At 49.2% G+C, this 40,404-nt stretch carries 33 protein-coding genes, 1 tRNA gene and 1 pseudogene; 18 read left to right on the top strand and 17 right to left on the bottom strand.

Annotated elements, in window-relative coordinates:
* Nucleotides 1-190 precede the first annotated feature (190 nt).
* The 5 genes from HQ49_RS07050 to tamL are packed head-to-tail and all read left to right on the top strand — an operon-like array spanning nt 191 to nt 6,039.
* Entirely contained in the window at nt 191-1,183 is a 993-nt protein-coding gene (locus tag HQ49_RS07050) for a PhoH family protein (RefSeq protein WP_080745571.1), read from the top strand.
* A 49-nt stretch (nt 1,184-1,232) separates the two neighbouring features.
* Complete coding sequence (locus HQ49_RS07045; RefSeq protein ID WP_039419218.1) at nt 1,233-2,174, top strand: phosphoribosylaminoimidazolesuccinocarboxamide synthase; 942 nt, start codon at nt 1,233-1,235, stop codon at nt 2,172-2,174.
* 31 nt (nt 2,175-2,205) lie between these two features.
* Nucleotides 2,206-2,943, top strand: a complete 738-nt coding sequence (ubiE, locus tag HQ49_RS07040) for a bifunctional demethylmenaquinone methyltransferase/2-methoxy-6-polyprenyl-1,4-benzoquinol methylase UbiE (protein ID WP_039419216.1) — start codon at nt 2,206-2,208, stop codon at nt 2,941-2,943.
* Nucleotides 2,940-3,689 (top strand): shikimate dehydrogenase family protein, encoded by a 750-nt coding sequence (locus tag HQ49_RS07035; protein ID WP_039419215.1) that lies wholly within the window; start codon nt 2,940-2,942, stop codon nt 3,687-3,689. The genes ubiE and HQ49_RS07035 overlap by 4 nt, the downstream gene beginning before the upstream one ends.
* 25 nt (nt 3,690-3,714) lie before the next feature.
* A complete protein-coding gene (gene tamL, locus HQ49_RS07030) occupies nt 3,715-6,039 on the top strand; it encodes a translocation and assembly module lipoprotein TamL (RefSeq protein WP_039419213.1) in 2,325 nt (774 codons plus the stop codon).
* Nucleotides 6,040-6,286: 247 nt separating this feature from the next.
* Here the strand turns inward: tamL and rlmD are convergent, their stop codons facing one another.
* The 5 genes and pseudogenes from rlmD to HQ49_RS12725 form a co-directional block, all read right to left on the bottom strand.
* Nucleotides 6,287-7,723 carry a 23S rRNA (uracil(1939)-C(5))-methyltransferase RlmD gene (rlmD, locus tag HQ49_RS07025; protein WP_039419211.1) on the bottom strand — a complete coding sequence of 479 codons (1,437 nt, stop codon included), beginning with the start codon at nt 7,721-7,723 and terminating at the stop codon, nt 6,287-6,289.
* Between the two features lie 44 nt (nt 7,724-7,767).
* On the bottom strand, nt 7,768-9,156 hold the full coding sequence (glmM, locus tag HQ49_RS07020; protein ID WP_039419210.1) for a phosphoglucosamine mutase: 1,389 nt from the start codon (nt 9,154-9,156) through the stop codon (nt 7,768-7,770).
* A 53-nt stretch (nt 9,157-9,209) separates the two neighbouring features.
* Nucleotides 9,210-9,806: a DUF4827 domain-containing protein gene (locus HQ49_RS07015; protein ID WP_039419208.1), complete on the bottom strand. Its 597-nt coding sequence runs from the start codon at nt 9,804-9,806 to the stop codon at nt 9,210-9,212.
* Between the two features lie 83 nt (nt 9,807-9,889).
* Nucleotides 9,890-10,933 (bottom strand): DHH family phosphoesterase, encoded by a 1,044-nt coding sequence (locus HQ49_RS07010; protein ID WP_052073454.1) that lies wholly within the window; start codon nt 10,931-10,933, stop codon nt 9,890-9,892.
* 207 nt (nt 10,934-11,140) lie between these two features.
* A pseudogene (locus HQ49_RS12725) lies at nt 11,141-11,355 on the bottom strand (hypothetical protein); the annotation flags it as partial.
* A gap of 368 nt (nt 11,356-11,723) precedes the next feature.
* Between HQ49_RS12725 and HQ49_RS07000 the strand changes: the two are divergent.
* Nucleotides 11,724-12,233 (top strand): hypothetical protein, encoded by a 510-nt coding sequence (locus HQ49_RS07000; protein WP_039419207.1) that lies wholly within the window; start codon nt 11,724-11,726, stop codon nt 12,231-12,233.
* 169 nt (nt 12,234-12,402) lie between these two features.
* On the opposite strand, the gene radC is transcribed toward HQ49_RS07000, so the two are convergent.
* Complete coding sequence (gene radC, locus HQ49_RS06995) at nt 12,403-13,095, bottom strand: RadC family protein (protein WP_039419205.1); 693 nt, start codon at nt 13,093-13,095, stop codon at nt 12,403-12,405.
* A gap of 174 nt (nt 13,096-13,269) precedes the next feature.
* On the opposite strand from radC, the gene HQ49_RS06990 reads away from it, so the two are divergent.
* Both HQ49_RS06990 and HQ49_RS06985 read left to right on the top strand, forming a co-directional pair.
* Nucleotides 13,270-13,343: transfer RNA gene (locus tag HQ49_RS06990), tRNA-Ile, on the top strand.
* Between the two features lie 127 nt (nt 13,344-13,470).
* Nucleotides 13,471-16,677, top strand: a complete 3,207-nt coding sequence (locus HQ49_RS06985; RefSeq protein ID WP_039419204.1) for a glycoside hydrolase family 2 TIM barrel-domain containing protein — start codon at nt 13,471-13,473, stop codon at nt 16,675-16,677.
* A gap of 41 nt (nt 16,678-16,718) precedes the next feature.
* Here the strand turns inward: HQ49_RS06985 and HQ49_RS06980 are convergent, their stop codons facing one another.
* Both HQ49_RS06980 and HQ49_RS06975 read right to left on the bottom strand, forming a co-directional pair.
* Nucleotides 16,719-17,138 carry an HU family DNA-binding protein gene (locus HQ49_RS06980; protein WP_039419203.1) on the bottom strand — a complete coding sequence of 140 codons (420 nt, stop codon included), beginning with the start codon at nt 17,136-17,138 and terminating at the stop codon, nt 16,719-16,721.
* Nucleotides 17,139-17,674: 536 nt separating this feature from the next.
* Complete coding sequence (locus tag HQ49_RS06975; protein ID WP_039419201.1) at nt 17,675-19,120, bottom strand: calpain family cysteine protease; 1,446 nt, start codon at nt 19,118-19,120, stop codon at nt 17,675-17,677.
* Nucleotides 19,121-19,501: 381 nt separating this feature from the next.
* Here HQ49_RS06975 and HQ49_RS06970 point away from each other — a divergent pair, with 381 nt between their 5' ends.
* From HQ49_RS06970 to HQ49_RS06955, 4 genes are all read left to right on the top strand, one after another.
* Nucleotides 19,502-19,921, top strand: coding sequence for a 6-pyruvoyl trahydropterin synthase family protein (locus HQ49_RS06970; protein ID WP_039419200.1), 420 nt, complete (start codon nt 19,502-19,504; stop codon nt 19,919-19,921).
* A 15-nt stretch (nt 19,922-19,936) separates the two neighbouring features.
* A complete protein-coding gene (locus HQ49_RS06965; RefSeq protein WP_039419199.1) occupies nt 19,937-20,530 on the top strand; it encodes a 7-carboxy-7-deazaguanine synthase QueE in 594 nt (197 codons plus the stop codon).
* A gap of 21 nt (nt 20,531-20,551) precedes the next feature.
* Nucleotides 20,552-22,570: a PorE family type IX secretion system protein gene (gene porE, locus HQ49_RS06960; RefSeq protein WP_039419198.1), complete on the top strand. Its 2,019-nt coding sequence runs from the start codon at nt 20,552-20,554 to the stop codon at nt 22,568-22,570.
* Nucleotides 22,571-22,838: 268 nt separating this feature from the next.
* Nucleotides 22,839-23,312, top strand: coding sequence for a PaaI family thioesterase (locus HQ49_RS06955; protein WP_039419196.1), 474 nt, complete (start codon nt 22,839-22,841; stop codon nt 23,310-23,312).
* Nucleotides 23,313-23,422: 110 nt separating this feature from the next.
* Here the strand turns inward: HQ49_RS06955 and HQ49_RS06950 are convergent, their stop codons facing one another.
* The 4 genes from HQ49_RS06950 to serB form a co-directional block, all read right to left on the bottom strand.
* The gene (locus HQ49_RS06950; protein ID WP_039419221.1) at nt 23,423-24,007 is read right to left on the bottom strand and encodes a LutC/YkgG family protein; all 585 of its coding nucleotides are present in this window, start codon (nt 24,005-24,007) and stop codon (nt 23,423-23,425) included.
* Nucleotides 24,008-24,012: 5 nt separating this feature from the next.
* Nucleotides 24,013-25,380, bottom strand: a complete 1,368-nt coding sequence (locus HQ49_RS06945; protein WP_039419195.1) for a lactate utilization protein B — start codon at nt 25,378-25,380, stop codon at nt 24,013-24,015.
* A complete protein-coding gene (locus HQ49_RS06940) occupies nt 25,377-26,117 on the bottom strand; it encodes a (Fe-S)-binding protein (protein WP_039419220.1) in 741 nt (246 codons plus the stop codon). The genes HQ49_RS06945 and HQ49_RS06940 overlap by 4 nt, the downstream gene beginning before the upstream one ends.
* Before the next feature lie 321 nt (nt 26,118-26,438).
* On the bottom strand, nt 26,439-27,284 hold the full coding sequence (serB, locus tag HQ49_RS06935) for a phosphoserine phosphatase SerB (protein ID WP_235290085.1): 846 nt from the start codon (nt 27,282-27,284) through the stop codon (nt 26,439-26,441).
* Nucleotides 27,285-28,203: 919 nt separating this feature from the next.
* Between serB and HQ49_RS06925 the strand changes: the two genes are divergently transcribed.
* From HQ49_RS06925 to cbiB, 6 genes are all read left to right on the top strand, one after another.
* The gene (locus tag HQ49_RS06925; protein ID WP_039419192.1) at nt 28,204-29,550 is read left to right on the top strand and encodes an ATP-binding protein; all 1,347 of its coding nucleotides are present in this window, start codon (nt 28,204-28,206) and stop codon (nt 29,548-29,550) included.
* A 233-nt stretch (nt 29,551-29,783) separates the two neighbouring features.
* Nucleotides 29,784-31,103: a cobyrinate a,c-diamide synthase gene (locus tag HQ49_RS06920; protein ID WP_039419190.1), complete on the top strand. Its 1,320-nt coding sequence runs from the start codon at nt 29,784-29,786 to the stop codon at nt 31,101-31,103.
* Between the two features lie 22 nt (nt 31,104-31,125).
* Complete coding sequence (locus HQ49_RS06915) at nt 31,126-31,692, top strand: cob(I)yrinic acid a,c-diamide adenosyltransferase (protein ID WP_018964343.1); 567 nt, start codon at nt 31,126-31,128, stop codon at nt 31,690-31,692.
* Complete coding sequence (locus HQ49_RS06910) at nt 31,689-33,185, top strand: cobyric acid synthase (RefSeq protein ID WP_039419189.1); 1,497 nt, start codon at nt 31,689-31,691, stop codon at nt 33,183-33,185. Before HQ49_RS06915 ends, HQ49_RS06910 begins: the two co-directional genes overlap by 4 nt.
* The gene (gene cobD / locus HQ49_RS06905; RefSeq protein ID WP_039419187.1) at nt 33,178-34,185 is read left to right on the top strand and encodes a threonine-phosphate decarboxylase CobD; all 1,008 of its coding nucleotides are present in this window, start codon (nt 33,178-33,180) and stop codon (nt 34,183-34,185) included. The genes HQ49_RS06910 and cobD overlap by 8 nt, the downstream gene beginning before the upstream one ends.
* 19 nt (nt 34,186-34,204) lie before the next feature.
* Nucleotides 34,205-35,218 carry an adenosylcobinamide-phosphate synthase CbiB gene (cbiB, locus tag HQ49_RS06900; RefSeq protein ID WP_039419186.1) on the top strand — a complete coding sequence of 338 codons (1,014 nt, stop codon included), beginning with the start codon at nt 34,205-34,207 and terminating at the stop codon, nt 35,216-35,218.
* 470 nt (nt 35,219-35,688) lie between these two features.
* Here cbiB and HQ49_RS06895 read toward each other — a convergent pair whose 3' ends face one another.
* From HQ49_RS06895 to HQ49_RS06875, 5 genes are all read right to left on the bottom strand, one after another.
* Nucleotides 35,689-36,144, bottom strand: coding sequence for a S4 domain-containing protein (locus HQ49_RS06895; protein ID WP_039419184.1), 456 nt, complete (start codon nt 36,142-36,144; stop codon nt 35,689-35,691).
* Nucleotides 36,128-37,183 (bottom strand): glycosyltransferase family 9 protein, encoded by a 1,056-nt coding sequence (locus HQ49_RS06890; protein ID WP_039419183.1) that lies wholly within the window; start codon nt 37,181-37,183, stop codon nt 36,128-36,130. Before HQ49_RS06890 ends, HQ49_RS06895 begins: the two co-directional genes overlap by 17 nt.
* 82 nt (nt 37,184-37,265) lie before the next feature.
* Nucleotides 37,266-37,871 carry a DUF4254 domain-containing protein gene (locus tag HQ49_RS06885; RefSeq protein WP_039419181.1) on the bottom strand — a complete coding sequence of 202 codons (606 nt, stop codon included), beginning with the start codon at nt 37,869-37,871 and terminating at the stop codon, nt 37,266-37,268.
* A gap of 159 nt (nt 37,872-38,030) precedes the next feature.
* Nucleotides 38,031-38,441, bottom strand: coding sequence for a hypothetical protein (locus tag HQ49_RS06880; RefSeq protein ID WP_039419180.1), 411 nt, complete (start codon nt 38,439-38,441; stop codon nt 38,031-38,033).
* Between the two features lie 139 nt (nt 38,442-38,580).
* Nucleotides 38,581-39,729, bottom strand: coding sequence for an iron-containing alcohol dehydrogenase (locus tag HQ49_RS06875; protein WP_039419178.1), 1,149 nt, complete (start codon nt 39,727-39,729; stop codon nt 38,581-38,583).
* Nucleotides 39,730-40,404: the final 675 nt, after the last annotated feature.

Here is a 40,404-nt window from a genome sequence, read left to right as displayed (position 1 = left end):
GTTTTTCAGATTACTTGAGGTTTGCAGAGAGATCGCATGAAGCTCTCCTTTCTTCGTCAAATCAATGCATGTATCTGTCTTGATCGATATGAGGGGGGGAGGTTATTGTGCAACAGTCTCATTCTATGTTTTTTTGCGAACCTAAATGGAATGAAAAAGACTACATTTGCACCGTTGTTATTGGATACATATGCTGATTACAGAGAGAATTTACGTATTGGAAGATGTCGATGTACAGGCTTTCCTCGGTGTAAATAACAGCAATCTTATGCTCCTGCGTACGCTCTTCCCGAAGCTGCGCCTGGTGGCACACCACAATGTGCTCAAGATCATGGGCGATTCGCGCGAGACGGATCGTTTCCTCGATGTCTTGGAGCCGATGGTGGCATACTGCCGTGAGTACAACCTCCTGCCCGAAGATGTGATCCTGCGCATTGCTCAGGGAGCCAAGTTACCTGCCGACGATATACCCAAGCATCTCATCCTGCACGGAACGGGAGGCAAGAGCATCATTGCCAGAGGTGATAATCAGCAGAAACTTGTGGAGGCTTTCGAGGCCAATGACCTCGTTTTTGCCATCGGCCCTGCCGGAACAGGCAAGACCTTCGTAGCCATCAGTCTGGCTGTCCGTGCCTTGAAAAGCAAGCAGGTGCGCCGTATCATTCTCTCACGTCCTGCTGTGGAAGCCGGCGAGAAGCTGGGATTTCTGCCCGGTGAGATGAAAGATAAGCTCGATCCCTACTTGCAGCCTCTGTATGATGCGCTGGAGGAGATGATCCCTGCCGTGAAGCTGAAAGAGTACATCGAAAACAACATCATCCAGATAGCACCATTGGCCTATATGAGAGGACGTACGCTCAACGATGCCGTGGTCATTCTGGACGAAGCTCAGAATACGACCGAGTTGCAGATGAAAATGTTCCTGACCCGCCTTGGTGCCAATGCCAAGATGATCGTCACCGGCGACATTACGCAGACCGATCTTCCCAGAGGTGTGCACTCCGGTCTGCGTCAGGCTCTGAATATCCTCCAAGGAACGAGAGGGATAGGCTATATTGCATTCCAACGCGCTGATATAGTGCGCCATCCGCTCGTACAGCGTGTGGTGGATGCCTACGACCGGTACGATGCCGAACGGAAAAAGGAGGCCGAAGCCGCAGCTGTCGTTGCGCAAACCATATAGAATCAGGCGATACCGATATTATTACGAATCACTTAGCATACAATTCACGATGAAAGAAACATTAGCTCGTACCGACTTCAGACTGCCGGGACAGAAAGCCGTATATCACGGCAAGGTGCGCGACGTATACACGTTGGAGAATGATCTTCTGGTCATGATAGCCACGGATCGCATATCGGCTTTCGACGTAGTCCTTCCGGCCGGTATCCCTTACAAGGGTCAGGTACTCAATCAGATAGCGGCACACTACCTCGATGCCACTCGCGATATAGTTCCGAACTGGAAGATAGCTACGCCCGACCCGATGGTTACTGTCGGACACCGTTGCGAACCGTTCAAGGTGGAGATGGTCATCCGTGGCTACATCACAGGAAGTGCATGGCGTGCCTATGCTGCCGGCGATCGCGTGCTTTGCGGTCTGCCTCTTCCCGAGGGTATGCGTGAAAACCAGCGTTTCGAGCATCCTATTATCACACCTACGACCAAGGCCGATGAGGGACACGACGAGAATATCTCCCGCGAAGAAATCATTGCTCAGGGGCTGGTGTCTAAAGAGGACTACGAGCAGATAGAACGCTATACCTACGCACTTTTCGAGCGCGGCACTCAAATGGCTGCCGAGAAGGGGCTTATTTTGGTGGACACCAAATACGAATTCGGCAAGAAGGACGGTAAGATCTACCTGATCGACGAAATACATACGCCGGACTCTTCTCGCTACTTCTATGCTGAGGGCTATCAGGAGCGATTCGAACGAGGTGAAGCACAAAAGCAACTCTCCAAGGAGTTTGTCCGTCAGTGGCTGATCGAAAACGGTTTTCAAGGTAAGCCCGGTCAGCAAATACCGGAAATGACGGAAGCATATTGCGACAGCGTGTCGGAACGCTATATCGAATTGTACGAGCGGGTAGTGGGCAAGCCCTTCGAAAAGGCAGACCTGAGCAATTTGGCAGAAAGAATAGAAAAGAACATAACAGACTATCTGCGATAACATTCGGCCGATAGCTGAATAATCATGTGCCATGCAAAGTCCTGAAAGAATAACCCCTTACGATACCGAACGCCCCAAGGATGAACAGGTAGAAGCCATGTTCAACCATATTGCTGGACATTACGATCGTCTCAATCACCTCTTTTCTTGGGGGATGGATCGTGTATGGCGGCAGAAGGCTATCCGTATGATCGAACCTTTTGCTCCGCGTACGGTGCTGGATGTGGCTACCGGAACGGGTGATTTGGCCATCGAGATATGCAGGCATATCCCTTCCGTCAAGCAGGTGACGGGTGTCGATCTTTCGTTGGAAATGATGAGGATAGGGGAGCAGAAGGTGCGTTCGGAGAATTTGGATGATCGGATTACTTTCATGCAGAAAGATTGTCTCGATCTTCCTTTCGCAGATCATAGTTTCGATGCGGTTACAGTGGCTTTCGGCGTGCGCAACTTTCAGAATATCGAGCTCGGTTTGGAGGAAATGTATCGTGTGCTCAACGAGGGTGCTCCCCTAATGATCCTGGAGCTTTCCCGCCCGGTGAGTTTCCCATGGAAGCAGGGATATAATTTCTATGCTTCGCATGTGATACCTGTTGTCGGTCGTTTCTTGTCGCAGGATGCGGAGGCCTATACCTATCTTCCCGAATCGATAGCCGTCATGCCCCAACGAGAGGAACTGACGGATCTGATGCTCTCCGTCGGATTTCGGGAAGCGTATTATCGTACCCTTTCGCTGGAGGCGGCAACCGTTTATATGGGACTGAAATGAAAAAGTACGGTCTGATCGGCTATCCGCTGGCTCATTCGCTGTCTGCCGAATTCTTCAACTCCAAATTCAAGATGGAGGGAATCAATGCCGTCTACGAACTTTTCCCACTGGAATCGCTCGCCCAACTGAAGAGTCTGCTTTCGCTCCATCCCTCTCTTCAGGGGTTCAACGTGACATCGCCCTACAAAGTGGAGGTGATGCGCTATCTGGATCGGATAGACGAGGAAGCGGAATTGACCGGAGCCGTCAATACGATTCGGATAGAACGTGCGCGTTTTCGCCGTCCTCGTCTCGTCGGTTATAATACCGATGTGAAAGGCTTTGCCGATAGTCTGGAGCTGATCCGAAAGCCGTGGCATACGCAAGCTCTTGTCTTGGGATCGGGTGGGGCAGCACTGGCTGTGATGCGAGCTTTGAAAAAGATGGGAATAGTACATCGACAGGTCAGTCGCACGCCTTCGGCTACCGGTGTGTATGCGTATTCGGATCTGACGCCGGAGATTATCGAACGGCACAAGTTGATCGTCAATGCCACTCCGGTGGGTATGTATCCACATATAGACCAATGTCCGCCTATTCCGTTCGAGGGTATAGGTGCAGAGCATCTCTGTTATGATCTGATCTATAATCCGCAGGAAACGATCTTCATGCATCGCGCTCAAGCACAAGGTGCTTCTGTACAGAATGGATTGGAGATGCTGCTCATACAGGCGTTGTGTAGTTGGCGTATCTGGAACGAACAATAATCTCTCTCCGTATATCTGTTCTTCTATGTCCTCGTGTTCTGTTCGGTATCTAATCGGCATTGCCGGCTGCTTGCTTATCATGCTTGCTTCCTCCTGCTCGGTCACCCGTTATGTGCCGGACGGCGGCAGACTGCTGGACAGGGTAACGATCGTAAGCGAAACGGACAGCATCGCTCTGCCGGAAGATATACGGGACTATACCCTCCAGCAGCCCAATTACAGACTCTTCGGGATGACTCGTTGGCTGCTGCGCGTCTATAGTAGCTCGAACCCGAACAGCAACAGCTGGTGGAACCGTTCGCTCCGGAAAATGGGTGAACCACCTGTCCTCATCGATTCCGTCCTCACCGAGCGTACTGCCAACCGTCTGGCAAAGGCGATGGCCGGCGATGGCTTTCTCGACGCCACTGCTCGTACCATGGTAGATACCGGCCTGTACAAGAAAGCACGCATTACTTATCTGATTCAGCCCGGAAGCCGTTATTATATACGCAATATGGCTTTGGATGTGAAGAATCCACTCCTTCCTCCCGTTACGCTTGGCGATTCGCTTCCTTCGGCATACAAGGTCGGGATCAGCGAAGGCTCTCCCTTGTCGCCCATCGTACTCGATGAAGAAAGAAAAGCGATAGCTCGCTATATGCGTAACAATGGTTTCTGGAGGTTTTCCGCTGAGGACATTTATTATGAAGCTGACACTACCGTTTCAGCAGGATCGGGTACGAAATCTGCCGATCTGAAATTGGTGGTCAATGGTATCGGGCGTTATCCATATCGGATCGGCAGGGTATTCTTCCATGCCGATTATGATCCTCTCGAATCGGATTTCAGAGTTCAGGAACTGCCACGTATTGATTCCGTTTCGCGTGGCGATTACACTGTTTACTATGGGGGCAGGGGACGTTATATTCGGGCATCGGCTCTCGCGCGGTCGGTGTCGGTTACTCCGGGAGCTTTGTTCTGTGAGGATGATGTGGAGCGCTCTTATATCAAGCTGAATGCGCTCCCCATCATTCGGAACGTGAATATCCGATTTGTGGAGTACAATGGTAATGATGAGATTGCTCCGGCGGATAGCTCGCGACTTGTGGATTGCTATATTCTTACCGTTCCGGCCAAGAGCAAATCGTTCGAAGCCGAGGTGCTCGGCACCAATTCGGCAGGAGACTTCGGGGCAGCCTTGTCTCTCGGTTTTACCGATCGGAATTTGTTTCGCGGAGGGGAAATGTTCAATGTCAAACTCAAGGGTGCATACGAAGCCATTCGCAAAGGTTCGCACAGCTTCATGGAATACGGTGCGGAAAGCTCCCTCCGTTTTCCCCGTCTCCTCTTCCCCCTTATATCTGACGAGACACGCAGGCGGCTACGGGCATCCACGGAATGGAAAATCGGATACAATTACCAGACCCGTCCGGAGTTCGATCGGGTAATTCTCTCCGCTCAGCTCAACTATTCATGGCAGACCTATCTGCACAATCGTTTGCGTCATACGATCCGCCTGCTGGATGTCGATTATCTCCATCTCCCGTATATCGATCCCGACTTCGCCCAATCCCTTCCGCCTACGACTGCCTTGTATAACTACACGGAGCAGTTCATTCTCGGTTCGGCATATATACTGAACTATACTACGGCTTCGTCCATGGAGCGTACCGTAGCCAATCCTTTTACGGCGCGATTCAGTATCCAAACAGCCGGCAACCTGCTGCAAGCCATTTCTTATCTGTCCGATTCTCCGAAGGACGAGCATGGGTCGTATGAAATGTTCGGGCTGCACTATGCTCAGTTCGTCAAGCTCGATCTCGATCTGGCCAAAACCGTTCTTCTCGAAAAGGACAATACTTTGGCACTGCATCTGGGCTTCGGACTGGCTTTCCCTTATGGCAATGCTCGCCATATACCCTTTGAGTTACGTTACTTTGCCGGAGGATCTAACAGCGTTCGCGGCTGGAGTGTCCGTACCCTCGGCCCGGGGAGTATGAAGATGACTCCGGACAAGACCTTCTTCGATCAGATGGGAGATATTCGTCTGGACCTGAATGTCGAATACAGGACAAAGTTGTTCTGGAAGTTTCGCGCAGCAGCTTTTGTCGATGCCGGCAATGTATGGACGATAAAGGAGTATGAGAATCAGGAGGGCGGTCTCTTCCGTTTCGATCGCTTCTATAAGGAAATCGCTTTGGCCTACGGTCTGGGGCTTCGTCTCGACTTCGATTATTTCCTTGTGCGGCTGGATGCCGGACTGAAGGCCTATGACCCTCAGCAAACGGGGCGTTACAAATGGGCTATCACGCGCCCAAACTTTTCTTCCAATTTCGCTTGGCACATTGCGGTAGGCTATCCGTTCTGATCCTTTTCTTGCACAAGCGTAGCACCGCAATCATCTCTTTAATACCTCCAACTATAAAGCCCGCAGACTTTATACTATAAAGTGTGGAGGCTTTATAGTATAAAGGGGGGTAGGGGTTACAGTATAAAGTATGGAGGGTTTATAGTATAAAGGGGTAGAGGGGTATAGTATAAAGTCGGAAGGGTTTATACTATCGAGTCCGTCGGCTCGATATTTACAGGTCGGAGGACTTCACAATACGAAGCCTCTATCCGGCATTTCGAACGAGGAGTACCACATTCTCTACATGGTGCGTGTGGGGAAACATATCTACCGGACGGGATTTTACGGCTCGGTATCTGCCGTCTGCCATCAGCAGAGCCAAATCGCGAGCTTGTGTGGCAGGATTGCAACTGACATAGACTATCTTCTCGGGTGCAGCAAAGAGGATGGCATCGATCACACTCTCGTGCATGCCGGCTCGGGGCGGATCCGTAATGATGACATCCGGACGTCCATGCTGTTCGATGAAGTCACTGGTCAGGATGTCTTTCATATCTCCTGCATAGAAGAGCGTGTTTTCGATCCCGTTCAGACGGCTGTTCGTACGGGCGTCCTCTATGGCTTCGGGCACGTATTCGATACCGATTACCCGACGGGCTTGTCGGGCTACGAAGTTGGCGATCGTCCCCGTGCCGGTATAGAGGTCGTAAACCAGTTCGTCCCCTGTGAGACCGGCAAATTCGCGCACTATCCGATAGAGTTGGTAGGCTTGCCGGCTATTGGTCTGGTAGAAAGATTTAGCCCCGATCTTGAACTTCAGTCCCTCCATTTCCTCTTCGATATACTCCCTGCCATAGTATAGGAGCACTTCCTGATCGCCTATCGTGTCGTTGCACTTGGTATTGATCACGTAGAGGAGTGAGGTGATCTGTGGGAAACGCTCCGCTACAGCCGCAAGCAGAGCTTCGCGAGCAGCAACGTCATCGCGGAAGAAGACCACGACCACCATCAGCTCTCCTATGGATGTAGTCCGGATCATCAGCGTTCGCATCAGACCCTCCTGATTTCTCAGGTCGAAGAAGGGATAACGCTCCGGATCCTGCATGCAATATCCACGGATGAAGAGACGTATTTCGTCCGATACCTTAGCCCCCAAATGGCATTCGCGAATGTCCAATACCTTGTCGAACATGCCGGGGATATGGAATCCGAGTCCGTATCGCACTTCGGGAGAGAAGTCGCCATCGACTTCCTGTACCTCTTCGGGCAGTAGCCAACGTTTGTTGCTGAATGTAAATTCGAGCTTATTGCGGTAGTACTCCGTCTGTTCAGATCCGAGGATCGGCTGCATCTCCTCCACTTCCACCTTGCCCAGACGCACGAGTGCATCGGTCACTTGCTGCTCCTTGGCTCGGAGCTGTACTTCGTATGGGATATGCTGCCATTTGCATCCGCCACAGACGGTGAAGTGCGTACAGAAAGGCTCTTTCCTGATCGGCGAGGGGCTTTCGATGGAGACGATTTGCCCCTGCATGAAGTTGCGCTTTTTCTTTACCACCTGAACGGTGCAGCGGTCGCCCGGTGCGGCGAAAGGCACGAACATCACCAGATCATCAATGCGGCAGAGAGCATTGCCCTCTGCCGCCAGATCCGTTATTTCCACCCCTGTAATGAGGGGAAGCTCTTTTTTCTTTCTTGCCAATGAATGATCTGTTAAGCTGTTGTCTTGATTCTGAAAGAGCCGGCTTACAACTCTCGCTCTATCTCCGAACGGAAACGATCGGCCAAGTCCTGTGCTTCCTTTTCCGTCCGGGCTTCGGTGTAGATCCTGACGATAGGCTCGGTATTGCTCCTGCGCATATGTACCCAGCTATCGGGAAAATCGATCTTCACGCCGTCCACGGTACTGATCTGTTCGTTTTTATACCTTTCGAACATCGTCCGGAGCAGACGCTGTGTATCGGTGCCCGCAGGGGTGTCCACTCGCTGCTTGCTCATAAAGTATGCAGGGTATTCGGCTCGAATGAGGCTCACCGTCTCCTTGCGCTTGGCCATGTAGGTGAGGAATAGAGCTATTCCCACCAAAGCATCGCGTCCATAGTGAAGCTCCGGCAGGATTACTCCGCCGTTGCCTTCTCCTCCGATGAGGGCACCGATTTCTTTCATCTTCGTCACTACGTTCACCTCCCCGACGGCTGCTGCTTCGTATTTCCCACCATGTCGGGTCGTTACATCGCGAAGGGCACGAGTGGAGCTGAGGTTCGATACCGTATTGCCGCCACCGTTGAGTCCCAGCAGATAATCGGCTATGGCCACGAGAGTATATTCTTCTCCGAAAAACTCTCCGTTCTCGTCTACGATAGCCAAGCGATCCACATCGGGATCAACCACGAAGCCCACATTGGCTTTCTTCTCCTTGACTACCTTGCATATTTCGGTCAGATTCTGCGGCAGAGGTTCGGGATTGTGAGGAAACTGTCCGTCCGGTGTGCAGTAAAGAGGGAAGACGTTCTCCACTCCCAAAGCAGTCAATAGGGCCGGTATCGCTATTCCTCCTACGGAATTGACACAGTCGATAGCTACCTTGAATTTGGCTGCGCGGATGGCAGCCACATCGACCGACGGCAATGCCAATACGGCTTTGATATGTGCCGGTGTGTAGTCCAGCGTATCGGCGATGCGCCCCATCTTCTCCACCGGAGCGAACTCCGCTTCGCCGGCATCTGCTATCCTAAGGATTTCTTTCCCTTCCGCATCGTTCAGAAACTCACCGGAAGGGCCTAAGAGCTTCAGCGCATTCCACTGTACCGGATTGTGGCTGGCCGTAATGATGATACCGCCATCCGCTCCACAGCCCGTGACGGCCATCTCGGTAGTGGGAGTCGTAGCCAAATCTATATCTACTACATCGCATCCCATGCCCATAAGAGAGCCGAAGACGACATTCTTGACCATGAGTCCGGACGGACGGGCATCCCTGCCGACTACGATGCGAGGGCGTGTAGCTTTGGTTAACTTTTTGATGAAATGAGCATAAGCGGCTGTGAATTGGGCTATGCTGATAGGGTTCAAGCCCTCATCGGCCATACCGCCTATCGTGCCTCGTATGCCGGAGATTGATTTGATCAACGTCATGATATTGTGTGATGTTAGATGAATAGATTCCTAAGATTAGAGGTCGGGGGAGGTCAGTCCCGAAATACGTATTCCACTTCCTTGTAGTATCCGGTCAGGCCTCGCGAATAGAGTGATTCCGGGCCGATTCGGAAAGGTACGATCAGGCGCACACGGGCACCATTGCCAAGCATGGTCATGGGGAAAGCTACTCCTTCGCAGACAAACATATCCAAGTTGGCACCGGTCGTGCACTTGATCAGCTCGAAGTGAATATCCCCATCGTTGTACTTATATATATAGCGGAACACGCTCTCCTGAAAGCCGCCTGAAGTGAGGCTGTTAAAGACATAGATGGAGTCCCTCTCACGATTGAACATGAAGCCCTCCATCCTGACGTTGATCTTGGTCTTGTTCAGCACAGGAGCTTCTTTGCCCTTGTCTATCACCTGCATATAAAGATCATTGTCGAAGTGGTACATGATATTGGGATCGAATTCGCTTTGGCCCTCATGCCCTTCTTTGATGGTAAAACCCATCCTGTTGATGAAGGATTCGATGGCTTTGCGTTCGTCCTTCTTCATTTCTTTGAGCGATTTGATGTCGCTTTTCTTACAGCTGCCCAATGTCAAAACAGCCATACCTATGGCCAAAACCGGCAGCAAGATCATTATTATCCTTTTCATCTTGGTCAGAAATATTCTCCACCTCTACGGCCTTTTCGACAGGGAAAAAAGAGAGGGAAGAGAGATGATTATTGTTGATTTTTATTGTTGTAATTCTTGGGGTTGAAGTCTTTCCAAATCTTCAGCAGCTTCTCTGTGGCTTCCTCCAGACTGCCTTGGAATTCGCCACCGGCAGCATTCTTGTGCCCACCACCACCGAAGTTCTCGGCAAGGGTGTTCACCGGATAGTTGCCCGTGGAGCGGAATGAGAGCTTGATCTGATTCTTGTCCTCTCGCAGGAAGCATACAGCCTCTATCCCTGCAATATCGAGGGGCAGATTGGCCAGTCCGTCGGTATCGCCTGTCCGGTTGTGGAATCGTATCAGCTCCTCGGCCGATAGCGTGAAGTAGGCTACGCCCATTTCCGGCAGCAAAGACATTTTCTCGTACAGCACATAGCCCTGCATCCTCATCTTGCTTTCCGAATTTTGCTGAAAAGTGTTGTGGATGATCGTGTCTTTGTCCGCACCGGCTCGCATAAGATCTGCTACAAGCAGATAAAGATCCGGATCGGAAGAGCTGTAGGAAAATACACCCGTATCCGTCAGTATCCCTGTCATCAAAGCCGTGGCCGCATCTTGGGTCAGGCAGGATGCCATGCCCATGGCCTTGGCCAAACGCAAGACCAACTCCGAAGTAGAAGACAGGGGAGGGTAGCTGAAGCTGAGAGTGAATATATCCGCCGGATAGAGATGATGATCGATAAGCACTTTGGGGGCTGACGAACTTTCCAATGCGCTTTGCAGTCCTGCTACGCGATGAGGAGCATTGAAATCCATGCAGAAGACCAGATCGGCTTCTGCCAATGCCTTCTCCGCTTCCGAAGGATGGGTCTCGTGTACTATTACTTTGTCCGCTCCGGGAATGCAGTACAGGTATCGGGGAATATCGTCGGGTACGATTACACTGATGTGGGACTTGCCTTTCTCTCTCAGCATGGCAGCAAAACCGATGCTGCTTCCTACCGAGTCGCCGTCCGGAGCCGTATGCGAGATCAGAGCAATCCGCTCCGCCTCCTCTATCATTTTACGCAAAGCTGCTACCGGAGCCGGATCGATTTTTATTCCTGCCATAGCTTTTCCTCTTTAGCCTTTTCTTCGCTTTGTTTTTCAGAGATTCGTACAAAGATAAGATAGAAATGCTTAAGCCCTGCAATGCGCACTGATATAAATCGACAGATATTACCGATGGAAAAAGGGTAGGTCTATTCCTATTAGGGCGTCCATAGAGGGTCATTCTACCATGACTGACTTAGCCAAATTGCGTGGCTGATCCACGTCCAAACCTTTGCAATCGTATTGCTGCGGAATGCTATCCCCTTGCGCCTGTAGTTTGGCTTTGAGGGTGGAGTAGTTTTCGATAATGCCTTTGTGCACCAAGGCAATATTTCCGGAAGAGGGGTACTGTCGTATCCACGATATTCGAGCCTTTTCAATCCTTTTATCAGAATGGGATATACCTCACGGCTCCCTATGTATCCTACTATTCCACACATGTTTTTATTGCTTTTTATCGGGGAGCCAAAGGTAAAGCAATCCGATAAAGTTGCATTTCCGGTTTATGGCTGTTTTTTCCGGTATTTTCCGTTCTGAAAAACGTGGCGCGTAAAAGTTTTCGTTCCCGAGCGTAAAAAGAAAAAAAGTTAAGCCAAAACGAAAACTTTTTGGTCTGATTTTTTCAGATTTTCGGTTTGGCTTTTCTGGTTTTTTCGGTCTGAGAATTGCCCCTTCTACCCAAAGCCATAGATGCATTTGGGTGTGGATAACCATAGAATCCGCAGGACTTTGCCTGAGAGATAAATTGTGGCTATATTTGCCGCCATTTGGCGATATTGCCTCGTAATAAAATGTAAAAAACAAGAAGATGCAACTCAAAATGAAATGGATGACACTGCTTTTTGCTCTGGTGGCTGTTTTCTCATTGGCTTCATGTAAGAAAGAGAATGAGCCGAAACCGGACAATCAGGAAAAAGTGATCGAAGGTACTATTTGGGAACGTGTGTACACGGAGGCAGAAATGGCTGCTATAACCGATACGGAAGATATAGTTGAGACGGACGAAGATGGTCGGATTACAATCTCCGTATCCTTTGTGTCCAAGACCGAAGCTATTATGTCACAGGCCTATGGAACGGAAGCAAACCTCATGGAGACATATATAAAGCACAAAGTGCCTTATAAGTATGACGAGGCTATGAAAAAGGTTGTCTTTGATACAGCTCATGCTACACTTCTCGAGCTTGTTGGTGAAATAGAAATCGGACTCAACAATACCGGTGTTATCGATGGCCTCTTGGACTGGGAGAAGAATACGATTACACTGAGCGTGACGGATACCGATCAAAACATGCAGTTCGTGTTGTACAAAAAATAAGCATCCATCCTTTTTCCGAAAAAATAATATGAAGCCGGCATTTCTGCATTAGCAGGGGTGCCGGCTTGGTATTTGATGGGTTATCTTTAGGCAATGTCAGAATCAATACCCTTTATCGCTATAGCATATTCCTTTTCGCACCATTTGCTTGTATGAATTCAGTGAAACATTAGAGAAGGCCTTCGTCGGCGAAACTGAAATATGCCCCATCGTCACCGATGATCAGATGGTCGTTTAGCCGAAATCCCAGCAATGTGGCAGCCTTCTGTACCCTTTGGGTAAGCTGAATATCCTGTTCGCTTGGTCGTACCGTTCCCGAAGGATGATTGTGTGCCAGAATAATTGCTGAGGCAAGATGGGAGACGGCTTTGTGCATGATCAGACGGACATCGGCCGAAGTCTCCGATATGCCTCCTCGGCTAAGGTTCTCCGTGGCGATTATCTTTCCGCTTTGGTTGAGGAGTAACACCCACATTTCTTCCTGTGGTAGGTCTGTGAGGAATGGACTTATAGCGCGATAGGCCATCCGGCTGTCGGTGATGGATTCTCTATGGGGCATCTCTTGCGAAGGAATACGTCGGGATAGTTCCATTGCTGCCATCACGGTGACTGCTTTTGCCGGTCCCATACCTCGGAAGTTGCCGGTCAGCTCTTGTATGTCGCATTTGGCCATACGTGGCAGACTGTTATTCATCTTGGCCAGAATCTCTTGAGCCAGTTGGACGGCTGTCTGCCGGTCATTACCCGATCCGATGAGGATGGCCAGCAGCTCGGCATCGGTCAGGCAGCGAGCACCGAGTCGGATCATTTTCTCTCGGGGGCGATCGGATTCGTGCAGCTGCTTGATAGTCATTTTCTCCATTGCAGTACGTGTGGGGTTATTCGGGGCGATAAAGGTAGTCCGATTTGGAGGTTAAGGAAAGGCTTGGTGTGGAAATTCTCTTGTTTTTCGACCACAAAGATTTTTGATGACTATTGCATATTGAGGAAAAAACTTATCTTTGCACCGCAATTGCAGGTCTATACAGGCAATGTAGGTCCTATAGCTCAGTTGGTTAGAGCACCTGACTCATAATCAGGGAGTCCTTGGTTCAAGCCCAAGTGGGACCACGATGAAAGGGGTACGAGAGTATCCCTTTTTTCGTTTCCCTGCGATAGTAACGCTTAGAAGGATGGCTTTTATATTATGCGGAGCAAACTCCGTTTATCTTTGCTTTCACTAAACAACCAAGTATTTATGAAGATAAGCCGGCGAATCCTTTCGATTTTCATACTGTTTTCCTCTGTTTGCAGTATCTCATGGGCTACCGTATTGTACGGAAACGGAGCTTTATCCATACCGTCCGACAGTCTTGTTTCAGGGAAGAGGCCGTATTGGGAAGATGAAACGGTGTTTGGCGAAAACAAAGAAGACGGCCACGCCACCTTTATGCCCTATGCTACAACGGCCTTGTTGCAGGCTGATGAGCGGTATCAGAAACCTTGGCTCACTCCTTCGCAGGCAGAATTTTTATCACTGAACGGCTTGTGGCATTTTCGTTATTCTCCCGATACCCGTACTGCCCGTACCGATTTTGTCGAGGATCTGTTCGATGTGTCTGCATGGGATACCATCACAGTACCATCGTGCTGGCAGATGAAAGGTTGGGATACACCTTTATATATCAATGTAAATCACATCTTCGAGGACAATCCTCCATTTATTCGGATTCAGAAGGCTTATGCTTCGGCAGTGGATCCCAATCCGACAGGCTCCTATCGGCGTGACTTTATCCTTCCGACAGGCTGGGAAAAGAAGCGCGTTTATCTCCATTTCGATGGCCTCTATGGTGGGGCTTATGTGTGGGTAAACGGGCGTTATGTCGGCTATACCCAAGGGGGCAATAACGATGCCGAGTTCGACATCAGTGCGGCAGTTCGTACGGGACAGAACAATGTGAGCATACAAGTAGTCCGCTGGACGGATGCTTCCTATTTGGAGGGACAGGATATGTTCCATATGAGCGGATTGCATCGGGATGTCTATCTGTACGCCACGCCTCGCACTTCCGTTCGGGATCATTACATTACGAGCAAGCTGCATCCCGAATCCGACTATACTACAGGGGAAATATCCGTAGCCGTAGATATGGACAACAGAGACGGATCGCCCACACGTAAGACTGTCGGAATACGTCTCTTGGATCCTCAAGGAAAAACCATATGGCAGGAACGGAAGCAGATCCGACTATCTGTGGGGGAACATAAGCAAAGCCTTCACTTCCGGAAAGCCGACCTTCGCAATCTATCTCTGTGGACAGCCGAGATACCTACGCTCTATACTCTTATTATTACCCAGTGGGATGAAAAGGGGCGCGAAGAATTGGCCTTTGCCACCAAGTATGGATTCCGTCAGCCGGAAATTCGCGATCAATCGGTGTGTCTGAATGGTCGTAAAGTACTGTTCAAGGGAGTCAATACGCAGGATACGCATCCGCTTCACGGCCGCAGCATTGACTTGCCTACAATGATCAAGGACATAACGATGATGAAGCAGGCCAACATCAATACCCTTCGTACGAGCCATTATCCACGGCAGCCCAAGATGTATGCACTATGTGATTACTACGGCCTCTATGTCATGGACGAAGCCGATCTGGAGTGTCATAAGAACTGGGATGACCATGGGGAGAAAGGCGGTATCACCAATGCCGAATCGTGGCGGGCGCAGTACGTGGATCGCACCGTCCGTATGGTCTGTCGGGATCGGAATCATCCCTCGGTTTTGTTCTGGTCGCTCGGCAATGAATCGGGTGGGGGAGAAAACTTCCGGCATACCTATGCGGCGGTTCGTGCACTCGATTCGCGCATCATTCACTACGAGGGTGCCACCCGTGGCGGAACGGAATATACCGATCTGCATTCCGTTATGTATCCTTCCCTTGCTCAGGTACAGGCCGGAGCCAATGGCCGGGGGACGGAGGGAAAGCCCTATTTCATGTGCGAATATGCGCATGCCATGGGCAACGGTGTCGGCAATTTGCAGGACTATTGGGATATAATAGAACGGAGCAGTGCCGGTATAGGCGGTTGTATATGGGACTGGGTGGATCAGGCCATCTACGATCCTTCCGAAATCAAACGTGGACTCTATCGCCTGCATACCGGATACGACTATCCGGGACCTCACCAGGGAAATTTCGTGAACAACGGGCTTGTGACGGCTGACCGCTCATGGACTCCGAAGTTGTACGAAGTGAAGAAAGTGTATCAGCATGTGAAATTCGACGCATACGACAGTAAAAGCAAACTGCTCTCCCTGCGCAATGCCTACTCCTTTACGGACTTGAATCGCTTCGGGCTTCGTTTTAAGCTCCTCTCCGACGGCTGTGTGATCGAAAGCGGAGAAATGGATTTACCCGAACTGCCGGCTGGAGAAAAAACAGCGTTGAGAATACCCGTCGCCGATATTCCAATGTATTCGACTCGCGACTACCATATCAATTTCGAACTCTTCCTTCGTGAAGCCACCACTTGGGCTGATAAGGGACACACGGTAGCATCCGAACAGTTTACACTTGCACAAAGAGACGGTTTTGCTTCCCTCCTGCCCGAGCGGATGCCCACGCTGCAAGTGACGACGGAAGGAGATCACCTTCGTATCGCTAATGACAGAGTGCAGCTCGTATTCGATCTTCATACGGCAGAGCTTATTCGTTGGAACTATGGCGACTGCCCTGTGATCGTCCCGAAGGGAGGCCCTGTCTATGACAATTTCCGCTGGGTGGAGAACGACTCCCCCTACGGAAGTATTCCCCCCGGAGCACCGGCAAGTCAGGTACAGCCCGCTGTTCCTTCCTACGAGGTCAATGCCGATTCCACACGGGTGACCCTCACGGCATCGCATCATGCCCTCTGCCCTTATCGCCTTACCTATTATATATATGGAGACGGTACGGTGGATATTCGGGCAGACTTCACGCCCGAAAAGGAACAGGCAGATAAGTTGCGTAGACTTGGGATAAAAATGTGCCTGCCCTTGCAGATGGATCGAATCGAGTATCTGGCACGAGGCCCTCATGAGAATTATGTGGATCGCAGGCAGAGTGCTTTCTTCGGACTGTATTCCGACCGCGTGAGCCATATGGTCGAATCCTATGTACGCCCCCAGAGTATGGGCAATAGGACCGGCCTTAGAGCTCTGACCCTGACGGATGAATCCGGTAGGGGTATCAGGGTGGAAGTATCGGGGCAGGTCGATTTCTCCATTCTTCCCTATGACGACGAGGTTCTTGCACAGACTCGCCACCGATGGGAGTTATCCGCGCCCACGCATCATATTTTGCGCTTCGACTATATGCAGCGCGGATTGGGCAATGGTAGCTGCGGCCCCGGTACTGCTCCGGCATACCTTTGCCCTTCATCGGGCACATACTCCTTCGAACTTCGTTTCCGTCCTCACTGATATATGTCCGCAGCTACTCCGAATACGAAGAGAACGGGACATTATTTTGTATTTCCCTTGGTCTTGGCAGGCATCCGTTCGTAGCACACATCGGTAAGCGTAAAGTATTTCTTCGATGGATTGAGGCGTACGATGGGTTTTTCGATATGCTTCTGTACGCTGAAAACCTCGCCTTTCGGAACGGCTTTACTCTTGAATGAAGGCTTGAGCGTACCCAAATCACCAAACTCTACGATGTCTCCGTTTGCTACGATGTCTCGGGCAATTTCGGTGGCGTAATTCAAAACCGCTTCCACTTCCTGACGATTGAAGGAAGTGGACTTTGCCACACGCTCGCAAAAACTGCGAAAACTTACTCGATGTCTGCCCGTCGGCTGGGCAATCTGCACTACTTTTCCTGCATTTGCACCGACGTTCAATTTGCGTTCCACGAGGACGAATTGTAGAGGTTTATTGGACATATCTCAATCGTTTTTTCCTTTATTGTCTTTAGGTAAAATCCGGAATAGCAGCGGTTTATTCCCGAATCTTCTTGATGTATAGGGGCAAAGGTATTGAAAACTATTCAAAATACTCCTAAGTTTTCTGTCGAATAGTTCTAAGTATTCTATTAAAAGCTCCTAAGCTTTCTTCAAAAAGCTCTTAAGCTTTCTATCAAATAGTTCTAAGTATTCTATCAAAAACTCCTAAGCTTTCAGACAATACTCTCAATGGTTGCAATGAGATATAATAGAAGAATCTTGTCGATCCTATAGTATATACTTGGGTATGGAGCTTTGTCGATTCGGAATTGAGCAGACAGATCCACGGCTAAGAACCTGTTACCGAACCGGAAATGATCGGATTGCGGCGCGAGAATTTTCTACTTCTCGGACCAAAACAAAAAAGTTTGCACACCACGCTTTCGGTGATGTGTGATGTGTATAGGAAAAAGAAGAGGCTGCCCGCTCTACCGGGCAGCCTCCATCGTTCTCAAACCGTATAATATAATCTGATATCAATACATATATGCGATGTACCAGAAGTTCTCTCTCACTTTATCAAGTCGGAGTGCGAAAATGCCATCGTCTTTGGATAGATTGAACCACTTCATATTATCGAAGTGGATAACCCAATCTCTTTTGCTTAGCACTCCATCTCCTGTTGGCTCAGTCACTCCCCATGGATTGCGGATAATCAGGTAATAGGCTCCATTGGAAACTGTATATCCCAAAACTGTATAGGCATGGTATGCTGCAATTCCGGGCATCATAGGAGGTAGAGGCTCCCAGCATGGGGTTACAATCACCATCGGTTTTATCGTCTTCCAACTATAGCACATGCTTTTCATAAAATTCAGCAATGACAGATCTGTGAAAGAAGAAAGCATGAGTTTTCCCGAGGAGGTAAACCAGCTATCTCCACTCAGCTCGCAAAGTGCTTCCTCAGGCCAGCCACCTCCAATCTGTAGGATTGCGTTGTATTTGGAATCATTAGGGAATTTCCAATTGGCATATGCTTGTTCGAAAAGAGCCGGCCAGTATTCTCCGTTGAACCAATAGCGACTCCTTGCAAAGATCGGAACTTTGTAATATCCTTCCTGAAGAATTTCATTGGTGGAGGTACCTGATCCCGACGGGCGTGCATATGTCTGTTTAGAGCGCCCTATGAAGTAGCGATAGAGTCGCCATTCATCTTGATTAGACATGATGTCCACATCCATATTCAATAGAGCGGGCCATACCCAAGCTATAGCCGACAAAGCTGCAAGCATGTAACAATCGCCAGCGATTCCTTGAACTACTGTGTCCCACAAGTTGTGTGCTCCATTGCTTTGGAAGCCGACTTCTCTGTACTGATGTACTGTATTATTATCATCTCTTAAATTTTTTGTCGGAAGGATGATCTTGCTGATCTCCTTTGTGATAGTAGTGGATGACAGTGCTTGCTCTCTGAGGTCGTCGATGTCGAGTTTTTGGGCTGCTTTTTTTGCCTTTGGAGCAGCTTCTTCTTTTTCTTCGGGAGGCATGTCATAATCGTTGAACGATTCAAGGATTCTCTCCAGACCGTCCTGCCCTCTTTGGGTCTTAGTCAAAACTGAATCCACGATTTTGACCTCAGCATTTTGGTCTCTTCCGGCTCTTAATACAGAGTCGCCTTTGGATAGATCTTGCATGCTTGAACCCAACACGCGTTCTACTATATCGGTAGTCCGTGGGTTGCTCCAATCCAATGGTCTTTCTAAAATGACTTCAGTAAGTGCATATGGATTGATCATCCCTGCAGGGCTGCAATCTTTGGATTCTTTAGATTCGGTAGGAATGTTCAGTTCTTTTAGTCTGGCTTTCTCTCTTTCGATTTTACGGGCTTTCGCTTCCTCTTGTTGAGGAGTAAGAGTTGCTGCTGCTTCCAATTTCTGCAATCTTTCCTTTGAAATGGACTGCGATACTAATTTTTTGGCCATAATTGAAAAATTTTAGATTGATTAAACTGTGACTTTTAGCTCTTATGCTTTAAGAGTCACACAAATGAAGTAACATATTAAGGAAAAGACTTGGACAAATCACGCATTTTCTTGGACAAATCACGCATTTGTCTACAGTAAATCTAACGAATCAAGGTGCAGTTTGGACAAATCACGCATGCAAAAGAGTTTAATACGCATTATTTCAATCACTTACAAGTACAAGAGCAAAAACAGGTAATTTTTACATGAAATGTGCACGAAAAGTGTTTCGAAAAATCACAAAGGTGTTTTTTCAGACAAGGCACCTCAGCAGCCGAATGCGTGAAGCAGGGGATTATTTCATTACCTTTGAACAGCAGAAACTTAGCTCAACAATATATGATTACAGCCGAACGTTATCACGACATTAGCATGGGACACCGCGTAGTGGGACACGATCACAAGTGCAGACATCTGCATGGACACAACTATCGTATCCACTTTATTTGCAGTGCACCGGCTCTTGATTCGATCGGGCGTGTAGTCGATTTCGGCGTTATCAAAGAGCTGCTATGCCAGTGGCTTGAAGATCATTGGGATCACAAGATGATGCTATGGGAGCAGGATCCGTTGCTTCCTGCTTTGCGTGAGACTGTGCCGGACGATCTGGTAGCAGTACCGTTCAATCCCACCGCAGAGAATATGGCTGTTTATCTGACAGAAGTGGTAGGGCCGATGCAGCTGGCCGATACGGGAGTAACGCTAATCGGTTGTCGGGTGGACGAGACTCGCAAGTGCTCGGCCTCCTATACATTATAATATAGTTACGGAGCAATGCTCGTAAACGAAATCTTTCACAGCCTTCAGGGTGAAGGAGCCAATACCGGACGAGCTGCTGTCTTTGTCAGACTCGCAGGCTGCAATTTGGTATGCCCCTATTGCGATACCGATTTCATCCAAGGGAAAAAAATGTCACTGGAAGAGATTGCCCGCAGTATCGAACACTATCCCACGCGTTTTCTCATTTGGACAGGCGGAGAGCCGACACTGCAACTTACAGAAGAAGCTACGGCTTATTTTCACCGGCTTGGTTACTATCAGGCCATAGAGACCAACGGAACTCGCCCCGTACCCAAGGGTATAGACTACATTTCCTGTAGTCCCAAGCCCGAAGCCATAGGAAAGCTGAAAGAAAACTTCCCGGATGGAGTGGGGGAGTTTCGCTTTCCGTTGGGATCCGATACCCCTCTGCCTCCACCGATCGACGAATTGCCCACTGCTCAGCATTATCTTGTCAGCCCCATCTTCACGGGGGACGATGCCATGGAACCCGATCCCTCTGCCATTACTCGCTGCGTCGAGTTCGTCAAGGCTTTTCCGGCTTGGCGTCTGAGCATACAGATGCACAAACTGATTCATATCCCATAGCCTATCCCTTTTCTTCCTAATATGTACAGCGGACAACATAATATCCACTATCCTTTTCTTATCCTGTTGGTATGCCTTGCTTTTGCTGCCTGCAAGAGCGTGAAGCTGAAAGATGCGGAGAAGGCACACGATCGCCAAGAGTACACCAAGGCTGCCGATATGTACAATACGCTATACAGGCGTACACCTCGGAAGCAGGTGGAGATGAAAGCTTATACGGCTTTCCGATCCGGTGAAAACTATCGCGCCGCCGGCAGACAAGCCAAAGCTTTGCGTGGCTATCTGAATGCCCGACGCTACGGGTATCCGGATTCTGTGGTACTGCTCCGTTTGGCACAGACCTATCAGCAAGGAGGTAACTATAAGGAAGCCGAGGCCCTCTTCCGTGAATATCTGGAAGCTTATCCGAATAGTTATTTTGCAGCTATCGGTTTGGAGGGGTGTCTCTTTGCCCGCCAACAGAAGGAATATCCTACACGCTATCAGGTGCGGCGAGCCGCCGAGTGGAATTCGGCACGGGGCGACTTTGGTCCGGCCTATGCACCCGATGCTTCGGCTCTCTATTTCACATCGAGCAGAAGCAAAGACGACGGTTTGGATAATAGCAGCATAACGGGACTGAAACCCAATGATATTTATATCATCAAACGTGATGCACAGGGACGGTGGGGACGTCCCGATAGCGTGTCCGGAGGGATCAATACTCCGTGGGATGAAGGCGTGCCGGCAATCACTCCCGATGGAGGTACCATATATTATACGTTGGCGCAGCAAGGTGCCGATTACGACCGTACGGTACAGATCTATTCCGCCACTCGGAGCGGAGAAGGCGGCTGGAGCAACGGTTCGCTTGTGGACATCATGCGCGATTCGCTCCGTATGGCTGCTCATCCCTCTATATCGGCGTCCGGCAATTACCTGTATTTCGTCAGCAACATAGCCGGTAGCTATGGTGGCAAGGATATTTATCGTGTCAAGGTGTCGGATCGTTCTTATGGTTCGCCGGAGAATTTGGGCCCTGACATCAATACGCCGGGGGACGAAATGTTTCCCTTCATAGATGGGGATAGTACCCTTTTCTTCGCTTCGGACGGACACGCCGGTCTGGGAGGACTGGATATTTTCAAAGCCGTACTGGACTCTACCGGCCGATGGCATGTAGTCAATATGGGACAACCTGTCAATTCCTCTGCCGATGATTTCGGCTTGGCTGTGGAGCCTAAAGGCAAAAACGAAGAAGGAGCTTTGTCGGACAACGGCGTCAAAGGCGTATTCTGTTCCAATCGGGGCGATGCACGCGGATGGCCGCACCTCTTCCATTTCGAATTGCCGGCTATCTACACCGAGATCCAAGGTTATGTGATGGACAGAGAAGAAAATCCCATAGCCGGAGCCACGGTCAGGATCGTAGGCGAACGCGGCCCCATAGGACAGGGATTCGTGACTACTCGTGACGACGGCTCCTATAAGATGACCGTGCAGGGCGATACCCGCTATGTGATGCTTGCCGGAGCATCGGGTTATTTGAATCAGTATGTAGAGCTCAAGACCGATACTGCCAAGCAGAGCGAGACCTACTATGTGGACTTTTTCCTCGCATCGCGTGAGAAAGCCGAAGGCTTGCAAAATATTTTCTATGATTTCGATAAGGCCACCCTTCGCCCCGAAAGCATGAAGAGCCTGGACGAACTGATTCGTATCCTTACGGACAATCCGGATATTCGGATCGAGTTGGGTTCGCATGCCGACAGGAAAGGCCCCGATGCTTACAACCTCGGCCTGTCCGACCGCAGAGCCAAATCCGTGGTGGACTACCTCACGAGTCGCGGCATAGCAGCCGACAGGCTCACATGGAAAGGCTACGGTAAGTCTGTCGCCAAGACGGTGACAGCCAAGATGGCCGAACGATACGATTTCCTGAAGGAAGGCGATGTACTCACCGAGGAATTCATCACACCTTTGACCGAGGAGCAGCAGTCAATCTGCGACCAACTGAACCGTCGTACCGAGTTCCGTGTGATCGAAGAAGGGTTGCGTTAATCACTCTTGGGATAAAAAAGTAGAGCAAACAAAGCCGTACCGAGTGGTCTTTGACAAGCCTTATTTTTCAGCGCATCGAATCTAATATTAGTTTTGGCTGAAACTAATATAAGTTTTGGAGAGAAGCTCCATAGGTGTAGAATGAGAGTAATGTTGATCACACTTTTCCAAATTCTTGGATCGAGCTCTCGTTCGTGAATAAACGGTTTTCTAACAGATACTATCCGGCTGCTAATGCGTACTTTTGCGGCAATACAGCACGAACAATATGGATAAGAAATCTTTTCAGGAGTATTATGCCACCGGCTTTAGCCATTGCTACGGTTGTGGCACATCGAACGAGCATGGTCTGCATGTAAAGAGTTATTGGGCGGAAGAGCATCCGGATGAGACGGTAGCGCATTTCCGTCCCGATTCACATCATACGGGAGGGTTCCCCGGCTTTGTCTATGGAGGACTCATTGCCGCCATCCTCGACTGCCATGGCAATGGCACCGCAGCCGCAGCCGGTTATCGTTCTCAAAGTCGCCCGATGGATTCGGAGCCGAATCTGAGATACGTGACGGCTAATCTGAATCTCAACTATCGTCGTCCTACACCGATGGGCGTGGACTTGGAGCTACGCGCCCGTATCAAAGAGGTAACGGACCGGAAAGTGCTGATGGAGCTGTCGCTCATCGCAGAAGGGCAGGTAACGGTAGAAGGAAGCATGCTATCCGTTCTGCTACCCGAAAAGAAGTAGAGCAAGCAAACGGAGAGGGTAGGATAAAAACGCGCTTTGCGACTCAGGCATAGACGGCACAGTCGGCCGAATATGAAAGAGTCGCAAAGCGCGTTTTTTTTGTTCGATTCTTATTTCAATATCACGATGCCTCCGCGGGCACCATGCGCCCCGATTACCAGAGACTGCTCTATATCGGCAGTCTTGGATGGCCCACTGATAAAGCAGGAGTATGGAGACTGCGAGTCTATTTCGGCCACACGTTTATAAGCCTCGTGCATGTTGTGTACGAGCTTCGTCTTGTCCAAGACGATGACCAGGTACTCCGAGATGAAAAACATGGCTCGCTTCTGTATCGTCTGATCCACCCATACACATCCGTTCTCGCACACCCCTATTTCACCTTCGATAATAGCCAAGTCCGTACCGTTCATGTCGCCCGGATTCTCTACTTCGTCCGGTTTGTAGGTAGCTATATGAATGTATGGAAGGGCTGATCCGATCCGTTTGGCATCCGGATATGCAGCTCTGATCACTTCGTTAATGTCCTGTCCTGGCTGAAGCTCTATGGCATCGCCACCCACTGCACGCGATATTTCGATGAAGCGAGCCACCTTGTCCGGATAGGTAATGGGAGTAAAGTTCATCTCCGGCTTCGGTTCACGCTGCTTGGTGTGCTGTTTGATTCTGTCTAATATGATTTGTCTGCTGTTCATGATGATTACTTCTTGATATTCTTCTTCCACCAATTATTGAACGAAGTAGAGGCAAAGCGAGGCAATTCGCGCCCCTTGCCCCATGCGTTCAGGCTGTTGTACAGCAGGAACCGAGGCAGACTGTTGGCTATGGGAGCCATCTTCAGAGCCGCATTGAAACGCCACGGGCTGTCCATCAGGTATTTCATACCGGCCGACATCAGCTTTTTCTCTTGGCTGGCACGCCCCAAATGATCCAAATCCTGACGCCAACGATAGATCTGCTCACCGAGGTCGATTTTCACAGGGCACACACTCGAACAGGAGAGACAGAGCGAGCAGGCCGATACATTGTCGCTATACCGGCGCGGATCCTTGAGCATACCCAGATTGATCCCGATAGGCCCGGGGATGAAATAAGTGTATGAATAACCGCCGGAGCGACGATAGACGGGACACGTATTCATACATGCACCGCATCTTATGCAGTTGAGCGTTTTCACGTGCTCCTCATTTTCGATGATGTCCGTCCTTCCGTTGTCTACGATGATATAGTGTAGCTCTCCGCCTTCATGAGGTTTGCGGTAGTGTGCCGTATAGGTCGTAGAGGGCTGTCCCGTACCCGAACGTGCCAGAAGTCGGGTGAATACCCCCACGGCATCCAAGTCGGGCACCAACTTCTCCAACCCGAAAGAGCAAATGTTCAATTTCTGACAAGCCATACCCATATCGGCATTGCCCTCATTGGTGCAAACGACCACTTCGCCCGTAGAGGCAACGGCAAAGTTGCCACCCGTCATTGCTGCATCCGCGCTGATAAAGTCTTCGCGCAGGCTTTTGCGTGCTGCACGAGTCAGATACGTAGGGTCGTAATTGCCCTTCTCCGTACCCAGCTTGTCGTGGAACAGATCGCTTACAGCCTCGCGCTTGATATGGATGGCCGGCATCACGATGTGGCTCGGTGGCTCTTCCATAAGCTGGAGGATACGTTCGCCGAGGTCTGTCTCGATCACGTTTATACCCTTTTCGATAAGATATTCGTTCAGGTGGCACTCCTCGGTAAGCATGGATTTGCTCTTCACGAACTTTTTGACGCCATGATCACGCAGGATACCATACAGGATCTCGTTGTGCTCCTTGGCGTCCTTAGCCCAATGGACGATGACACCGTTGCGGCGAGCATTCTCTTCGAATCGAAGCAGCAGCTCATCGAGGTGCGTCACATTGTAGCGTTTGATGTCGTGAGCCAGTTGGCGCAGGTCTTCCCATTCCGGTACCGTATCACGTTGGATGTCCCGTTTGTGGCGCACCATCCAGAGCGTCTCGTCATGCCACTTGGCTCCGGCCTTATTCTCCAAAAAGCGGGCAGCCGCTTCGCTATGCTTCGTACTCATAAGTTTGCTGCTAAAATTTCTACTGCATGAATTGTCTTGATCGGCAATTTCTCTCTGTCTATCACCCCTTGCATATGCATCAGGCACGAACTGTCCGGCCCTGTGATGTACTCCGCACCTGTGGATATGTGGTCCAGCACCTTGTCATGTCCCATACAAGTGGACACCTCGGGTTCCTCCACTGAGTACATACCACCGAAACCGCAGCATTCGTCTATTCGCTTCGGCTCGAACACCTCTATGCCCTGCACCATCTCCAATAGCCGGCGCACCTTGTTGTGGTACGGACGGTGCACTTCGCTGGGGGTGGATAGATGCAGTTCGCGTACGCCGTGGCAGCTGTTGTGCAGGCTCACCTTGTGGGCAAATCGAGAGGGGAGGCTCGTGATCTTCAGATCATCGTGCAAGAACTCGCATATGTCGCGCACCTTGGCTGCCGACTTGCAGACATGTCCTGTCGGTTTGAGGATGTGATCGTAGTTTTCCTTCACGAAAGCAACGCAACTGGCCGATGGCCCTACGACCACGTCATACGATTCGAAAAGCTCTTCGAATCGCAAAGCCAGCTTTTGTGCTTTCTGTTCGAATCCGGCATTGGCCATAGGCTGGCCGCAACATGTCTGATCCATCGGGTAGTCGACATCTATGCCCAAACTCTTCAGCAGTTTGTACGTGGCGATACCCACTTCCGGATACACCGCATTGACATAACAGGGGATGAACAAACCTACTTTCATTGTGATAAATCTGATAATTGTATTCTTAAAAACTTTTGTCCCTATGCCCTGAAGAGGTGCAAATGCTTCCTCTTCGGCCATACGTCAGGGGGAAAACTCCACGGGAAAGTCTAAAAAAGAAGCTCGCAAAACCAAAGAATACGGGCACCTTTCCCTATCTATATTTCGCATGCCCTCCGGATACGATCGCATCGTATTCAAGCTCCTTATGGGTCTACTCTTCTATCCCAAAGTAAATATATTTCCGCCAAAAAGCATACCTCCGTCCGATAAATGTCTCTTGGCGCGGAGGTTCTTATCCTCTACGGATCAGGTCGGCTACTATCGGCAGCCCATGATTTGGAGGATGGCTTCTATGCGCAGTTGGGGCGTGGAAGGTGGATGTGCCGAGCTGTTGAATATGATGCTGCCGGCCGAGAAGTCGAGCATGGGTACATCATTGGCACCATCGCCTACGGCAACTATTTCGGCAGGGGTGAGGGATAGCTCCTTGGCCAGGGAGCGGAGAAATTCGGCTTTGACCTTCGCATCCACTATGGTACCCGATAGACGGCCTGTCAGCAGGCCATCTTTGACCTCTGCCTCCGATGTGCAGATGTAGTCGAAGCCGTACCGTTCTTTGATGTAGTGCGAATAAAGTCGGAATCCTCCCGAAATGATAGCGGAGCGAATGCCTTGCTCCTTGAATTTGCGCATCAACGAAGGCAGTCCCTCAACGATCGGGAGAGATGCAGATAGCTCCTCCAGCTTCGCCAAAGGCAAGCCTCGTAGCATGGATACGCGCCTGCTGAAATTGTCCGGAAACTCCTCTCTCCCCGACATGGCAGCCTCCGTCAGTTCACCCATCTCATCGAGGCATCCGTGTGCGGTGGCCAATTCATTCATGATCTCCGTGCGCACAAGCGTCGAATCCAGATCGAAAGCTACGAGTCCGATGCGCCCAACAGGTGTATCCTCTCTGCGAATACCGAGCATAATCGGATACGTCCGGGCCATAGGCATCAGAGCCTTTATCAACAGAGATTTGGCTCCTTTGTAGGCTACCGATAGCCGCACACAAGGATCGTATGTATCAGCCTCACGCACGAATTGGACTACCCGTGCGCCGATAGCTTCCACAGCACGACAAACCGCTGCCACATGCAGCAGATCTGCCCTTGCAGCCATGATATATATCCGATAGTCACCGTTCATTCCGCCACAAAGATAAACCCTTGCCGATGAAATGTTTTATAGTAAAACATTCGGTGGCTGTTACGATTCATTCGACTTCAGCATTTTCGTTACCTTTGCCAGCCTGATGAAGCTCTCTGTCGGAAGTTGGATGTCGCTGCCGAGAGAGCCGATTGCTTGAATAGAAATACATGGATACTATAGACTTAACGATGACAGAATATGCACACCGAACTCCTTTATATCTCCGATCTTTCCGGCCGGTCCTTTCGCGCCCATAACCTATCATGTCATTTCGATATTCAGACAAACAGTATAAACCCCTATGACGAATAAGTAGGAATAACCCCTCTTATACTCCCCTAAAGGCATAAGGCACCCGCATGGTTCGGCCACGAATCGTGTGGGTGCCTCTTTTTTTTACCTCCCGAATCGGCCTTTTTCAGCCTCTGATTTATATAGAAATGACTTTCGATCTATATATAAATGGAAAACGATTTATATATAAATCAAAAACAATCTATATATAGATCGAAAACGGTTTATATACAGATCGTTATCCTCTCTTCTGAAAAGCATGTTTTGAACTGAAAAAGCTCGTTCCCTGAACTTTCAGACTTCAAAATCCGCTTCTTTTTACCCCCTTATTTAGAATCATTCCAAACTCGTCTTCGTTGTTGAAAACTTTTTTGGCATGAAAAAATAACCCGAATGGCATGCTCTGCTTTTGTCCGATTCGATCCGAAAGACAGCTTTTTCAGCTATACATTCTGTCCTTCATTTCAGGCAAAATCTTGGAAAAGCGGAAAGAAAAGGCCATTTTTATTATGGAAAAGTGGAATAAATACCCTCCTTTTGCTTTGGAAAAACGGAAAATTACAGTTATGTTTGCCTTGCATAAATGGAAGTGGTTATGTTGAGAAGGAAGATAGACAAGTACCTCAAGGATTATTACGAAAGTTCTCGTAATGCTTTGCTTCTTACAGGAGCGAGGCAAATCGGTAAGACATATTCCATCCGCGAGTTTGGAAAATCCTTTAAAAGTTTTGTGGAGATAAACTTTGTGGATACCCCGGAGGCTGTCGATGTTTTCAAAGATGCCAAAAGCAGTTCGGAGATTTTGCTTCGCTTGTCTCTGATGACGACTGTTCCCCTAATCAAAGGCGATACGCTTATCTTCTTTGACGAAGTACAGAGGTGTCCCAAGATCGTAACGGCTATCAAATTTTTAGTGGACGAAGGTTCGTATCGCTATATATTGAGTGGTTCGTTGTTGGGGGTGGAGCTGAAAGATCTACGCTCCGAACCTGTCGGGTATATGGGTGTCAAAGACATGTATCCGCTTGACTTCGAAGAGTTTGTTTTGTGCGTGGGTATCAGTGAGGATATAATAGGATATTTGCGCAATGCTTGGCAAAACCATACTGTTGTCGATGAGTTTATTCATTCCAAAATGATGGAATTGTTTCGTCTCTATCTTGTCGTTGGCGGCATGCCTGCAGCTGTCAGTAGCTATATCGAAAGCAATAACCTTCAAGAAGTTATGACCATACAACAAGACATCATTCGCCTCTATAAGCGTGATATTGCACAGTATGATCCGAACAACAAGCTATATATAGAAGAGATTTTCGATCTGATTCCTCCCGAACTCAATGCAAAGAATAAACGCTTTATCCTAAAACGACTAAATGAGAATGCCAAGTTTGAGCATTATCAGAACAGCTTTCTTTGGTTGAAGAATGCAGGAGTGGCTTTGCCTGTCTACAATGTAGAGGAGCCTAAGACACCTTTGCTACTTGCTCGTTCACGAAATTTGTTCAAACTCTTCCAGAGTGATGTTGGCTTACTTGCAGCCCAGTATACAGAAGGTATCCAGCTGCGGATAATCAAGGGCGACAAGGATATTAATTTCGGTTCCATATACGAAAATGCAGTCGCACAAGAATTGGCGGCTCATGGATTTACGCCCTATTATTACAATAATAAGAAGCGAGGCGAATTGGATTTTGTCATCGAAACAGAGGGACAGGTGCTTCCCATCGAAGTGAAATCGGGCAAGGACTACCAGACGCATCGTGCCTTAGCTAATATCATGGCAGACAAGGAGTACCGATTGCCACGTGCTCTGATTTTGAACAATGACACCCTAAAAGTGGATGGACAAATGATTTATGCCCCTATTTATATGGTGATGTTTCTACAGAAAGACAATACTGCTCCTACCTACTATAAAGTGGACCTATCGGCTTTGCAATAAAGTCATCAGGCTATATTTCATATTGGCAGGTGTATTCCGAAAGGAGAAAGAGGGGAAGTTGTGCTATTGATGGGGAAGTATTCCTAAATTAGCGATCGCTAAAGTGATGGAAGATGGATAGAGGAAGTGTAGCTGCCGATTGTGTTGGTGCAGAGCTGTTCGTCCGATCGGGAGGCCTTTCGTTCTCTTCCTTGGCTTTTGTCCGTAAAAACCGATTCTTTTAACTCATATAATTGTCTGTTCCTATCAAACGCTCTCATCTCCTTATCAGTGCTGCTTCATCGGGTGGTGGAAAGACTACTTTCACGCTCGGATTGCTACGCTTGCTTCGAAGGCGCGGTCTCAAAGTGCAGCCTTTCAAATGCGGTCCCGACTATATCGATCCTAAGTATCACCGCCTTGCATGCGGAACGGAAACGGTGAATCTGGATGCTTTCATGATGAGTCGGGAGCATATCGCCGGACTCTATGATCGCTACGGCAGTGAAGCCGATGTTTCTATTGTGGAGGGAGTGATGGGCTTCTTCGACGGATACGACCGTATGACGGGTAGCAGTGCCCTTTTGGCCGAAGACCTCCGTATCCCAACGTTGCTTCTCATTCATGCAGGCAGCACGGCCTATTCCGTGGCTCCGATACTCTATGGCTTCAAGCACTTCCGCCCGAGTGTGGCTCCGGTGGGTGTCGTCTTCAATAAGGTAGGCTCCGCTTCGCATTACCGCTATCTGGAGGAAGCGGCGGCAGATGCCGGTGTGGTCAGCCTCGGTTACTTGCCGAAGATGAAAGACTTGGAAGTACCGTCGCGGCATTTGGGTTTGTCTGTAGAGGATTTAGCTCGCTATGAGTATCTGCCGGACAGGGTGGCAGATACCATTGAGCAGAACGTGGATGTGGAGAGATTGCTTGCTCTGATGTCCTCCTATGTCGATCCTATTATCGAAGAAGAGAACTTTACGAAGAGTTCTTCAGACGTGAGAAAATGTATTGCGGTGGCGGATGACGAAGCATTTAACTTCACCTATCGGGAGAATATTCGTCGGCTTGAAAGCCGGGGAAGAGTCGTTCGATTCAGTCCCATACGGGACAATCATTTGCCCGCTGATTGCGATTTCCTGTATCTACCCGGCGGTTATCCGGAGTTTTACCTGCCGGCATTGAGTGCCAACGAATCCATGAAGCGGTCGGTACACGACTATATAGAGTCGGGAGGTCATGCTCTGGCCGAGTGTGGCGGCATGATGTACCTTTGCGATACGATACGGGGCATGGACGGACGGGACTATCCCATGTGTGGCGTATTGCCTGAAGCGGCTACGATGGAAGGAATGCGCCTGCACCTCGGCTACAGGTGGATGGTGTACAAGGGGAAAGAGCTACGCGGACATGAATTCCACTACTCTTCGACTATCGGCTCTACGCCATCCGTGGCACAGCAGTACAATGTGCGAGGCGAAGCCGTGGAGACTCCGCTATACCGATACAAGAATCTCTTGGCCGGATATACGCATCTCTACTGGGGTGAGCATGACGATCTGTGGACGTGGTTCGACTGATGGAAGCGAAACGATGTAATCTATGATATATACGAAGACAGGAGACAAAGGAACGACCGGCATATTCGGTGGGGAGCGCGTCCCCAAAGATGATATACGGGTGGAAGCCTACGGCACGATGGATGAGCTGAATGCTGCCATCGGCATTATTCGGACATTCCTGCCGGAGGAAGATGAGCGTCAGACCATGCTGTACGACATGCAGATGCGGATGATGGCAGCGATGAGTATCGTGGCTACTCCTGCCGGCAAGCGTGAGCAGAATCCCAATCATTTCCCCGAAGATGCCGCAGCCGACTGCGAGGCTTTTATCGACAAGCTTTTGGCCGAGACAGCCGACAACGGCTATTTCATCCTTCCGGGTGGTACGCCGCTTTCCGCTCATTTGCAGTTGGCTCGTACGATAGCACGCCGAGCGGAAAGAAGGTTGTGGACATTACACCGGTCCGATGAAGTTCCGGATGCAATCTTGAAGTGGATGAATCGCCTGTCTGATCTTTTCTTTGTGATGGCTCGGCACGAAATGCAGCAGCAGGGTTGGAGCGAGGAGAAGTGGCATAGATTCGCCTATAAGAGAAAGAAGAAATGACGGAAGGCGGAAAGCTACGGCCGATTATGTTTGTCGGCACAGGCAGCGATGTAGGCAAGAGTATCATCGCTACGGGCTTCTGTCGCATTTTTCGGCAGGACGGTTATCATCCGGCCCCATTCAAAGCCCAGAATATGGCTTTGAATTCGTTCGTCACGCCCGAAGGTTTGGAGATCGGACGAGCGCAGGCCGTGCAGGCCGAAGCTGCCGGCATCCCATGTCATACGGATATGAATCCCGTGCTGCTCAAGCCGAGTTCGGATCGTACTTCACAGGTCGTACTCAACGGCCGTCCGATAGGCAATCGGGATGCTTACGAATACTTTCGACGAGAGGGAAGGGACGAACTGCGTACGGAGGTGTACGCCGCTTTCGATCGCTTGGCTTCTCGTTTCAGCCCCATCGTCATGGAAGGGGCGGGTAGTATATCCGAATTGAATCTGCGCGATACCGATATAGTCAATATGCCGATGGCTATCCATGCAGGTGCATGTGTGATCCTTGTGGCCGACATCGACCGTGGAGGCGTGTTCGCTTCGGTCTATGGTTCTATCATGCTGCTCTCGGCCGAGGAGCGAAAGCATGTGCGAGGCATCATGATCAATAAGTTTCGGGGCGATCTTCGCCTTTTCGATGAAGGGAAAAAGATCCTTGAGGAATTGTGCGGCATTCCCGTTGTGGGAGTAATACCTTATTATAAGGATATTCATATCGAGGAGGAAGACTCCGTAGCACTGTCGGTCAAGCAGTATGCTGCCGGACAGGGACGGGTGAATGTGGCTGTAGTCCTGCTGCGATACTTGTCGAACTATACGGACTTCAACATTTTGGAACGCGATCCTCGCGTACACCTTTACTATACGAACAATACGGAAGAGCTGCGCAAGGCCGATATTATCATTCTACCCGGCAGCAAGAGTACTTTGGCCGATCTCTATGAATTGCGGCGCAATGGTGCGGCACAAGCTATCGTACAGGCACATCGCGACGGGACAACGGTATTGGGGATATGTGGCGGATTCCAACTCATGGGCATGGAGGTTTGCGATCCCGACCATATAGAGGGCGATATAGAACGCCTGCCCGGTCTCGGCCTGCTGCCTGTAACGACTGTGATGACGGGCGAGAAGGTTACGCGTCGTACGGCATTTCGCTTTCTGGATCATACGGATGAGTGCGAGGGATATGAGATTCATATGGGACGGACGATGCCTGTCGAAGGTGCAGCATCTTCTCCACTGAATCGACTCTCGGATGGAACAGAGGACGGATATTTCGTGGATGCTACTTGTATGGGTACTTATGTGCATGGTATACTGGACAATCCGGTCGTAATAGACTATCTGCTCTCGCCGTATGCAGACAAAATGGAAGAACGGAAGAGCTTCGACTATGCCCGCTATAAGGATGAGCAATACGATAAATTGGCTGACCATCTGCGTCGATATGCCGATGTTCCGCTGATTTACCAACTGATGAAAAACGATGATTAAAGGACACGGAGACGATCTCTATCGTCATGGACCCATTCGGGCTAATTTCAGTTCGAATGTATATAACGCCACCGAGCGTCAGGGTCTGCTGGATTACCTTCATCAGAGACTGGATAGCATCGGCTCTTATCCGGAGCCGGAGCCTTATTTTTTGGAGAAAGGTTTGGCCGATTATCACGGCATAGCTGCCGACTCTATCAGTGTGACCGCTGGTGCCACGGAAGCTATTTATCTCATAGCACAGGCTTTCCGTGGATCTTCTTCGGCCGTGGTGGCTCCCACTTTCAGCGAATATGCCGATGCTTGCCGGCTACATGGCCATCGTGTGGATTTCATTTCCAAGCCCGAAGAGGCTTCTTCTCGATATGATATGGTCTGGCTCTGTAATCCGAACAATCCGACGGGGCGCGTTTGGAAGGCAAGCGAATTGTATCGTATCGTTCGAGAATGTCCGTCCACGATTTTCATTGTGGATCAGTCTTACGAATACTTTTCCACGGCCGAAGTACTCGATACGAAAGAGGCGGTTTCTCTCCCCAATCTTTTGCTGCTGCATTCGCTTACCAAGCGTTTTGCCATACCGGGCTTACGCCTCGGATACCTGGCAGCCCACGTTTCTCTGACCGAAAGGATCAGAGCTTGCCGCATGCCGTGGTCGGTGAATGCCCTGGCCATTGCCGCCGGTGAGTATTTGGTGCAGCAGGGATTTCCTGCTTCTGTACCTTTGGCCGAGTTGCATGCGGAAACCGAACGGCTACGCATGGCTATCGGCTCAATCGCCGGTTATGAGGTGGAGCCGACTGATACCCATTTTATGCTGGTTCGCTGTCGTCATCATTCGGCTGCCGACCTGAAAGCTGTTTTGGCCGATCAATACGGTCTGCTGATTCGGGATGCCTCCAACTTCGAGGGCTTGGATGCCCATTGCATTCGTATAGCTACACAGACGCGCGAGCAGAACGATTGGCTGATCGATGCACTTCGATCGATTTCTTTCTAATTCCTTTTTTCTGTTCGGTATGCAGGAATCTGTTTTAATCATTCTTCTTCTTTTTTTATTGCCACTGTTGCTGGGATGGTTGGCAGACTATTTTTTAGGAGATCCTCTTTCTCTTCCGCATCCTGTAGTCGGCTTCGGTCGTATGATTGCATTCGGAGAGAAAAGGTTGAATAGAGGCAACTACCGCAAGGCGAAAGGCGGCTTGATGTCGGTGGTCTATATCATAGCCGTTTTTCTTTTGACCCTATTGATCCTCTTGGGGCTTGCTTTTGTCTGTATCTATGCCATTTTGATGGACGATTCTTTGTGGATTGCTCTGGCATTTGCTGTGGCTTCTCTTATTTCGGCTGTCGGCATTTTCTTCTGTTTGGCCGGCACTACCCTTATTCGTGAGGTACGTATGGTATTCCAAGCAGTCGATCGTTCGCTTGAAGAGGGGCGCAGGCAAGTGGCCCGCATCGTAGGACGCGATACGGTAGCTCTGTCGGCGCAGGAAGTCAGGACGGCAGCTCTGGAGACTTTGTCGGAGAATCTGAGCGATGGAGTTGTAGCTCCTATGTTCTGGTATATGTGGCTGGGATTGCCGGGGATGATGGCCTATAAGATGATCAATACCCTTGATTCGATGATTGGCTATAAGACGGAGCGGTATCTTCTTTTCGGGCGGATAGCTGCCAAAATCGACGATGTCGCCAACTATATTCCTGCAAGGCTTACGGCTTGGCTGATGATTCTCGTGAGTGGGAAGCTCCACCTGTTCTCTTTTGTTCGTCGTTATGGTCGGCAACATGCAAGCCCTAACTCCGGTTATCCCGAGGCAGCTCTTGCAGGTATATTGAATTGCCGTTTCGGTGGCACACACGATTATTTTGGAGAAAGCATCAGCAAGCCTTATATCGGCCATAACGAACGTGAACTGGCAACGGCAGATATGCTGATTGCTATTCGTATCAATCGGCGCGTAGAGCTGGTGATGCTGTTGATGACACTCGTAGTGAGTTGGATTACCTCCTCGCTCTTTCTTTTTGCCTGATCTGAAAAAAAAACTAAGAATCAGCTCTGCCGCGAAAGACTTCAACGAAAATCCCATAAAACGGCCACAAATAGCTGATAGTTAGCGCATTGATGGGAGCAGAATCAGCTGACAATCGCGTCCTGCATCGTGCAGGAAGCAAGAAACAGCCGACAATCGCGTCCTGCATTGTGCAGGGAGCAAGAAACAGCCGACAATNCACAAGCATTGATTTGACGAGGAAAGGAGTACTTCTCTAATGGAAACTTGATGAAATTTCTGTTTGCTTGCTGTGTCCATATACCGAAGGTTTGACCTTGCCCGAAGAGAACTAAGAATCTGCTCTGAGCAAAAGAATACAATGAAACTCCCGTGCAGCAATCTTACCGCAGATACGATTTTGACAAGGGAAATTATAGCGAAAGCGCAGACCCCTTGGATGTAGGAGTCTGCGCCTTCTTTTTTCTGAACCTCAACTTTTTAGGCTCTGCTTAGTGTCGGAATTTTTTCACAGATGAGTCGTTCTTTCTATTTCCTTTCCGAAAACCGCGTCCCGTATCGAAGCCGAAGTCATCGTCATCATCGTCGTCCCAACGATTGCGGGTCCTGCTTTCGGAACGAGGCTTCCCAGCATTGCGTTGCGATGGAGCTTCCTTGTGTTGTTTGGGTCTCGGATTTTTTCGCTTTTCATCCTGTCTGCCGCCTTGATTGGAGGCGGAGGGTACGAGTCGTTCCTCATATTTGCGCAGGGAGATTTCTTCACGAATGAGATCCTTGATAGGAATGTCAATATCATCAAGAAGAACAATGTCTTTTTCGCAGACCAAATCCGTTAAGCGAGCGATTCGGCCATTGATTTTCACTCTTCCTTCGGTGATGTATTTCTCTGCTTCGCGGCGGGAGCCGAGTCCGGCATCGCTAATCAGCTTATTAATTCTCAGTTTCATCTGAATTCAAATCAGTAAGTGTGGAAACTATTTTGTTAATGATAAGTTGAGGTTCAATCTGAGTACGGCAGGCATAATCCTTGCGGAAGCAGGGTTTATTGCCGAAAACGGAGCAAGGCCGGCAATCCAAGTCCGCTCCGATACAATCTTCTATGCATTGCCCATATCCGAGAAATCCTGCTGCCGGATGCGTGGCACACCAGATAGAGATAACCCGTGTGCCTACCAATGATGCGAAGTGCATATTGGCACTATCCATCGAAACCATACAGTGCAAGGCGTGAATAAGGGATAGCTCCTCCGGCAGTGATAGCAGACCGGCAACGGATACGACGCGCGGCGATTCGTCTGCCCACTGCTCCAATATTTTTTTCTCTTTCCCCTTACCTCCGAAAAGAAAAATCTGCACATCGTCTCTCTCGGCCAGCGTGCGTACTACTTCATGCATTTTCTCCGGCGGATATGTCTTGGCTTCATGGCCGGCAAACGGTGCTATCCCAATGAGGTGGTGTCCGGAGCCTATCTCCACTATCGGAAGTTCGGTAGAGATATGGCCGGAGTCGTTCAGAAGAATGGGGTAGGGAGGATGTATTTCAAGCCCGGCTTTGTGAAAAACCTGAGCATATCGTTCTATTACGGAAGGTAATCGGGTTGGCTTTTTGGGTGGCTTGGCCGTAAGTTGCCGAAGTTGTAGCCGCGGTTTCTTCAGACAAAACCCTTTGACTCCGAAAAAGCGAAGATAGAAGCGAATAATCTTGGATCTGATTACGTTGTGCAGGTCGATGATATAGTCGAACTGCTCATCCTTGAGCCGTCTGATGTACGTGAGAAGGCCGATCAGGGAAGACTCCTCGTGCTTAATGTCGATCCCCATTCCCTCCAAATTGTTCGGAGGGTTGATTAGCAGCGATGTCAGGAAAGGTTGGGTCAGCAGGGTAAAACTATGCTGTGGGTATGCCTTGGCCACTGCATACAAAACCGGTATTGTCATTGCCACATCGCCTATTGCCGACAAGCGGACTATCAGATAACGAGCCATGGGAGAACGACAGAAAGGTAAAAACGGGGAACCGGCAGTTGTCCGTATGGAAGGAATGATGAGTGGGGGGAACGGTCGCTTGCTACTTCTTGCCCAAAAGAATCGGATTGAGAGTGGGGTCGTTGTACATTTTCATCTGCTTGTAGACTTTCATGTACTTGCGACCGGCTGCTATATCATCCACAAGCTGGTCGATAGCCGTGCAGAGGTCGGCATCCTGTTCGATAAGCACTCGGAGCTTCTCCTGACATTTGGCTCGGTGTGCATCGTCGGCATCGGGACGCTCCGTAGCCAAGCGCATATTGTAGATTTTGAGCTTCAGTATCGAAAGGCGATCGATTGCCCATGCTGGACTTTCGGTGTTGATCGTAGCATCGGGCAGTACCTTCACATCCTTATATGTATCGAGAAAATAGCTGTCTATCAGCTCTACAAGATCGGTTCTGTCTTGATTGGATTTGTCGATACGGCGTTTGATCACCAACGCATCAGCCGGATCGATGTTGGGATCACGAATAATATCTTCCATATGCCACTGGGCATTATCGATCCAATTCTTCAAAAACAAATAATGCTCGATCGTTTGAGACCGATATGGATTGTTGCAGGCTGCGTCTATGCTGTCAGTGACATTATAGGCTTTGATGGCCTCATCGAAAATCCTGTTGCACAACTTGCTGATAGTCATAATTATTATTGCCGCTTAATTTTTCAAAATTATAATGCTATGCGGACAAAGATATATAAAAAACCGATTGGTGAACTCTAAAATTAAGTCCATCCAATCGGTTTTGTAAATTGCTAAAAAGCAGCTATATTTTAATGAGTCTTTTTTTGACTCTCTTTCTTATTGCTTGTCAGTTGTCTTTCCGTGATTCTTGGCGTGCGGGCAGTTTCCTGCTTTAGCCTTGTCTTTGCCTTCGCAAGATTTGTGGCCGTGTTTGCTCTTGCACTCGCCTTTTCCTGATTTGTGGCAGTCACTCTTCTTGCAGTCTTTGGCTTTGTCTTTGCTGCAACCCTTTGCATTGGCATCCTTAGCCTTATCCTTGCAGCAGCCTTTGGCGTCTTTGCCCTTGTCTTTGCAGCTCTCGCCGGCTTTCTTCGTGTCGCAAGCTTTGTCGTGGTGACGCGCACACTCTTGTTTCTTTGCTGTTTGTTCTGTCTTAGCGGCTTCTACTTTCTTTTGCGTTTGAGCATTTACCGTTGTGCCTACCAAGAGACCGATACCCATGAGGGCTGTAACTACAATCTTTCTCATTGTTCTTTGCTTATTGTTTTTAATGTTTTGAGTCACGGTATCACCATAAATAGCAATCAGTGCTGAGTTTGGCAACCCTCCTTATAACAGTCGGATTCGCTTTTTTGTTGTGAGTTTAATCACAGATCTGTCGAGAAGCTTATCGGCATGCTTCGAGTATGCGGCGAGCCATAGGCCCATCGACATCCAATGCTTCGCCATAGCTGACCCCTCGTTCGATGAATCGACGCTCTATTTCCTCTATCACCTCTACTCCTATGTGCATCTCTTCCAGTCGCGTCTTCAGTCCGAGTTCGCGGAAGAATTCCTCTGTACGAACGATAGCAGCATCTATACGTTCCTCCTCCGTTCCCTCTTTTATATCCCAGATTCGTTCGGCATATTGGAGCATCTTCTCCCTCTTGTGATCGTGTCCCAAGGTGCGAAGAGTACCCGGTAGCACTATGGCCAGCGTATGTCCGTGTGTGAGTCCGGTCAGTGCCGTTATCTCATGTCCGATCATGTGCGTAGCCCAGTCTTGGGTGACGCCCATGGCGATGAATCCGTTCAGTGCCATCGTGGCACAGAGCATAAAGTCGGCCATCAGATCATAGCTGTGCGGATTCTCACGGATCAGAGGAGCAATCTCCTTCAACGTAAGCATAATGCTCTCCGCCCATCGATCCATCAGACGGCTTTGTCCCGGAGTCGTTATATACTGCTCTATGACATGGACGAAGCTGTCAGCCAGGCCACAAGCTATCTGATAGGGAGGAAGGCTGAAAGTCACTTCCGGATCGAGAATGGAGAAAACGGGAAAATTGCCTCGGAAAACGAGCTTCTCTTTCGTTTCTTCTCTTGAGATGATAGCCCCGCTGTTCATTTCCGATCCCGTAGCCGGTATGGTCAGCACCGTCCCAAGTGGGAGTATCGTGTCTCGGCTGTAACCTTTGAGTACCAGTTCCCAGGCATCTCCTTCGTAGGGGATGGCTGCTGCTATCAGCTTGCTACCGTCTATTACAGAGCCACCACCGACAGCAAGGACAAACTGACAATTATGTTCTTTGCCCATGGCCACGGCCTTCCGAAGGGTTTCTATTTTGGGATTGGACTCGATACCCCAAAACTCCACCAAATTATAGCCATCAAGAGCATCCTTTACGGCCTGGTATACGCCATTGTATCGAACGCTACCACTTCCGAAAGTGACCAAGACAGGAACACCGGCCGGCACTCGTTTGGGTAGTTCTTTGATCATCCCTTGTCCGAAGATAAGTTCGGTAGGATTCTTAAACTTAAAATTGTTCATGATGAATATGCTTTTTGTCTATAGCCGGTGAAATGTCGTTCCGGCCCATCTTCCCAAAGATAGCAAATTCTTCATCATACGGGAAAATATGTTTTCAATGTAGAAGGAGGTGTAAAGCATGTTTATCGCAGCATAGATGTGATTCGGAGACTTGCTTGTCCTTTCTCTGCGTCAGTTGCTAACGCTTTCATTTCTTCTCTTCTTAAAATGTATAAATTCATAGACTTCATGGGGTTGAATTTTTTCTTATACTTTCGATCGAAAAATACGCGCCAAAAAAGTTTTCAACAACGAAGATGAGTTTAGAATGATTCCAAATAAGCACCTGAATGGAAGCGGATTTTGAAATCAAACGGATGAGAAAACGGATTTTTTTAGTTTGAAATTCGACCTAGAGAAGATATGGAAACGATTTATATATAAAGCTTTTTCAATTTATATACAGATCGTTTTCGATTTGTATATAAAACGTTTTCAATAAATATATAGATCGTAAATGATTTATATATAAATCGCAGGCTGAAAAAGGCTTTTTCGAGAGCTGAAATAAAAGAGACACCCCCTCGATTCAGCTACGAATGAAGTGCACCCAAAAAGTTAGACATAAAACTTTTTGGGTGTAATTTATTTATGAAGTATAGTTTTGCAGAGAAGTTCAATGTCATAAGTGAAATA

The organism is Porphyromonas gulae (assembly GCF_000765945.1).
Taxonomy (GTDB): domain Bacteria; phylum Bacteroidota; class Bacteroidia; order Bacteroidales; family Porphyromonadaceae; genus Porphyromonas; species Porphyromonas gulae.
The sequence above is the reverse complement of the archived record's forward strand: the minus strand, read 5'-3'. Positions and strand labels throughout refer to the sequence as shown.

What these genes read in the sequence shown, in the direction of transcription:
- HQ49_RS06890 (WP_039419183.1), bottom strand. Translation starts at nt 37,183, where the DNA reads ATGGCTCGTTATCTGATAGTCCGCTTGTCGGCAATAGGCGATGTGGCA.
- HQ49_RS06945 (WP_039419195.1), bottom strand. Translation starts at nt 25,380, where the DNA reads ATGAGTACGAAGCATAGCGAAGCGGCTGCCCGCTTTTTGGAGAATAAG.
- HQ49_RS07000 (WP_039419207.1), top strand. Translation starts at nt 11,724, where the DNA reads ATGCAACTCAAAATGAAATGGATGACACTGCTTTTTGCTCTGGTGGCT.
- HQ49_RS07010 (WP_052073454.1), bottom strand. Translation starts at nt 10,933, where the DNA reads ATGGCAGGAATAAAAATCGATCCGGCTCCGGTAGCAGCTTTGCGTAAA.
- radC (WP_039419205.1), bottom strand. Translation starts at nt 13,095, where the DNA reads ATGGAGAAAATGACTATCAAGCAGCTGCACGAATCCGATCGCCCCCGA.
- HQ49_RS06895 (WP_039419184.1), bottom strand. Translation starts at nt 36,144, where the DNA reads ATGAAACTGAGAATTAATAAGCTGATTAGCGATGCCGGACTCGGCTCC.
- cbiB (WP_039419186.1), top strand. Translation starts at nt 34,205, where the DNA reads ATGCAGGAATCTGTTTTAATCATTCTTCTTCTTTTTTTATTGCCACTG.
- HQ49_RS07015 (WP_039419208.1), bottom strand. Translation starts at nt 9,806, where the DNA reads ATGATCTTGCTGCCGGTTTTGGCCATAGGTATGGCTGTTTTGACATTG.
- HQ49_RS06950 (WP_039419221.1), bottom strand. Translation starts at nt 24,007, where the DNA reads ATGAACAGCAGACAAATCATATTAGACAGAATCAAACAGCACACCAAG.
- HQ49_RS06915 (WP_018964343.1), top strand. Translation starts at nt 31,126, where the DNA reads ATGATATATACGAAGACAGGAGACAAAGGAACGACCGGCATATTCGGT.
- HQ49_RS07050 (WP_080745571.1), top strand. Translation starts at nt 191, where the DNA reads ATGCTGATTACAGAGAGAATTTACGTATTGGAAGATGTCGATGTACAG.
- HQ49_RS06970 (WP_039419200.1), top strand. Translation starts at nt 19,502, where the DNA reads ATGATTACAGCCGAACGTTATCACGACATTAGCATGGGACACCGCGTA.
- HQ49_RS06980 (WP_039419203.1), bottom strand. Translation starts at nt 17,138, where the DNA reads ATGTCCAATAAACCTCTACAATTCGTCCTCGTGGAACGCAAATTGAAC.
- ubiE (WP_039419216.1), top strand. Translation starts at nt 2,206, where the DNA reads ATGCAAAGTCCTGAAAGAATAACCCCTTACGATACCGAACGCCCCAAG.
- HQ49_RS07045 (WP_039419218.1), top strand. Translation starts at nt 1,233, where the DNA reads ATGAAAGAAACATTAGCTCGTACCGACTTCAGACTGCCGGGACAGAAA.
- HQ49_RS06975 (WP_039419201.1), bottom strand. Translation starts at nt 19,120, where the DNA reads ATGGCCAAAAAATTAGTATCGCAGTCCATTTCAAAGGAAAGATTGCAG.
- serB (WP_235290085.1), bottom strand. Translation starts at nt 27,284, where the DNA reads ATGGCTGCAAGGGCAGATCTGCTGCATGTGGCAGCGGTTTGTCGTGCT.
- HQ49_RS07035 (WP_039419215.1), top strand. Translation starts at nt 2,940, where the DNA reads ATGAAAAAGTACGGTCTGATCGGCTATCCGCTGGCTCATTCGCTGTCT.
- glmM (WP_039419210.1), bottom strand. Translation starts at nt 9,156, where the DNA reads ATGACGTTGATCAAATCAATCTCCGGCATACGAGGCACGATAGGCGGT.
- HQ49_RS06925 (WP_039419192.1), top strand. Translation starts at nt 28,204, where the DNA reads ATGTTGAGAAGGAAGATAGACAAGTACCTCAAGGATTATTACGAAAGT.
- HQ49_RS06910 (WP_039419189.1), top strand. Translation starts at nt 31,689, where the DNA reads ATGACGGAAGGCGGAAAGCTACGGCCGATTATGTTTGTCGGCACAGGC.
- HQ49_RS06985 (WP_039419204.1), top strand. Translation starts at nt 13,471, where the DNA reads ATGAAGATAAGCCGGCGAATCCTTTCGATTTTCATACTGTTTTCCTCT.
- cobD (WP_039419187.1), top strand. Translation starts at nt 33,178, where the DNA reads ATGATTAAAGGACACGGAGACGATCTCTATCGTCATGGACCCATTCGG.
- HQ49_RS06965 (WP_039419199.1), top strand. Translation starts at nt 19,937, where the DNA reads ATGCTCGTAAACGAAATCTTTCACAGCCTTCAGGGTGAAGGAGCCAAT.
- porE (WP_039419198.1), top strand. Translation starts at nt 20,552, where the DNA reads ATGTACAGCGGACAACATAATATCCACTATCCTTTTCTTATCCTGTTG.
- HQ49_RS06940 (WP_039419220.1), bottom strand. Translation starts at nt 26,117, where the DNA reads ATGAAAGTAGGTTTGTTCATCCCCTGTTATGTCAATGCGGTGTATCCG.
- HQ49_RS06875 (WP_039419178.1), bottom strand. Translation starts at nt 39,729, where the DNA reads ATGAACAATTTTAAGTTTAAGAATCCTACCGAACTTATCTTCGGACAA.
- HQ49_RS06885 (WP_039419181.1), bottom strand. Translation starts at nt 37,871, where the DNA reads ATGACTATCAGCAAGTTGTGCAACAGGATTTTCGATGAGGCCATCAAA.
- HQ49_RS06955 (WP_039419196.1), top strand. Translation starts at nt 22,839, where the DNA reads ATGGATAAGAAATCTTTTCAGGAGTATTATGCCACCGGCTTTAGCCAT.
- HQ49_RS06880 (WP_039419180.1), bottom strand. Translation starts at nt 38,441, where the DNA reads ATGAGAAAGATTGTAGTTACAGCCCTCATGGGTATCGGTCTCTTGGTA.
- tamL (WP_039419213.1), top strand. Translation starts at nt 3,715, where the DNA reads ATGTCCTCGTGTTCTGTTCGGTATCTAATCGGCATTGCCGGCTGCTTG.